Genomic DNA, 52320 nt, shown 5'->3' with positions numbered 1-52320 from the left:
GGCTCAGCAATCGTTGGTTACATCTTTGATTTCTCGCGGAGTAACTTGTGATGCTGATAATCTGTTGACTAGCAGTCTGACTCCACAAGCACCCACACGAATTGCTTGATTCAGTTGTTAAAGAGCGGTTGGTCAAGAGCTTTTCGTCTCAACCGAGGCGCGCATTCTACAGCAGCCTCATTTGCTGTCAAGCGATTATTTTCAGAAGCTTTCAAGGAATCCTTAACAACTTCAACCACTTGCGCTTTCGATCTCTCGTCAGCGGGAGGCGAATTCTACAGCGTTACTCGCTGCTGTCAACACCTCTTTTTCAACTTCCTTTCGGCTTCGATGACCTGAAGCAACCTGCTGCCGAAAACTGCGTAACTCTTTGTTTATCAATGAGTTTTCCGTTTCGACTGCGCCGGAAGTGGGGCGAATTATAGGCTTCTAAAATTCGCCGTCAACACTTAATTCCAACTTTATTCAGCCTTGAGCGTAATACGCGCAAATGCCTTCTTCCCGGCCTGGCAAACATGGGTCGCGCCCAGCGCATATATAAAGGTGCGATCGACAACCTCACCATCTATACGCACACCACCGGAACCCAGGAGATCTCGAGCCACCGCCGAATTCTTGACCAGCCCTGCTTTATTAAGGACGGCAGCGATCGGCATATCCTCGGCAGCAGTCAATTCGATTTCCGGCAGATCATCCGGCAGCTCGCCATCCTTCATTCGGTTACCGGCAGCACGATGAGCATTGGCAGCAGCCTCTTCACCATGGAAGCGCGCAACGATCTCTTCAGCCAGCTTGATCTTGATGTCGCGCGGATTGGCACCCGCCTCCACATCAGCGCGGAACGCATTGATCTCATCCATGGAGCGGAAGCTGAGCAATTCGAAGTAGCGCCACATCAGCGCATCCGGAATGGAAACCAGCTTGCTGTACATCACACCTGGCGCTTCCTGGATGCCGACGTAGTTGCCCAAGGACTTGGACATCTTCTTCACGCCATCCAGACCTTCAAGCAGCGGCATGGTCAAGATGCACTGAGCTTCCTGACCATAACCACGCTGCAGCTCACGCCCCATCAGCAGGTTAAACTTCTGATCGGTACCGCCGAGCTCGACGTCAGCGCGCAGAGCTACCGAGTCGTAACCCTGAACCAGCGGATAGAGGAACTCATGAATGGCGATTGGCTGATTGGTCGTGTAGCGCTTGTCGAAGTCATCGCGCTCGAGCATCCGAGCCACGGTGTACTGCGAAGTCAGGCGAATGAAATCGGCCGGCCCCATCTGATCCATCCAGGTGGAGTTGAAGGCCACTTCGGTTTTTGCCGGGTCCAGAATCTTGAAGACCTGAGTCTTGTAGGTCTCGGCGTTCTCAAGGACCTGCTCGCGAGTGAGCGGCGGACGCGTAGCACTCTTGCCGCTCGGATCACCGATCATCCCGGTGAAGTCACCAATCAGGAAGATCACCTGATGCCCCAGCTCCTGGAACTGGCGCAGCTTATTAATAAGCACGGTGTGGCCCAGGTGCAGGTCCGGAGCCGTTGGATCGAAGCCCGCCTTAATACGCAGCGGCTGGCCACGCTTGAGCTTTTCAATCAGCTCGGACTCGACCAACAGTTCTTCCGCACCACGTTTGATCAGCGCTAGCTGCTCTTCAACCGACTTCATAACAGACCCGCAAGGCTCAGATTCAAAGGGAACCAACCATACAAGATCGCGCGTCAAATACAAGGTTTGCCCGGCGCACGGACGCCAATCCGCAGGCAGGGCACCTGCGGACTTGCTTCAGAGATGATTTGGTTATATTTTATACAGTTATTTCATCTTCATCATGTCATTCATCTTTTCCAATTCATCTTTTTCAAAGTCAAAACCACTTATGACCACAGAATCGTCTAAAGCGCCGCCGCTTTACCCGAAGACCCACCTGCTCGCCGCAAGTGGAATCGCTGCCCTTCTCAGCTTGGCGCTCCTGGTATTCCCTTCCAGCGATGTTGAAGCCAAAAAAACGACCCTGAGCCTTGAACTGGAAAGTCCTGCTGAACAACTGACACAAGATCAAGACGCTGCCGACGTCGCTCAAGCCACAAATGAACCTGCAACATCCCCCTTCGCGCAGATCGACAACAGCGCCGAGGACACTCAGGAAGCCGCTCAAGCCGAACCGGCGCCGGTCGTTGAAGTTGAAGTTGAAGAAAAGAAGCCGGCAAGCCACAGGGAAGTGATCGTCGCCAAGGGCGATACCCTCTCCACGCTGTTCGAGAAAGTCGGGCTTCCAGCCGCTTCAGTGCATGAAATACTGGCCAGCGACAAGCAGGCCAAGCAGTTCAGCCAGCTCAAGCGTGGCCAAAAACTTGAATTCGAACTGAGCCCTGACGGCCAGTTGACCAACTTGCACAGCAAGCTCAACGACGTCGAAAGCATCAGCCTGACCAGGAACGACAAGGGCTACACGTTCAATCGCATCACTGCGAAACCGACCGTGCGCTCCGCTTATGTTCATGGCGTGATCAACAGCTCGTTGTCGCAGTCCGCGGCCCGAGCGGGCCTGTCCCACAGCCTGACCATGGACATGGCCAGTGTGTTTGGCTACGACGTGGACTTCGCCCAGGACATTCGCCAGGGCGACGAATTCGACGTGATCTACGAGCAAAAAGTGGTCAACGGCAAGGCCGTCGGTAATGGCCCGATCCTGTCGGCGCGCTTTACCAACCGCGGCAAGACTTACACCGCCGTTCGCTACACCAACAAACAAGGCAACAGCAGCTACTACACCGCTGACGGCAACAGCATGCGCAAGGCGTTCATCCGCACACCGGTGGACTTCGCCCGCATCAGCTCGAAATTTTCCATGGGCCGCAAACACCCGATCCTGAACAAGATCCGCGCCCACAAAGGCGTCGACTACGCAGCACCGCGCGGCACGCCGATCAAGGCAGCCGGTGATGGCAAGGTCTTGCTGGCCGGTCGCCGTGGTGGCTACGGCAATACCGTCGTTCTCCAACACGGCAATACCTATACCACGCTCTACGGCCACATGCAGGGCTTCGCCAAAGGCGTGAAGACTGGCGGCACAGTGAAGCAGGGCCAGGTGATTGGCTATATCGGCACCACAGGCCTCTCCACCGGCCCGCACCTGCACTACGAGTTCCAGGTCAATGGTGTGCACGTTGACCCGTTGGGCCAGAAACTGCCGATGGCCGATCCGATTGCCAAGGCCGAACGCGCACGCTTCCTCGCCCAAAGCCAGCCCCTGATGGCGCGCATGGATCAGGAAAAAGCCACGATGCTGGCTTCGAGCAAGCGTTAAGTCATGGCGCTCTATATAGGTGTGATGTCCGGGACCAGCCTTGATGGCCTGGATATCGCACTGATCGAGCAAGCCCCGGCGATCAGGCTGATCGCCTCCCACTACATCCCGATGCCCGACTCCCTGCGCGCCGAGCTGCTCGGCTTGTGCGCCAGCGGCCCGGACGAAATTGCCCGCTCCGCCATCGCCCAGCAGAACTGGGTGAAACTGGCAGCGCAAGGGATTCACACCCTTCTCGCGCAGCAGCAACTGAAACCTGACGACATTCGTGCCATTGGCAGCCATGGCCAGACCATCCGCCATGAACCGGCACGCGGCTTCACTGTGCAGATCGGCAATCCGGCCCTGCTGACGGAGCTGACAGGCATCACCGTGGTCAGCGACTTCCGCAGCCGCGATGTCGCTGCCGGAGGACAAGGTGCACCGCTGGTTCCCGCCTTTCACGAAGCCCTGTTTGAAGAACGGATCGGGAATCGTGCAGTACTGAACGTAGGCGGCTTCAGCAATCTCAGCCTTATCGGGCCCGGCAAGCCGGTCGCCGGCTTCGACTGCGGCCCGGGCAATGTGCTGCTGGACGCCTGGATTCACCAGCAACGCGGCGACCACTTTGACCGTGATGGCCAATGGGCTGCCAGCGGCAACATTCAACCGGTGCTGTTGAATGCGCTACTGAGTGACCCGTTCTTTGTGACCAAAGGCCCGAAGAGTACCGGGCGGGAAGTGTTCAACCTGCCATGGCTGACGCAGCATCTGGCGCAGCTGCCAGCCTTCTGCGCCGAAGATGTTCAGGCGACCCTGCTTGAACTGACTGCACTGACCATTATCGAATCACTGCAAAGCGCCCAGACAGACACGCAGGAACTGCTGGTCTGCGGCGGCGGCGCCCACAACACGGCCTTGATGAACCGCCTGGCCAGCCTGCTGCCAAACGCCAGTGTCAGCAGCACCGCGACTTACGGTGTAGACCCCGACTGGGTTGAAGCCATGGCCTTCGCGTGGCTGGCTCATTGTTGCCTCGAAGGCATCGCGGCCAACCGTCCGAGCGTTACCGGTGCCCGTGGATTGCGCGTACTCGGCGCCATCTACCCCGCATAAATCCTCCACACAGCAAAACGCCGCAAGACCCTGAGGCCGTGCGGCGTTCTGTGAAACAGGCGCGCTGATCAGATCGAGAACGAAGACCCGCAGCCACAGGTGGTGGTCGCATTCGGGTTCTTGATGACGAAGCGCGAACCTTCCAGACCTTCCTGGTAGTCCACCTCGGCACCGGCCAGGTACTGGAAGCTCATCGGATCGACCACCAGGCTCACGCCTTCGCGTTCGACGATGGTGTCGTCATCGGCCACTTCCTCATCGAAAGTGAAACCGTACTGAAAACCTGAACAACCGCCGCCCGTAACAAATACGCGCAGCTTCAAGCGATCATTCCCCTCTTCATCGACCAGGCTCTTCACCTTGTGCGCGGCACCGTGGGTGAATTGCAAAGCCGTGGGGGTGAAGGATTCGACGCTCATGCTGACTATCTCCCGGCGTTACGCCGTCATATTGCGTGATGACGCGCATTATCCGCTTCTCCTAGAAAAGCGGTCAACTATTGTTATGGTATATCAACCAATCCGATCGCCGGCCCGAAATGCAAAAAGGCCCGTCAGACGGGCCTTTTGCTGTACGCGATAAACCTTACGGCAGCATGCCGGCGTGGGAGAGGCCCAGGCGCTCATCCAGCCCGAACAGAATGTTCATGTTCTGCACGGCCTGACCCGACGCCCCTTTGACCAGGTTGTCGATCACCGACAGCACCACCACCAGATCACCGTCCTGAGGGCGATGCACGGCAATCCGGCAGACGTTGGCACCCCGCACGCTACGCGTCTCCGGATGGCTGCCGGCCGGCATGACATCGACGAACGGTTCGTTGGCATAACGCTTTTCAAACAACGCCTGCAGGTCCACCGAGCGATCAACAACAGTGGCGTAGAGCGTCGAGTGAATGCCGCGAATCATCGGTGTCAGGTGCGGAACGAAGGTCAGCCCGACGTCCTTGCCCGCTGCACGACGCAACCCCTGGCGGATTTCCGGCAAATGACGGTGACCTTTGACGGCATAGGCCTTCATGCTTTCCGACGTCTCGGAGTACAGCGAACCTACGGAAGCACCACGACCGGCACCGCTGACACCGGATTTGCAGTCAGCAATCAGATGCGCAGCATCGGCCAGGCCGGCTTCGAGCAATGGCAGGAAACCCAATTGCGTTGCAGTTGGGTAGCAGCCCGGCACGGCAATCAGACGCGCTTTCTTGATCTGCTCGCGATTGACTTCCGGCAAGCCGTAGACCGCTTCGTCCAACAACTCCGGTGCACCGTGCGGCTGGCCGTACCACTTGGCCCATTCATCGGCGTCTTGCAGACGGAAGTCGGCCGACAGGTCGATAACCTTGGTCCCGGCCGCCAGCAGTTCGCCCGCCAGGGCATGGGCAACACCGTGCGGCGTGGCGAAGAACACCACATCACAGGCACCCAGGGTCTTGATGTCCGGAACGCTGAACGCCAGGCCGTCGTAATGGCCTCGCAGGTTCGGGTACATGTCGGCTACGGCCAGGCCAGCCTCGGATCGGGAAGTGATGACAACCACCTCAGCTTGCGGATGTTGCGCCAACAGACGCAGCAGTTCGACACCGGTGTAACCCGTGCCGCCGACGATACCGACCTTGACCATAAACCTGCCCTCAACGAACCCACTGGAAAGCCGACGATAATAGGGGCCGCGCGCCCCTGCGACAACCGTCAAGGTGACGTGCGGACGCTCAAGCCTCTACTATTCCCATTACCGTGAATTGGGGAATAACCAAAAATGCTTTATCTGTGGCTCAAAGCGTTACATATCGTCAGCGTCGTGTGCTGGTTTGCCGGCCTGTTCTACCTGCCACGACTGTTCGTTTATCACGCACAAAGTGAAGACACGATCAGCAAGGAACGCTTCAGCGTCATGGAGCGCAAGCTGTACCGGGGCATCATGGGCCCGGCGATGATCGCCACGTTGATCTTCGGCGGCTGGCTCATCTACCTCAATCCAGGCATCTTCAGCCAGGGTGGCTGGATACACGCCAAACTGACCCTGGTCGTGTTGCTGATCGGCTATCACCACATGTGCGGCGCCCAGGTAAAACGCTTTGCCCGTGGCGAAAACACCCGCAGCCATGTCTTTTATCGCTGGTTCAATGAGGTTCCGGTTCTGATATTGCTGGCAATCGTAATTCTGGTCGTCGTTCGGCCGTTCTAAATCCAATAGACACCACTCACCGGGGTACTTCCAATGTCGCTGCCCGCTCTGCTCGAACAACGTTTGCGTCTGCCTGTGGTGGCCGCGCCGATGTTCCTGATTTCCAATCCGCAATTGGTACTCGCCTGTTGTCGCCAGGGCGTGGTCGGCAGCTTCCCGGCGCTGAACCAGCGCGAAAGCAGCGGCTTCAAGGCCTGGCTGGAAGAGATCGAAGCCGGACTGGCAACAATGGAAAACCCCGCGCCTTATGCCGTGAACCTGATCGTGCATAACAGCAATCCACGCTTACAGGCGGACCTGGAGATCTGTGTAGAGCACAAAGTGCCGATCGTGATCACCAGCCTCGGCGCCGTGAAAGAACTGGTCGATGCGGTGCACAGCTACGGCGGCCTGGTGTTCCATGATGTGACGACACGTCGTCATGCCGAGAAAGCGGCCGAAGCCGGCGTGGATGGATTGATCGCCGTGGCTGCCGGGGCCGGCGGACACGCAGGGACCTGGAGCCCGTTCTCGCTGATTGCCGAAATCCGCCAGTTCTTCGACAAGACCCTGCTGCTGGCCGGCTGCCTGAATCACGGGCATGAAATTCTTGCCGCGCAATTGCTCGGCGCGGACCTGGCCTACTTTGGCACTCGGTTTATCGGCACGACCGAAAGTCACGCACCCGAAGCCTACAAAGAAATGCTGCTGACATCCAAAGCCGCAGACATCATCCATACGCCAGCCGTGTCAGGTGTCCCCGCGAGTTTCATGCGCCAGAGCCTGGAAGCCGCCGGTTTCGACATGGCCGCGTTGCAGGGCAAGGGCGAGATCAACTTCGGTTCCAAGCTCAAACCCGTGAGCGATGAGGCCAAAGCCTGGAAAACCGTTTGGTCTGCAGGCCAGGGCGTGGGAGAAATCAAGGACTTGCCGAGTGTCGAGCAGTTGATTGCACGTCTCGACGCCGAGTACCGCCAGGCCCTGGAGCATGCCGCCCAGTTGCCTAAACGCTGGCCGCGCTGACAGTAAATCTTGGCCAGCCCCTCCCGGCTGGCCTTACACTCACCCGGGCACAACCTTCTTCTTTCAACCTCTCGCGACAAGGATGCTTCGCACATGGGCGAAAATCGTTTCAAGATCATCTTCGAAGGTGCCTTGCTGCCCGGTGTAGATATCACCACGGCAAAGCTCAATCTCGCCGATTTGTTCAAAAGCGATGTCACGGCCATCGAGCGCTTGTTTACCGGGCGCCCGGTAGCGCTCAAACGCAACCTGTCGCAGGCCGATGCCCAGACCTATCTCCAGGCGCTGAGCAAGACCGGTATCGACGCGCGCATCGAAGCCGAAACACCGATCGAGTTGAACCTCGCCGACGTGCATGACCATACCCCGGCCAGCAGCCAGGCGGCCTTGGCAGAACCGCAGTCTCCTTACGCTCCGCCTCGCGCGCCCGTCGGCCAAGCCGTGGCGGAATTCGCCACGCTCAAGCCATTCAGTTTCGATGGCCGTATCGGTCGCTTGCGTTACCTCGCCTGGTCGCTGGTGCTGACACTCGTACTCTCGGCTGTTTGCGGGGTATTTGCATTGGTCGCCCTGGCCCTCATCGGTGCGGATTCAACCGCCGGCCTGATCCTGGGCGGCTTGCTGGCCCTGATCCTGTTTGTCGGATTTGCCTTCGTCAGCATCCAGATCACCGTTCAACGATTGCACGATGTCGGCTGGTCCGGCTGGCTGTGGCTGCTGAACCTGGTGCCGTTTGTGGGTACTTTCTTTCCGTTCGTGACCATGGTTGTACCGGGCAACGAACTGGCCAACCGCTACGGTCCACCGCCTCCACCGAACAGCACCGCGGTCAAAGTATTGTCTTCGCTGTGGCTGGTCGTCATCGCTCTGATCCTGGTCGGCTCCCTGGCCGGTGGACTCTCGGCGATACAGGAAGAATACGAAAACGCCGCCCAGAGCAGCTACGACAGCAGTTCGGTCACTACCGATGAAATCGACGTCGAGGTCGAACCGGTGCCAAATTCCACCGACGATGCAGCCGAAGAGGCCCAGCCCCCTGTAGACTCTGCGAAAGAATGAACAGCGCTCCTGGCCCGTGACACCTGCGTCGCGGCGCGGAGCTGTTGCGATGGAGAACTGCATGACCCGTTACGCTCTGATCACTGGCGCCTCCAGCGGCATCGGCCTGGCAATGGCCGAAGCGCTGGCCCGGCGCGGCCGCAGCCTGATTCTGGTGGCCCGACAACGTGATCAGCTGGAAAGCATTGCGATTGAGTTGACCCAAAGGTTCGGCGTGGAAGTGCTGTTCCGTGCCTGTGACCTGAGCGAACCGTTGCGCCTGTCCGGATTCCTGCTGGAGCTGGAAGAAGGCGACCGGCAAATCGATCTGTTGGTCAACTGCGCCGGCATCGGCACATGCGGCCCGTTTCTGGCCCAGGACTGGATGACCGAGCAAGACCTGATCGAAGTGAACATCCTCGCCCTCACCCGCCTGTGCCATGCCATCGGCAACAGCATGGCCCTGCAAGGTGGCGGGCAGATTCTGAATGTGGCCTCGGTGGCAGCGTTTCAACCGGGACCGTGGATGAGCACCTATTACGCCAGCAAGGCCTATGTGCTGCACTTCTCCGAGGGATTGCGCGTCGAGCTGAAAAAGTGTGCGATCAAGGTTTCGGTGCTCTGCCCCGGGCCGACCCGCACAGCGTTCTTCCGTACCGCGCAACTCGACAGCGACAAACTGACCAACAGCAAACTGTTGATGAGCCCCGAGGAAGTGGCGCTCTACACCGTGCGCGCACTGGAAAAGAACCAAGCGATCATTATTCCGGGGCGGCGCAACCGCTGGTTCGCCTTCCTGCCAAGGCTCGGCTCACGCTGGCTGACGCGCACAATCGCCGGCATGGTCAACAAGGCTTACTGCCCGCGCTGATCCAACTCAAGGTAAAAGGCTGGGCGCTGGCATACACCATGAGTACACTCAGGCCAGCCCAAACAACGGAGAAAACAGCTGTGGATACTCTGTTCACCAAGATCATCAACCGGGAAATCCCGGCGAAGATCATTTACGAGGACGACCAGGTACTGGCCTTCCACGACATTTCCCCACAGGCACCGGTACATTTCCTGGTGATCCCGAAGAAGCCGGTTCGCACCCTGAACGATCTGACGGAAGACGACAAGGCACTGGCCGGACACATTCTGTTCACCGCCCAGCGCCTGGCCCTGGAACTGGGCTGCGAAAAAGGCTTCCGAGTCGTCATGAACTGCAATGAAGAAGGCGGGCAAACCGTCTACCACATTCATATGCACGTGCTGGGCCAGCGCCAGATGCACTGGCCGCCGGGCTGATTCGCCAAGCCCTCAAAGATCGCAGCCTTCGGCAGCTCCTACACCGATCTCTGTAGGAGCTGCCGAAGGCTGCGATCTTTTTTCGCTTTTGACCCAGCGCAAACCATCCCCGGCCGATTGGGTTAAACTGGCCACCGAAATTCCCCCCGGAGGTCAGCATGACTACCCAACGTCACTACTCGCCCATTGACCGCCTTCTGCTGCAAGCCGATGCCGCGATGCGCACCCTGCTGCCCTTCAGCGGCCAGCCGTACCGTCCATCGCCGGCCATCGTGCAGCCCGATGCAAAAATGAGCGACGAAGACACGCGCCACGTTGCCGGCCTGATGCGCATCAACCATACCGGCGAAGTCTGCGCCCAGGCGCTGTATCAGGGGCAGGCGCTGACCGCCAGACTGCCGCAGGTGCGTGCTGCCATGGAACATGCCGCCGAAGAAGAAATCGATCATCTGGTCTGGTGCGAACAACGCATTCATCAACTGGGCAGCCACACCAGCATCCTCAATCCGCTGTTTTACGGCATGTCCTTCGGAATTGGCGCCGTGGCCGGCCTGATCAGCGACAAAGTCAGCCTGGGCTTCGTGGCGGCAACGGAAGACCAGGTGTGCAAACACCTGAACGAACACCTGGAGCAATTGCCGGCCGAGGATGAGAAATCCCGGGCGATTCTTGAGCAGATGCGTATCGACGAAGAACAGCATGCCGAAAGCGCGCTGGAGGCTGGTGGGTTCCGCTTTCCGGCGCCGGTGAAATTCGGAATGAGTCTGATGGCCAAGGTGATGACCAAGAGTACTTATCGGATCTGATATCCCGGTCGCCTGTGAGGGCCTCTTCGCGGGCAAGCCCGCTCCCACAGGGGCCGCGTTTCGGCAATAAAAAAGGCGACTGCCGTGAGGTAGTCGCCTTTTTTTTGTGTTCGAGAACCTTACGCCATGTTGCGCGCGTAGAAGATTTCGAGCATTTCGTGTTTCACCCGCTCGGTCACCTGGGCACGTTGCTCAGAGGACAGGTTGCTGGTGGCATCACCGAACAGGTAGTTATCCAGTTCGAAGTTCTTCAGCAGCATTTTGGTATGGAACAGGTTTTCCTGGTACACGTTCACGTCGGTCATCTGGTACGCGTCGCGAGTGTCATCGGAGAGGTAGTTCTGGATCGAGTTGATCTCGTGGTCGATGAAGTGCTTTTTGCCTTCAACGTCACGGGTGAAGCCGCGCACACGGTAGTCCACGGTCACGATGTCCGAATCGAACTGGTGAATCAGGAAGTTGAGCGCTTTAAGCGGTGAAATGACCCCGCAAGTCGACACGTCGATGTCCACACGGAAGGTTGCAATACCGCTGACCGGATGGATTTCCGGGTAGGTGTGCACCGTGATGTGGCTCTTGTCGAGGTGGGCCAGAATGATTTCGGGCAGCGGGCCCGGAGACTCTTCGATCTGACTGTCGGTCGGGGTTACCGGCTCTTCGGAGATCAGGATCGTGACGCTGGCGCCCTGCGGCTCATAGTCCTGACTGGCAATATTCAGGATGTTGGCACCAATGATATCGACAACTTCCGTGAGGATCTGCGTCAGGCGTTTCGCGTTGTACTCTTTATTGATGTACTCGACGTAAGCCTGTTGGTCTTGCGGGGTTTCCGCGTAGCAGATGTCATAGATGTTGAAGCTCAAGGTCTTTGTCAGGTTATTGAACCCGTGGAGCTTGAGTTTGCTTTTCACCGTTAAAAACTCTCTATGTGTTTGCGGCCCGGCCGCGTGATCAAGCATGCCCGTCAGATGCGAACAACGCACCTGCGTAGGACGGTTAACACCTCTTCGCGATGGCGATTTTGGTTGTCTGTTCGGGTGCGAGGCCTGTCGGCTGACGGGCCACTACCCTGAAAAAAGTGGCGCATTATGCAGACGTCAGCTTGTGTTCGCCAGAGTCTGCACTGCTTTTATGATAGTTGAATGTCGATTCAACCGAGCTCGATGATCTCGTAGTCGTGGGTAATTGCCACGCCAGCCGCGCCGAGCATGATCGAGGCCGAGCAGTACTTCTCGGCAGACAATTCGATGGCGCGCTTGACCTGGGCTTCTTTCAGCGCGCGGCCCTTGACCACGAAGTGCATGTGGATCTTGGTGAAAACCTTTGGGTCCTCGGTCGCGCGCTCGGCTTCGAGGAAGGCTTCGCAGCTCTCGACGGCCTGGCGGGACTTCTTGAGGATGCTGACCACGTCGAAATTGCTGCAACCGCCGACACCCAGCAGCAGCATTTCCATCGGCCGGACACCCAGGTTACGTCCGCCGGCATCGGGCGGACCGTCCATGACCACGACATGACCGCTACCGGATTCGCCGAGGAACATGGCTTCGCCAGCCCATTGGATGCGTGCCTTCATCGCCAAGACTCCACTGTATAAAAAAGGGTCGCCAGCTTAGCACAGCCCTCGAGATTGACAGCGCCCGCCGTCCTAGGACATATCCCACTGCCTTGTAGGTAAATGCTCGAATATTTCAGGAGGTGTCTGGTAAGCTGACGCCAATTCAATGGCGCATGGCCAGCCTTACTCCAGCGTTCGCTATTTATAAAAACCATACCGTGCAGTCTTTTCGGGATACAACCATGGTTGCTATTGCCCCCAACCCCAAGCTCAAGAACCTCGACAAGCTGTTGATGCATTGCCAGCGCCGCCGCTATCAGGCCAAGAGCAACATCATTTGTGCCGGTGACCGCTCGGAAACGCTGTTCTTCATCATCAAAGGCTCAGTCACCATCCTGATCGAGGATGACGACGGGCGGGAAATGATCATTTCCTACCTGAACGCCGGGGACTTTTTCGGTGAGTTGGGCCTGTTTGAGCAAGCCGGCCTGGAGCAGGAGCGCAGTGCCTGGGTGCGGGCCAAGGTCGAATGCGAAGTCGCGGAAATCAGCTACGCAAAATTCCGCGAATTGTCCCAGCAGGATCCGGACATTCTTTACGTCCTCAGCGGACAAATCGCACAGCGCCTGCGCAACACCACGCGCAAGGTCGGTGACCTGGCATTTTTTGACGTAACCGGCCGCGTTGCCCGCTGCCTGCTGGAGCTGTGCAAACAGCCAGACGCCATGACCCACCCCGACGGCATGCAAATCAAGGTGACCCGTCAGGAAATCGGGCGGATTGTCGGTTGTTCCCGGGAGATGGTCGGTCGCGTGCTCAAGGATCTGGAAGAACGTAACCTGGTGGACGTCAAAGGCAAGACCATGGTGGTCTTCGGTACGCGATAAGCTCGAAAACCTAGCCGCCGAACATCTGTGCCAGCATCAATCGATAGAGTTCGTCGAGGCGCGCCAGTGCATCGGGTGCCGCGAACTTCTCATGCAATGCAATGTGGCTTTCGGCGCGTACCCGTTGTGCCAGACCACAGGCTTCGTTGAAGCGATTGACCGCGGCGACCATTGACGCCCGGTCGTTATCCATCAGCATCGCACCGTGCACCAGGCCCACCGGACGCTGACCACCCTGGCTCTGGCGCCAGCGCTGGGCGGTGCCAACCATTTTGCGCCCGTCGAGATTGACGTTGAAGCGGCCATCGCAGAACGCACCGTCGATTTCGCCAAGGGACGACGAGCCACCCAATTCATCCAGCAACTGGCAGATGGGGTCGCACAGGCGCCGGTAACCGGTTTCGATGCGGTTCAAATCACCTTCGCTGCGCGGTGGCGCGTAAACCAGGGCGATATTGATCGTAGTGGCGGATTGTGGAACCGGTTCGCCGCCGGTATCGCGCAGCAGCACCGGCCAACCGGCCGCCGCCGACACTTCACAGGCAGCCTCGAAACCCGGCAAGCGATTCAAGCGGCGCGGCATGACCAATGCCTGATCACTCGGCTGCCAGAACAACAGGCCGAACTCCGCGTCGCCAGCGCAAACCGAGGCCAACAGATCTTGTTCGGCTTGCAGGCCGGCTTCGATGGTCAGGGAGGTTGGCAGCGACATGGAAGGCTCCGACAGACCTGAGGTCTCTAGGGGATTTGCGGGCCTCTTCGCGGGCAAGCCCGCTCCCACAGTGGAAGCGGTTTGCCTGTGAAGATGTGTTTAGTCGAGTGTCGAGCCGCTGACTGGAACGCCACGCTCGGGGAAGAACAATCGCTGCAATTCGGTACCCGGGCTTTCGGCGCGCATGAACGCTTCGCCGACCAGGAACGCGTAGACGTCGCTGATTTCCATCAGTTCGACATCGGCGCGGTTGAGAATGCCGCTCTCGGTGATGACCAGTCGATCGCGCGGAATACGTGGCAACAGGTCGAGGGTGGTTTCCAGGCTGACATCGAAGGTGTGCAGGTTGCGGTTGTTCACGCCAACCAGCGGAGTATCGAGGGTTTTCAAGGCCCGTTCCAACTCATCGCCGTCGTGGACTTCCACCAGCACATCAAGGTTGACGCTTTTGGCCACGGCCGCCAGCTCGGCCATTTTCACGTCATCCAGCGCCGACACGATCAACAGCACGCAATCGGCACCCAGGGCACGGGCTTCGACGATCTGGTAGGGATCGATCATGAAGTCCTTGCGGATCACCGGCAGCTGGCACGCCGCGCGGGCCTGCTGCAGGTACGCATCGGCGCCCTGGAAGTAGTCGATGTCGGTGAGTACCGACAGGCAGGTTGCACCGCCCTTCTCGTAGCTTTTGGCGATATCGGCGGGAACGAAGTTCTCGCGGATCACGCCTTTGCTCGGCGAAGCCTTCTTGACTTCAGCAATGACTGCCGGTTGCTTCAGCTTGGCCTGAGCCAGCAAGGCCTTGGCAAAACCACGAGGTGCATCGGCCATCCTGGCCAGGTCTTCCAGCTCGGCGAGGCTGACGCGAGCGCTGCGCTCGGCCACTTCCTCAACTTTGCGCGCCAGAATCTTTTCCAGAACCGTCGGTACACTCATCCTTCATTCTCCACTTTGAATACCGCGGTAAATGCACCCAACTCCTCCAGCTTTTCTCGAGCAAGACCGGTGTGCAGCGCATCGTGCGCAAGTGCAACTCCCTCTTTCAAACTGCTGGCATGGTCGGCCGCATACAGTGCGGCACCGGCATTGAGCATGATCATCTCGGCCGCTTTCTGACCGTTCTCGGTCTTGCGCTTGCCCAGGGCATCGCGAATCAGCTCCAGGGACGCCGCCGGGCTTTCCACGGCCAGGCCGTGCAGGCTCTGGCTCTTCATGCCCAGGTCTTCCGGTTCGACCCAATACTCGGTGATCTGGCCATCCTTCAGCTCAGCGACAAAAGTCGGTGCGGCCAGGCTGAATTCGTCCAGGCCATCCTTCGAATGCACCACCAACACATGCTTGCTACCCAGACGCTGCAACACTTCCGCCAGCGGCCGGCACAAGGCCTGGGTGAAAACGCCTACCACCTGATGCTTCACACCGGCCGGATTCGTAAGCGGGCCGAGCATGTTGAACAATGTGCGCAAGCCCAGTTCACGACGCGGGCTGGCGGCGTATTTCATCGCAGAGTGATGAGTCTGGGCAAACATGAAACCAATACCAACGTTGTCAATGCAGCGCGCCACTTGCACCGGCGTCAGGTTCAGGTAGATGCCGGCCGCCTCCAGCAAATCGGCACTGCCGCTCTTGCCCGACACCGCACGGTTGCCGTGTTTGGCTACCGTACAACCGGCCGCCGCAACCACGAAAGCGGAAGCGGTCGATACGTTGAAGATATTGGCGCCGTCGCCGCCGGTGCCCACTACATCGACCACACCGTCGAGGGTCTTGAGTTCGACCTTGTCCGCCAGTTCGCGCATCACCGACACCGCGCCGACGATTTCGTCGATGCTTTCGCTCTTCATGCGCATGGCCATCATGAACGCACCGATCTGTGCGTCCGTGCATTGCCCGGTCATGATTTCGCGCATCACATCGCGCATTTCATCGGTGCTGAGGTCGAGGTGATCGACGACACGGCTCAGGGCTGTCTTGATATTCATGATGAGTCCTTAGCGTGTGCCGCCGGTTTGTTTAAGGAAGTTGGCGAACAGTTCGTGGCCCTGCTCGGTGAGGATCGATTCAGGGTGGAACTGCACGCCCTCGATGTTCAGGGTCTTGTGACGCAGGCCCATGATCTCGTCGACCGAGCCGTCTTCAAGCTGGGTCCACGCCGTCAGCTCCAGGCAATCGGGCAGGGTTTCGCGCTTGACGATCAATGAATGATAGCGGGTCACCGTCAGCGGACGATTCAGGCCTGCGAATACACCCTTGTCCTCGTGAAATACCGGGCTAGTCTTACCGTGCATCACTTGACGGGCGCGCACCACATCGCCGCCAAAGGCCTGGCCGATGGATTGGTGACCCAGGCAGACGCCAAGAATCGGCAGTTTGCCGGCGAAATGCTTGATCGCTTCAATCGAGATGCCGGCTTCGGTCGGGGTGCAAGGACCGGGGGACACAACGATGCGCTCAGGATTAAGGGCTTCGATTTCAGCGATGGTCAGTTCATCGTTACGCACGACTTTGACCTGGGAGCCGAGCTCGCCCAGGTACTGCACAACGTTGTAGGTAAAGGAGTCGTAGTTATCGATCATCAGCAACATGGCGTTAAGAACCTCTTGAATTCACTGACTTTAAAGATGGCCTTCGAATGATTGACCCGCAGAGCGCTGCGCTTTGACAGGTGCTGGAGGAGCGCCAGCAAAGCGGCATTTCAAACAGGTAAAGAAGGCGAAGCGGTACAGGTCCGGCGAAGCCGGCAAATGAATTCAGGCGCGCCAACGCCAGCGGGCGTGTGCCTTGATGACTTGATCCAGGAGTTTACTGATGATCAACACGGGGAAGGTCTCGTTCGTACGTCCCGGCACAGTATCGTAGCTGGGCAGAGCGTGCAATATCGCCGGGGGTACTGCCCGCGAAACTATCAAAGGCTTCGCGACAGATGGCAAAAGGCCGAACGTTTTTGGTACTGTCGTTTCGTTCACTACAACAATAAATAAACGGACTTGCTCATGACCAAACAGTCGTTGTTTGTACCGCTCGCAGGATGCTTGCTCGCGATGGCATGCGCCCAGGCGAACGCCGCACCCAATCCTTATACAAATTTCGTGGTCTTCGGGGACAGCCTCAACGACGCCGGGACCTTTGCCGACACCGGCGGCCCTGCCGGGGCGACGCAGCGCTTTACCAACCGGACGGGGCCGGTATATCTGGATGGCAGCGGCGAAGTCCGCTCGCTCAACTCCACGCAGATACTGGGTGGAAAACTCGGGTTCTCGGCGGACCAGACTGCGTCATCGTCTTCGGCGGTGCGTGCCAACAACGGCCAGCCCGATGGCAACAACTGGGCCGTCGGCGGCTACCGCACGGATCAGATCCTGGATTCGATCACCAGCGTTTCCGCCACCGGCGAACGCACCCGCGCCGGCTACCTGCCGTCGAACAACTTCCGTGCCGACCCGAACGCACTGTATTACCTGTCGGGTGGCGGTAACGACTTCCTGCAAGGTCGCGTCACCAGCCTGCCCCAGGCCAGCGCTGCAGCCGATCGACTGGCCGACAGCGTACAAACGCTGCAAACCGCCGGAGCCAAATACGTCATGGTCTGGTTGCTGCCCGATATCGGCTTCACCCCGGCGTTCAACGGCACCCCGCTGCAAGCGTTCACGTCCCAACTCAGCGCCCAGTTCAATAATGAACTGGTCAGCCGACTGCAGAACATCAATGCCGAAGTCATCCCGCTCAACATTCCGGTACTGCTCAAAGAGACGTTCGCCAACCCGGCGCAGTTTGGCCTGGCCACCGACCAGAACCTCATCGCCACCTGCTTCAGCGGCAACGGGTGTACCGAGAATGCCCGTTACGGCATCAACAGCGCCACGCCGGACCCGACCAAACTGATCTACAACGACTCCGTGCATCCCACAGAAGCCGGGCAGCGACTGATTGCCGACTACGCGTACTCCCTGTTGGCAGCACCGTGGGAGCTGACATTACTGCCGGAAATGGCCCAGGGCACCCTGCGCGCGCATCAGGATGAATTGCGCAACCAGTGGCTGGCCGATTGGCAAAACTGGCAGGGCGTCGGCCAATGGCGAGCCATTGTTTCTGGCGGCGGACAGCATCAGGACTTTGACAGCCAGGACAGCGCGGTCAGTGCCGACGGCAATGGAGCCAACCTGAACATCGGTGGCAGCTACCGCATCGACGATGCCTGGCGCGTCGGCCTGGCGGCGGGTTTCTATAACCAGAAACTCGAAGCCGGCAGCAACGATTCCGACTACAAGCTCAACGCTTACCTGGGCACGGCATTCGCCCAATACCAGCAAAACCGTGTCTGGGCGGACGTGGCGTTGACGGCCGGCCATCTGGATTACGACAGCCTCAAGCGCAAGTTCCAGTTGGGCGCCAACGAACGCAGTGAAAAAGGCGATACCAGCGGCTACATCGAAGCCTTCAGCGCTCGCCTGGGTTACGACATTGCACAACATGCCAGCAGCCCCTGGCACGTGTCGCCGTTTATCAGCGCTGATTTTTCCAAGGCGAAAGTCGACGGCTACTCGGAGGACGGCAACGATTCCACGGCGCTGACCTTTGCCGATCAGGAAGTGATTTCCCGGCGCCTGGGTGCTGGCCTGCAGGGTAAATACCAGATCACCCCGCAAACCCAGGTGTTCGGCGAAGCGGCAATCGAGCGTGAGTACAACGACGATACCCAGGACGTAGGCATCAACCTCAACAGCCTGCCGAACAACCAGTTCACGCTGGAAGGCTACACCCCGCAAAGCCACTTGCAGCGTGTGAACCTAGGGGTGAGCCATAACCTCACCCGCGACCTGGCATTGCGCGCCAGCTACAACATTCGCAGGGACGACGACTTCACCCAACAAGGCATCAACGTAGGTGTTGCGCTGGACTTCTGATGTAGCGGCAATAAAAAACGCGGCGCCCTTACAGGCGCCGCGTTTTTTTTATGCTGAACACTTATTGTGGTGAGCGAGCTTGCTCGCGTTCGGCTGCGAAGCAGTCGTAAACGCTGTCGCCTGAACGAATGCAGGGGGCCGCTTTGCGACCCAACGGGGGCAAGCCCCCTCGCCACAAAAGCTCCCTCGCCACAGGGCTAGCGGCGAACTCAGGTGTTCGGGGTTTGTTCGGCCAGTGCCACCGCGCGGAACATTGCGCGGCGCTTGTTCAGGGTTTCTTCCCATTCCAATGCCGGCACCGAGTCGGCGACGATGCCGCCACCGGCCTGCACGTGCAGCTCGCCGTTCTTGATCACCGCCGTGCGGATCGCAATCGCGGTGTCCATGTTGCCGTTCCAGGCGAAGTAACCGACCGCACCGCCGTAGACGCCACGCTTGACCGGCTCCAGTTCGTCGATGATTTCCATCGCGCGAATCTTCGGTGCGCCAGACAAGGTGCCCGCCGGCAGAATTGCCCGCAGCGCGTCCATTGCCGTCAGCCCGGCCTTTAGTTGCCCGGTAACGTTGGACACGATGTGCATCACGTTGGAATAACGCTCGATGACCATTTTCTCGGTGAGTTTCACCGAGCCGATTTCCGAGACGCGACCGGTGTCGTTGCGACCGAGGTCGATCAGCATCAAGTGTTCGGCGATTTCCTTGTCGTCCGACAGCAGGTCTTTTTCCAGCGCAAGATCAGCCTCTTCATTGGCCCCGCGTGGACGGGTGCCGGCGATCGGGCGCACGGTAATCAGGTTGTCTTCGACCCGCACCAGCACTTCCGGCGAACTGCCGACGACGTGGAAGTCGCCAAAGTTGAAGAAGTACATGTAAGGCGTCGGGTTGAAGCAGCGCAGCGCGCGGTACAGATCGATCGGCGCGGCCTTGAAGTCGATCGACATGCGCTGGGACGGCACGACCTGCATGCAGTCACCGGCCAGGATGTATTCCTTGATGGTATCGACCGCTTTTTCGTAATCGTCCTGGGTGAAGCTGGAGCGGAATACCGGGTCGGCCGACTGTTGCTGGCTGAAGTCCAGGCCACGGCGCGGGGTGATCGGCTGGCGCAGTTTTTCCAGCAGCTCTTCCAGGCGCGCGCGGCCTTGCTCGAAGGCATCTTCCTGCGCCGGGTCGGCCAGCACGATGGCGTGCATCTTGCCGGCGAGGTTGTCGAACACCACGACGGCGTCGGAGACCATCAGCAGAATGTCCGGTACGCCCAGCGGATCCGGGTTCGGGCACTTGCCCAGACGCTTCTCCACGTAACGCACGCAGTCATAACCGAAGTAGCCCACCAGGCCGCCGTTGAAACGCGGCAGGCCGGCGATGGTCGGCACGTTGTAGCGCGCCTTGAAGGTTTCGACGAAGGCCAGCGGGTCTTCCACGTCGTGGCTTTCGGTCTCGACGCCGTCGACGGTCACGCTGACGTGATGGTCGTGAACCCGTAGCACGGTGCGGCACGGCAGGCCGATGATCGAGTAACGGCCCCACTTCTCGCCGCCCTGTACGGACTCCAGCAAGTAGGAATTGGGCTCGTCGGCCAGTTTCAGGTAGATCGACAGCGGCGTGTCGAAGTCGGCCAGGGTTTCGCAGGCAAGCGGAATGCGGTTGTAGCCGGCAGCGGCCAAACGCAGGAATTCTTCGCGGATCATGAGGTGCCTCGTGGCTTGAGGGTCGAACGGTCAGGTATGCAAACGCGCCGGAAACCGGCCAGGATCAAGTCAGGCGCGCCAACGCCAGCGGGCCAGGGCCTTGATGACTTTCATCCAGAGTTTGCGAGTGACCACCACGATGGCGTTTCCAGAAGGGGGTTTGACAGCGTCGGCCAACGTTATCTCAGCGGCCGGATCCAGGCAACCGGGAATTAGTTTGCGCAGGTCGTCGATCACCAGCGCCGGCGATTCTTCGGCGATCGGCCGCCCGTGGTTATAGCCGTAGCTCAGAGCCACACACTTGACCCCCGCCGCTTTCGCCGCCAGCACATCGCTGCGTGAATCGCCGACGAACAACGACTGCGAAGCCGGAATGTTGGCCATTTTCATCACGAAAAACAGCGCGGCCGGATCGGGCTTTTTCTGTGGCAGGGTGTCGCCGCCGATGATCCAGCGGAAATAACGGCCGATCTTCATCTGATCCAGCAGCGGCGCGACGAAGCGCTCCGGCTTGTTGGTGATCAGCGCCATCTCGACACCCTGCTTTTGCAGCCATTTGAGGGTATCGCGCACGCCGGGGTAAACCACCGTCAGCTCATGGCTCTCGCCATAGGCTTGCATGAAATACTCCAGCGCCCGTTCGGCCTCGGCGTTATCGACCGCCGAATGATCGATGCCGCCGGCCAGCGCGCGACGCACCAGTACCGGCGCGCCATTGCCGACCCATTCGCGCACTGCTTCCAGGCCGGCGGGTTGGCGACCGAGATTGAGCAGCATCTTGTCCACAGCCACTGCCAGGTCCGGGACCGAATCGATCAACGTGCCGTCCAGATCGAACATCACCAGCCGTGGCAATTGCCCCGGGAACAGCTGCTCAAAGCCACTCATGGGCGAGCCAGCGCCAGTTCGGAGCGCATCTTGTCGATGACTTCCTGATAGTTCGGCGCATTGAAGATGGCCGAACCGGCAACGAAGGTGTCAGCGCCAGCCGCAGCGATTTCGCGAATGTTGTTGACGTTCACGCCGCCGTCGATTTCCAGGCGAATGTCACGGCCCGACGCATCGATCAAGGCCCGCGCTTCACGCAGCTTGTCGAGGGTGCCGGGGATGAACTTCTGCCCGCCGAAGCCCGGGTTGACGCTCATCAGCAGGATCATGTCGACCTTGTCCATCACGTACTTGAGGACGTCCAGCGGGGTCGCCGGGTTGAACACCAGGCCCGACTTGCAGCCGCCTTCGCGGATCAGTTGCAGGGAGCGGTCGACGTGCTGGGTGGCTTCCGGGTGGAAGGTGATGTAGGTCGCACCGGCTTCGATGAAGTCGCCGACGATGCGGTCCACCGGGCTGACCATCAGGTGCGCGTCGATCGGCGCGGTCACGCCGTACTTGCGCAGTGCCGAGCAGACCATCGGGCCGATGGTCAGGTTTGGTACGTAGTGATTATCCATGACATCGAAGTGCACGAAGTCGGCGCCGGCGGCCAGGACGTTGTCCACTTCTTCACCCAGGCGGGCGAAGTCGGCGGAGAGAATCGACGGAGCAATTACGAAGGGCTGCATGACGCACCTTTTCTGAGCAGAATCACGATGGCGCGCATTGTATACCTCATGCTTTGACGCGCGCACCGTGAGCGCGATGATTGGACCTTGCCATCATCCATCAACGGCAGAGTCTCTAGTACGCCGCGCGATAGATCTTCTCGATATCGACGGCACTCAACTTGCGCGGGTTATTGCGCATCAGACGCTCGATCCCCGCCGCTTCCACGGCCATGGACGCGATGGCGTCCTCGGGTACACCGAAACTGCGCAGGCCCTGGGGAATTTCCACGGCGGCACACAGCTCGGTCATGGCTTGCACGGCTTTGTCAGCCGCTTCGTTGACACTCAGATGAGCGGTCTTCACGCCCATGGCCTCGGCGATATCCTGCATCCGTTCGATGCAGGCCATCTTGTTCCATGTCATGACATAGGGCAGTAGCAGGGCATTACTCACGCCATGGGCAATGTTGAAACGTCCGCCCAGCGGATACGCCAGCGCATGCACCGCGCCCACCCCGGCGTTGCCGAACGCCATGCCGGCCATCAGGCTGGCGGTGGCCATTTCTTCCCGGGCTTGCAGGTTCGACGGGTTGGCGTAGGCCTTGGGCAGGGCCTTGGCGATCAACTTGATGGCGCCAATGGCCAGGGCATCGGTAATCGGCGAGGCATTGACCGACAGATAGGATTCGATGGCATGCACCAGCGCATCGACGCCGCTGGCCGCCGTGACGCTGCGCGGACAGGTCAGGGTCATTTGCGGACTGACCAGCGCCACGTCCGGCAACAGGTAGTCGCTGACGATGCCCTTTTTCAGTTGCGCGACCTTGTCGGAAAGGATGGCGACGTTGGTCACTTCCGAACCGGTGCCGGCCGTGGTCGGGATAGCGATCAACGGCGGGCCTTTGCGCGGGACCTGATCGATACCGAACAGATCCTCCAGCGCACCGTGGTATCCGGCATAGGCCGCCACGCTCTTGGCGATGTCGATGGCACTGCCGCCGCCCAGGCCGATCAGGCCGTCATGCCCACCGTCGCGGTACACCTGCATGCAATCTTCGACAATAGCGATTTCCGGGTCCGGCAGCACCCGGTCGAAAATCTCGTAGCTGCGTTCGCCCAACTGCGCCAGTGCCAGCTCTACCGTACCGGACTTGACCAGGGCGGCATCGGTGACGATCAGCGGATTATCAATGTCCAGGCGCGTCAGCTCGGCGGACAGCTGCTCGATGGCACCTGCGCCGGTGATCAGTTTGTGAGCGATCTTGAAAGAGGAAAGACTCATGTGCGCAGCCTCTTATAGGTAGGGGAGCTGGGCACAATAGTAGCTGGGGATTGGGGTTTGTCTGGCATTCAGGCCATGAATGTCCGAACAGACTCTGGAGAACCCATGCAGGAGCGAGCTTGCTCGCGATGGACTTGAAAACGCCGCTGGGTGTCAGGCTTCCAGCGTTATCGTTGACGATCATCGCGAGCAGGCTCGCTCCTACAGGTGATCGGGGCGTGGCTTCAGACCTGCGCGGTCCGCAGTTTCTCGCTACGCCCACGCAGCCATTCCAGGGTCAGCAACAGGATCACCGAGAAGGCAATCAGCAGCGTCGCGGCGGCGGCGATGGTCGGGCTGAGGTTTTCGCGGATGCCGCTGAACATCTGCCGTGGCAGGGTCGCTTGTTCAGGGCCGGCGAGGAACAGCGTCACCACCACCTCATCGAACGACGTCGCAAAGGCAAACAGCGCCCCCGAAATCACGCCCGGCGCGATCAGCGGCAAGGTCACCCGGCGGAACGTGGTCAGCGGCGAAGCGCCCAGGCTGGCCGCAGCTCGCACCAGATTGTGGTTGAACCCCTGCAAGGTCGCCGACACGGTGATGATCACAAACGGCACACCCAACACCGCATGCACCACGATCAGCGAGAAGAAACTGTTACCCAGCCCCAGCGGAGCGAAGAACAGGTAACTGGCCACACCGATGATCACCACTGGCACCACCATCGGCGAAATCACCAGCGCCATCACCAGCGCCTTGCCGGGGAAGTCGCCACGGGTCAGGCCTATGGCCGCCAGCGTACCGAAGACCATGGCCAGCACCGTGGCCGCCGGGGCGACGATGATGCTGTTCTTCAGGGCGCGCATCCACTCCGCCGAGGCGAAGAAATCGTGGTACCACTGCAGCGAGAAACCTTGCAGCGGGTACACCAGGAAACTGCCGGAGTTGAACGACAGCGGAATGATCACCAGCACCGGCAGGATCAGGAACAACAGAATCAAGCCGCAGAGAATCCGCAAGCTGTAGAACCACACCCGTTCGATGGGCGACATGTAAGGACTCAGCATTTCGTTCTCCCCTTAGCTCAGGCGCAGGCGGCTCGCGCCCACCAGCCAGCTGTAAATCAGATAAAGCACGACCGTTGCGAGCAACAGCAGCCCACCGAGTGCGGTCGCCATGCCCCAGTTGATGCTGGTGTTGGTGTAGAAGGCGACGAAGTAGCTGACCATCTGATCGTTCGGGCTACCCAGCAATGCCGGGGTGATGTAGTAGCCGATGGCGAGGATGAACACCAGCAGGCAACCGGCGCCGACACCGGCATAGGTCTGCGGGAAGTACACCCGCCAGAAGCTGGCGAACGGATGGCAGCCGAGGGAAATCGCGGCGCGCATGTAAGTCGGCGAGATGCCTTTCATCACGCTGTAGATCGGCAGGATCATGAACGGCAGCAGGATGTGCACCATGGAGATGTAGACACCGACGCGGTTGAACACCAGTTCGATCGGCTTGTCGATGATGCCCATGGCCATCAGGCCGCTGTTGATCAGGCCGCCCGACTGCAGCAACACGATCCACGCCGCGACCCGCACCAGAATCGAAGTCCAGAACGGCAACAGCACCAGAATCATCAGCAGGTTGCTCTGGCGCGACGGCAGATTGGCCAGCAGGTAAGCCAGTGGATACGCCAGCACCAGGCAGATCACGGTGATGATCAGGCCCATCCAGAAGGTGCGGGCAAAGATGTCGAGGTAGATTGCTTGGTCCGGGGTGGCCGGGGCGATTTCGCCGAGGTCGTCGATGCGATGATCGACAGCCGCCAGCAGGTAATACGGGGTGATGCTGCTGGTGTTGCGGCGCACCGCTTGCCAGTAGGCCGGGTCGCCCCAGCGCTCATCGAGACCTTCCAGCGCTTCTTTATAGGAGGCCGGCTCGGTGGCAAGCGGCAAGGCGCGGGCGGTTTTGGTCAGCAGGCTGCGGTAGCCGGCCAGCTCCATGTTCAGGCGCTTGGACAGATCGCCCAGGGTCTGGTTCTTGCGGGCTTCGGCGAGGTCTTCGGCCGCCGCTTTGTAAACCGGTTCAGCGGGCAGGCCGCGGCCGTCCCAGCTGGCGATGGCGGTCACGGTGCGCGGCATGCCGCCGACCACTTCCGGGTTGCCAACGCTTTTGTAGAGCAGCGCCACGATCGGCACCAGGAACACCAGCAACAGAAACAACACTAGCGGCGCGATCAACGCCTGGGCCTTCCAGCGGTTGACCCGCTCGGCGTGCTTGAGCCGCTGCTTCAAGGTGGGGCTGGTGCCCTCGTTCAGGGGAACGGCGATAGCCATGACGTACTCCGGGAATCTTTGATCGTACAGAGGCGGAGAACCACCTCTGTTGTGTTGAAACACCGCAACCTGTGGGAGCGAGCTTGCTCGCGATGAGGCCATCACATTCAACATCTATGTTGATTGACCCACCGCTTTCGCGAGCAAGCTCGCTCCTACAGCGTAAGTCCGCGGTGCGGTCTTACTTGGCCGCCCAGGAATTGAAGCGCTGTTCCAGTTGCTCGCCGTTGTCAGCCCAGAAGCTGACGTCGATCTGCACCTGGTTGGCGATGTTTTCCGGGGTGGTCGGCATGTCTTTCAGGACATCCTTGGCCAGCAAGGGTACGGCTTGGGTGTTGGCCGGGCCGTAGGCGATGTTTTCCGAGTAGGTCTTCTGCTGCTGTGGCATCACCGAGAAGGCGATGAACTTCTTCGCTGCTTCAGCACGCTTGGCATCCAGACCTTTTGGAATGGCCCATGCGTCGAAGTCGTAGATGCCACCGTTCCACACGACTTTCAGGTTGCTTTCTTTCTGCACGGCAGCGATCCGGCCGTTGTAGGCCGAACTCATGACCACGTCACCGGAAGCAAGGTATTGCGGCGGTTGTGCACCGGCTTCCCACCACTGGATGTTCGGCTTGAGTTCATCGAGCTTCTTGAACGCGCGGTCCTGACCGTCTTTGCCGGCCAGCACTTTGTAGACGTCTTTCGGCGCTACGCCGTCGGCCATCAGTGCGAATTCCAGGGTGTACTTGGCGCCTTTACGCAGGCCACGCTTGCCCGGGAACTGCTTGGTGTCCCAGAAATCCACCCAACTGGTCGGTGCGGTTTTCAGCTTGTCGGCGTTGTAGGCCAGCACGGTCGACCACACGAAGAAACCCACGCCGCACGGCTGGATGGCGCCCTTGACGTAGTCTTCGGTCTTGCCGAACAACTTCGGATCAAGCTGCTCGAACATGTCTTCGTCGCAACCACGGGACAGTTCCGGCGACTCAACCTCTACCAGATCCCAGGACACGCTCTTGGTGTCGACCATGGCCTTGACCTTGGCCATTTCGCCGTTGTACTCGCCGGCCACGATCTTGCCGTTGCCTGCCGCTTCCCACGGTGCGTAGAAGGCTTTGACCTGAGCCGCCTTGTTCGCCCCGCCAAAGGACACCACGGTCAGGTCAGGGCCGGCCGCCATTGCGTGTGCCGCGCCCATCATGCCCAGTGCCAAAGCGGTGAATTTCAGGGATCTCAACATTTATTGTTCTCTCCACGTGCAGGGTTGGTGTTGGTATTGCCGGGGCGATCAGTTCGCCTCTAGAAGGGGATCAAGCGCGCGCACGTGCTCGACCTGCCAGCCAAGCGGTACCACGTCGCCGACGGCGAGCGAGGGATCAAGCTCGGCAATCGGTTGTTTCACGAAGAAGTCGGTCTTGCCGCAGACTTCCATGCGCACCCGGACGTGGTCGCCCAGATAGATGAATTCCTCGACCCGCCCGGAGAAGCGGTTGACGCATTGGTCGCTGGAACCGTTGAGGCTCACTCGCTCCGGACGAATGGACAGGGTGACCGGCTCACCGGTCTGACCAACGTTGACCGCCAGGGCTTCCACCTTCTCACCGCGCCCGAGCTCCACAATGCAACGGTCGCCGGTTTGGCTGTGCAGGCGGCCATTGAGGCGGTTGTTCTCGCCGATGAAGTTGGCGACGAAGGTGTTTTTCGGCTCTTCGTAGAGGGTGCGCGGCGGCGCGATCTGCTGGATTTCGCCCTGATGGAACACCGCCACACGGTCGGACATGGTCAGGGCTTCGCCCTGATCGTGGGTCACGTAGACCACGGTGACGCCCAAGCGCTGGTGCAGGTGCTTGATTTCCATCTGCATGTGTTCACGCAGTTGTTTGTCGAGTGCGCCGAGAGGTTCGTCCATCAGCACCAGTTGCGGCTCGAACACCAGCGCCCGGGCCAAGGCCACACGCTGTTGCTGACCACCGGAGAGCTGCGCCGGGTAGCGTTGGGCGAAGCTGTCGAGCTGGACCATGCTCAGTACGCGCTTGACCCGGGCACTGACGTCGCTCTTGTTCATGCCGCGCACGGTCAGCGGGAACGCCAGGTTCTCGGCCACCGTCATGTGCGGGAACAAGGCGTAGTTCTGAAACACCATGCCGATGTCGCGCTTGTGCGGCGGCACGTTGTTGATGGCGCGCCCGGCCAACAGGATTTCGCCCGCGGTCGGCGTTTCGAAGCCGGCGAGCATCATCAGGCTGGTGGTCTTGCCGGAGCCGGACGGCCCGAGCAACGTGAGGAATTCGCCTTTGCGAATGTCCAGGTTGAGGTCTTTGACGATCAGGTTCTCGCCGTCGTAGCTCTTCTGCACTCCACGAAAGCTGACCAGAACATCATTGGCCCCTGCACTTGAATCGACCTGGCTCATACCCACACCTTTGTTATTGATGACTGCTGTGGGGTTAAGCCTAGTGGACGCTGGGGACCACGCAAATCGGGGGGCAAGAGAGATTCGCCTCAGCCGGATGGAAGGTTGGGGGTAGGGATTGCCCTACAAGGATGGCGCGTTTTGGCAAACGCAGTGACCGGCGGTCAGCTGCAGGCCGCCAGCATAGGCAAAAGCGCTGCCAAGCGTGTCGCAAATGGACATGCCACCACGACACCTGTGGGAGCGAGCCTGCTCGCGAAGGCGGTGTGTCAGTCGACATGAATATAGATTGATCAGACGCTTTCGCGAGCAGGCTCGCTCCCACAATGTAAGGCGGTAGTGTTTAGAGGAGCTTGTGCTCCATCGCGTACTTCACCAGTTCCGCCAGCGAGGTGATGTTGAGCTTCTGCATCAGCCGCGCCTTGTGGGTGCTGATGGTCTTGCTGCTCAGTGCCAGTTGCTGGGCAATGTCGTTGACGTTCGCGCCTTGAGCCAGGCGTTCGAACACGGAAAACTCGCGCTCGGAGAGCAACGAATGCAATGGCCTCGAGTCGGTAAGACCGACCTCGAAGACCATGCGGTCGGCCAGTTCCGGGTCGATATAACGCCCGCCTGACGCCACTTTGCGAATGGCCGTCAGCAACAGTGCCGGATCACTGTCCTTGGTCGCATAACCGGCGGCCCCGACCTTCAGCGCCCGGGCAGCCATTTGCGCTTCGTCGTGCATCGACAACACCAGGATCGCCGGCGGATTGTTCAGGGCACGAATCCGCGGAATGGCCTCCAGGCCATTGACGCCCGGCATGGAAATGTCCAGCAACACCACTTCGCAGGGCACATGACGCAAGGTGTCGAGCAACTGCTCGCCATTGCTCGCCTCCCCCACCACCAGCAAGTCCTTGGCCAGGCCAATCAGCTGCTTGATGCCTTCGCGGACAATGGTGTGGTCTTCGGCTACCAGTACACGGATCACGTTCTTCTCCAGATTCAAGATCATTCGCGAGCAAGCCCGCTCCCACAAGGGATTTTGTGACCACCCTAGACCCACTGTGGGAGCGGGCTTGCCCGCGAAGGCGTCAGTACAGACAACACAACTTATTCAGGCAACATCCAATGGCACTTTCACACTCAGGGTCGTGCCTTCACCCGGCTCACTCTCAAGGGATAACTCACCCCCCATGATCAACACCCGCTCACGCATTCCGACGATCCCGAAGGACGTTGGCCTGCCAGGCGCAGCAACAAATCCTACGCCATCATCGGCGACCGTCAGACACAACTCGTCGCCTTCCAGCGCCAGTGTCAGTTCAACAGTATGCGCCTGGGCATGGCGCATGACATTGGTCAGTGCCTCCTGAAGGATCCGGAACAGGCCGATGGCCTTGGCATCGCTGAGCACCGGCAGATTGTCCGGCACCTGCACCAGACACGGAATCTGCGTACGCGCCTCGAATCGCCGGGCCTGCCATTCGATGGCCGAGGCAATGCCGGCATCGAGAATCGGCGGGCGCAAGGCAGTCGCCACGTCGCGAACCAATTGGAAGAGCTGGGCGATCAGGCGCTTCATGCTGCCCAGGCGCTCGTTAAGGCCCGGATCAAGTTGCGCGTAAGCCAGTTCGCACATGGAGGTTTCCAGCTTGAGCACGGTCAGCATCTGCCCCAGTTCATCGTGAACTTCCCGGGCGATGCGCGCTTTTTCTTCTTCGCGCACGCTCTCCAGGTGCGCGGACAACTCACGCAGTTGTTCCCGGGAGCTGGCCAGTTCAAGCTCGATGCGCTTGCTCTCGCTGATGTCCCAGACGATGCCGTCCCAGACATAGGCGCCGTCCTCCAGCCGGCGGGTGATGGCCTTGATTTCCGCCCAGCGCTGCTCGCCCTGACGCGTGAGGATTCGCCCTTGCCACGACCAGTCGCTGTCGGTGTCCAACGCATGGTCCTGGGTCTGGTGATAACTCGCCTTGTCATCCGGATGCACCAGGCTGCGCAGGCCTTTGTCGCGATGCGCCAGTGTGGCCGGTGAATAACCCACCAGGCTTTCGCTGCCCTCACTGATGTAGGCAAAGTCGATCTGGCCGGTCACCGGTGCCCGCTCCAGGCGGAAAACCAGCCCCGGAACGTTGGCGGCGATGCCTTGCAGCCGCGCCTCGCTTTCCTGCAAGGCCGCCAGGGCGCGGCGCCGCTCGGTGACGTCGTTGAGGTAAACCACCAGGTATTCGCCATCGCGAAAACGCAGAAAACTCAACGAAACATCAGCCGGCAGTATGCTGCCGTCGGCGCGCACGCAGTTGGTTTCGAAGCTTTGCGGGCCCTCTTCACTGGCCCGGGCGCGTTTCCACAGATTGAGCCAACGATCCATGTGCAGGCCGGGTTCGAAATCGATCAAGGGCCGATCGATGATCGCGCCAGCTGGATAGCCGAGCATGCTTTCCGCCGCACGATTGGCGTAGCGCACGTGGCTGTCCCAGTTGACCCAGAGGATGCCGACGGTGCTTTGATCGATGGAAAACTGGGTCAGCCGCAGGGCCTCTTCGCTGGCGGCACGCAAGGCAATGTCTTCCTGCGCGGCCATCAGGCGTTGTTCCAGGCTGTGCTGCTGGCGACGCTGCCAGAACACGATGGCCATGCAACTCAACGCCAGCACGGCCAGCAACAGGCAGAGGTTTTGCCAGAACCCCCGCGACTCGGTGAGACGTGGATACTTGGGCTGCAGCCATTGATTGTGCAGTTGCTCCAGATCCTTGGCCGGAATCGCCCGCAATGCGCTTTCGACAATACCCGCCAGTTCCGGCTTGTCGCGACGCGTGGCTACCCGCAACAGCTGCGGCAGGCCGACATCCCCGACTACCACCAACCCGGCAAACTCCGGCTCGACGGAGAGACGCCCCAATTGTGCTTCATCGACCACCGCATAAGCCGCCTGCTGGCCCGTCACTAACTGCAATGCCTGGCGCTCCATCGGCACGCCCTGCAGATTCAGGTGCGGATAGTTGCTGTGCAGGTAATCGGCGATGGCGCTGGGCATGCGCACGGCGACGCGGGTCTGGCTGTCGAGCTTTTCCAGTTCGATTGCCCCGGCGCTTTTCTGGTCGCTGACCACCAGTTGCGGCACCCGCATATAGGGGTCGGAGAATTGCCAGAGGCGCAGCCCGCCAGGTGTCTGGGTCAGTCCCGGGGCGATGTCGATTTCGCCTTCGCGTGCGGCAGCTTCCAGTTGTTCAAGGTCGGAAAAGTTGCGCCAGCTCAGCTCGACGTCGAGGGTCTTTGCCAGCCGCTTCATCAAGTCGACATTCACCCCGGACAGGCGCTGCAAGCGGCGATCGTATTGCGCATAGGGTGCCTGCAACACCAGTCCGACCCGTAACTCGCCCTGCTGCGTCAGCCAATGCTGTTGTTTCGGGGTCAGTTGGGCAACGTGCGTCGGGGGCACGACTGCCGCCCAACCCATCAAGGGAAACCACAAACAGCCGATAACCCACAGGCAGCGAAAACGCATCATTGAACTCTCACACACTGACAAATACTGACCAACCCATTAGGCTGCCGGAACCACTTCTGGCCTGGAATATCCGATGCCCCCTGTCTACCGCCTGGCACTGCCAGCATTGTGCCTGTCGCTGATCCTGCCTTGCGTTTTTTCCGTCGAGGCGGCCGAACCGGCGCCTGTCGCAGCAGAAAAGGCCGCCGAAGAAAAACCACTCGAACGTCAGCCGCTGCCTGAGCGTAGTCAGGAAGAAGCGACTGCACTCGAGCGAAAAATCCCGGCTCAGGAACAGCAACAACTGCAAGCGGGCACCGAGACTTTTCTGGCATTGTGGAAACCGGCCAATACCGCCGAACCCAAAGGCGCGGTGATTATCATCCCGGGCGCCGGCGAAACCGTTGACTGGCCGCAAGCGGTCGGTCCGTTGCGGCGCAAATTGCCGGACGCCGAGTGGAGCAGCCTGAGTATCACCTTGCCGGACCTGCAAAGCGATGCCATTGCGCCACGAATCGTGGAGGTAACGTCGGCGCCCAAGGCCCCCGAAGCCGGCAGCAAGGACTCGACCACCGCAGCCCCGATCGAACAGGTGGCCGGTGGCGAGGCCGATGTGGCCGACAAGGCCATCGCCGAAACCACCGAAGAACAATCCAAAGCAGATGCCGAGCGCATCTTCGGCCGGATCGACGCCGCGATTGCGTTTGCCGAACAACAAAGCGCCCGCAGCATCGTGGTGCTGGGGCATGGCACTGGCGCCTATTGGGCAGCGCGCTACCTGAGCGAGAAGCAGCCATCGCAAGTCGAGAAACTGGTCATGGTCGCCACTCGCACACCGGTGGCAGCGAAGCCCGAGCTGGCGGAACTGGCCCCGACCCTGAAACTGCCGACCGCCGATATTTACTACAAAGACAAAGCGCTGGACCGCAACGCCGCACTGGAACGCCTGCAGGCCAGCAAACGCTTGAAGTCCTCCACGTTCAGTCAGGTCGCGCTCAAGGCCTTGCCCGATAGCAAGGCCGAACAGGAGCAATTGTTCCGGCGGGTGCGGGGTTGGTTGAATCCGCAGAACCCGGCGGACTGACAGACCGAGGCGCTTCATTCGCGAGCAAGCCCGCTCCCACAGGTTTTATGCCGATCACGAAATGGCGGACGACATCAAACCTGTGGGAGCGGGCTTGCTCGCGAAGGGGCCATTACAGGCAACACAAAGCGGTTCGCCTAGCGAAAATCCCGCCGCTCCCGAATCAGCGTATAGGCACTATGCAGTTCACGCGTTCGCTCAGTGGCCTCACGCACCTGCATCGCCGTCGCGCCACTGCCGGCAATCTTGTCCGGATGATGGCGACTGAGCAGGCGCCGATAAGCACGCTTGATCTGCGCAGGCTCGGTGGTGGCCGACACCCCCAACAGCTTCAAGGCGTCCTGATAGCTTGGCACGCTGTTGCCCAATGGCCGCTTCTGCGGCTCATAATCGTGGGCCAACGCCTGCACCTGGTGCGGCGTCCAGCCCAGCCACTGGCCCCACTGGCGGATCAATTCACGTTCACTGCTGCCGGCACGACCATCGGCCCACACCATTCGCCAGCAGGCGCGTAACACGCCCTCCGCCGCATGGGGCTGGGCACTCAGGCGACGCAGATACCCACGCAGCCGATCGCGACCCGACTTGCCACGGTTGAACGCGGCAATTGCACGGCGCTGAGCCGCCCCGGACATGTCCAGCGAGCGCATTTCCGCCCGGGCCTGTTCGATGTGCCCGGCCATCACCTGACCGTCGCACTTGGCCAGGCGTCCCAGCAGGACAAACAGCAATTCGTCGTTGCGCAGCACCGGGCGGCCGCCCAGTTTCTCCCGCAAATGCCCCCAACTCTGCAGCTGCAAGCGCCGATCCAGCGCCTGCCCCAACAATGCGCCGAGCATGGCCCCTGGAATGCTGGCTATGGCAAAGCCCGCTCCGGCTCCGATCAGAGTCCCTGGCCACAGCATGTCAGCGGCTCGCTTCTATTAATGTTTCAACTTCGGCCAGACGCTCGTGAGTGCCGACATCGACCCAGTGCCCCCGCAACTGCTCGCCGGTCACCTGCCCGTCAGCCATGGCTTTGCGCAACAGTGGCGCGAGCTTGAAGGCCCCGGCGGTGCAACCGTCGAACAACTGCGGGTGCAACACGGCGATGCCGCTGTAGGTCAGGGTGGGAGCCTGCGGTTGACCGTCGTGCACCTGATTCCCGACCAGGCTGAAGTCCCCGGTCGGATGATGCGGCGGGTTGCTGGCCAGCACCAAGTGCGCCAGGCCATTGATGGGTTGGTGCAGCACACTGAAGTCGTAATCGGTCCAGATGTCGCCGTTGACCACCACAAAGGCTTCATCTCCCAACAACGGCAAGGCGCGGAAAATCCCGCCGCCGGTTTCCAGGGGTTCACCTTCCGCCGAGTACTGGATGCTCACACCATAGCGCGAACCATCGCCCAGATAGTCTTCGATCTGCTGACCGAGCCAGGCGTGATTGATCACGATGTCGGTGAACCCGGCGGCAGCCAGCGCCCGCAGGTGATACTCGATCAGCGGTACACCGCCGGCACGCACCAGCGGTTTTGGCGTGGTCAGGGTCAGCGGGCGCATGCGCTCGCCTTTGCCCGCGGCCAGAATCATTGCCTTCATGCTTTCACTCCGGCACGCAGACTGGCCAACAGCACATCCAGCTCGGCCAGTTCGGGGCGGCGAGCGATCACGGCATCTATATAGGCAAAGAAACGCGGAACATCGCCCAGATAACGCGGTTTGCCGTCGCGATGGCAGATACGCGCGAAAATACCGATGACTTTCAGGTGACGTTGCACGCCCATCAAGTCGCTGGCACGCAGAAAGTCCTCGAACTCGGGCTGAACCGGAATACCCAGGGCGCCCGCCTGTTGCCAGTAGCTTTCGAGCCAGCCGTGTACACGCTCCTCGGGCCAACTGAGGAAGGCGTCCTTGAACAGGCAGGTCACGTCGTAGGTCACCGGGCCATATACCGCATCCTGGAAATCCAGCACGCCGGGGTTGGGCTCGCTGAGCATCAGGTTGCGCGGCATGAAGTCGCGATGCACCAGGACTTTTGGCTGTGCCAGGGCGCTGTCGATCAACAGATCGCTGACCTGCTGCCAGAGCACTTGCTGCGCCGCGTCGAATTCGATGCCCAATTCGCGCTTCACGTACCACTCGGGGAACAGTTCCAGTTCGCGACGCAGTAATGCCACGTCATAGCTCGGCAGCGGCGCAACCATCGGCAACTGCTGGAAAGCCAGCAACGCCTGCAGGGCATCCTTGAACAAATCGTCGGCGTTTTCGCTGCCGATGACGTCCAGATAGGTCTTATTGCCCAGGTCATTGAGCAAAAGAAACCCGCGCTCCAGGTCTTCGGCATAAATTTTCGGCACATTTATTCCGGATTTCGCCAGCAAAAAGGCGATATCCACGAAGGGTTTGCAGTTCTCCTGGGGCGGTGGCGCGTCCATCACGATGAAACTTCTGCCATCGCCTTCCCAGCGGAAATACCGCCGGAAACTCGCATCGCTGCTGGCCGCGGTCAACGTGGCCGGGGGTACGACGCCCCAACCCTGTTCGGCAAAAAGGATTGCCAATTGTTCATCGAGCCAAACTTTCAGGTGTTGCAAGCGTACATCTTGATCAGGCATTGCAAGGGTCTCCGACGGCGCTAGCCGTCAAGCGGGTCATGCTTTATTATCCAGCATCTTTTTCAGACCATCGAGAGGCGTGCGGCCCACACCGCGGGCAGATGGCACGCAGGAAGCCCGGACTAATAAGATGGCATTGAAATCCCCCGCGTTTCGTAAAAAATTTCCGTTGTTGGTTACCGGCAGTTTGCTGGCGCTGCAACCCCTTGCCACTTCCTACGTGGTCGCCGCGGAACAGTTTGACTGCTCAGTCTCTGCTTCGGGGTCCTGGGACTGCGCACCAAAGACGCCGGCGGCTGCATTGCCACCGCGTCCCGTCCATGACGGCAGCGCAGTTTCCGCCACTGGTGAAGCCCCGGCCGAAAACGGTTCCAGTGAAGACACTGGCGCCAAGCCGGTGCTGGTCACCGAATCCAAAGGCCGTGGCCTGAAGTCGCGTAGCGAAGACTACAGTCACCTCGACTGGGTTCCCCGCGAGCAGCTCACCGCCGCACAATTGGCTGAAACCGGTCCTTATTGCTCTGGTTCCTATATCGAACCGATTCGTCCTGGCATGAATGACAAGACGGATAAAAGTGACGCGCCTACCTTTATCGGCGCAAAAGCCTCCCGCTATAAGCAGGATGAGCAGGTCGCGACCCTGGCCGGCGACGTCGTCATGCGCCAGGGCAGCATGCAGGTCGAAGCCGACGAAGCCAACCTGTACCAGGCCGAGAGCCGTGGCGACCTGAATGGCAACGTGCGCATTCGCGACAACGGCGCCCTGATCGTCGGCGACCACGCCGACGTGCAGCTCGACACCGGTGAAGCCAAGGTCGACAACGCCGAATACGTGATGCACAAATCTCGCATCCGCGGTAATGCGCTGTACGCCAAGCGCGCCGAGAACGCGATCATCCGCCTCAAGGATGGTACGTACACCACGTGCGAACCGAACAGCAACGCCTGGCAGCTCAAGGGCAACAACATCACCCTGAACCCGGCCACCGGTTTCGGTACGGCGACCAACGTGACGCTGCGTGTCAAGGACATTCCGGTCCTGTACACGCCGTACATCTATTTCCCGATCGACGACCGTCGCCAGTCCGGCTTCCTGCCGCCGACCATCGGCACCGGCAGCGATACCGGCTTCATGCTGGTCACCCCGTACTACTTCAACCTGGCGCCGAACTACGATGCCACGTTGTACCCGCGCTACATGGAAAAGCACGGCTTGTTGATGGAAGGCGAGTTCCGCTACCTGACCAAGTCCAGCGAAGGCCAGTTCGGTGCGGCGTACCTCAACGACGAAAGCAACGAGCGCGACAAACAGTCCGACGCCGAAAAAAACCGCTACATGTACAACTGGCAGCACAAGGGTGGCCTCGACTCACGAGTACTCACGCAAGTCGACTACACCAAGATCAGCGATCCGTATTACTTCCAGGATCTGCAGACCGACCAGATTGGCATAAAAAGCAACGACTTCGTGAACCAGCAGGGTTCCGTGACCTATCGCGGCGAGGGCTATACCGCTCGCGCGAACGCCCAGGCATACGAACTGGCGAGCGTAGCGAACATTACGCCGTACGACCGCCTGCCGCAGCTTACCCTCGACGGTATGCTGCCTTACCATCCGGAAGGCCTGGATTTCACGTACAACACCGAGCTCGTGCGGTTTGACCGGGATCTGCAGAGCGGGACCTACTTTGACGAAGATGGCGTCGGGTCTCCCCGTATTGATAACAACATTCAAGGTCTGGCTCGCGCCAATGGCGACCGCCTGAATCTCGCGCCCGCCATGAGCCTGCCGATGAACACGACGTACGGCTTCCTGACACCGAAGCTCAAGTACCAGTACACCCAGTACCAACTGGATCTGGACGGTACCGGCAAAAGTCAGATCGCGCAGCAAAATCAGGCCGCAGCTGCCGCCGGGACTAAAAATTTCAACGGCAATTTCGACAGCAACCAGAACCGCGGCGTACCGATCGCCAGCATCGACAGCGGCCTGTACTTCGATCGCAATACCCAGTATTTCGGCAAGAACTACCGCCAGACCCTGGAGCCGCGCCTGTTCTACCTGTACGTGCCTGAGGTCGACCAGGAAGACATCCCGGTATTCGACACCAGCGAATACACCTTCAACTTTGCGTCGCTGTTCCGTGACAACCGTTTCTCCGGCTCCGACCGTGTCGGCGACGAGAACAAACTGTCCCTGGGCCTGACCAGCCGCTGGATCGAAGACAACGGCTTCGAGCGTCAACGCATCAGTGTCGGCCAGGCCTTGTACTTCAAGGACCGCGAAGTTCAGTTGCCAGGGATCAACCCAAAAACCCGCGCCGATGCACATTCGAATGTTTCGCCTTATGCGCTGGAATACGAATATCGCTGGAACCGCGACTGGCGCACCACGGCCGATTACAACTGGGACCCGGACAGCCGCAGCCCTCGCTCGGGCAGCGCGATGTTCCACTACCAGCCTGAAGACAACCCGAACAAGATCGTCAACCTTGGCTATCGCTATCGTAACGACCAGGTGATCTACAACCAGAACACCGGCCAATGGCAGTTCGGCGGTGACTACGGCACCCCTGGCCAGCCTGGCTACGTGAAGGATTACTACAAGATCGAACAGCACGACTTCTCGGTGATCTGGCCGATCGTGCCGCAATGGAGCGCTATCAGCCGCTGGCAGTATGACTACAACCGCAACCGTACCCTGGAAGCCTTCGGTGGTTTCGAGTACGACAGCTGCTGCTGGAAACTGCGCCTGATCAACCGTTACTTCGTTGATTACGACGAGTTCAGCCAGCAGGCACCGGAAAACGAAAAAGGCGACCATGGCGTCTTCCTCCAAATTGTTCTGAAGGGACTCGGCGGCCTCACCGGCGCCAAGGCAGAGAGCTTCCTCGACAAAGGCATTCAAGGTTATCGTGAACGTGAAGACCAAGCTTTCTGATTGTCTGCGCCCGCTGATGCTGGGCGCGCTGTTCCTGAGTACGGCGGCCAGTGCCGCCGTGCAGTCCATCGATAAAGTGGTGGCCATCGTCGACAACGACGTGGTCATGCAGAGCCAACTGGACCGACGCGTCCATGAAGTTCAGCAAACCATTGCCAAGCGTGGTTCTGCCGTGCCGCCGGCCAGCGTGCTGGAGCAGCAGGTACTTGAGCGCCTGATCGTCGAAAACCTGCAATTGCAGATCGGCGAGCGCTCCGGCATCCGCATTACCGATGAAGAGTTGAACCAGGCGGTCGGCACCATTGCCCAGCGCAACAACATGTCGATCGAGCAGTTCCGCGCCGCCCTGACTCGCGACGGTCTGTCCTACGACGACGCACGTGAGCAGATCCGTCGCGAAATGGTCATCAGCCGCGTGCGCCAGCGTCGGGTCGCCGAACGCATTCAGGTCTCCGAGCAGGAAGTGAAGAACTTCCTGGCGTCTGACCTGGGCAAAATGCAGCTGTCCGAAGAGTTCCACCTGGCCAACATCCTGATTCCTACGCCGGAAAGCGCCAACTCCGAAGCGATTCAGAGTGCCGCCAAACAGGCCGATGCGATTTACCAGCAGCTCAAGCAAGGCGCTGACTTCAGTCAGTTGGCAATCGCCAAATCCGCCAGCGAAACCGCTCTGGAAGGTGGTGACATGGGCTGGCGTAAAGCCGCTCAATTGCCTCCGCCGTTCGATCGTCTGCTGAGCACCATGCCGGTGGGTGATGTCACCCAGCCAATGCGCACGCCGGGCGGCTTCATCATCCTGAAGATCCTCGACAAGCGTGGCGGCGAGACCCAGATGCGCGATGAAGTGCATGTGCGTCACATCCTGGTCAAGCCGAGCCCGATCCGCGACGCAGCGAAAACCAAGGCCCTGGCCGAATCCCTCTACAGCCGTATCGAGGCTGGCGAAGACTTCGGCGAGCTGGCGAAAAACTACTCGGAAGACCCGGGTTCCGCCCTCAACGGCGGCGACCTGAACTGGATCGACCCGAACGCGCTGGTGCCCGAGTTCCGCGAAGTGATGGCCAAGACCCCGCAAGGTCAGCTGTCCAAGCCGTTCCAGACTCAATACGGCTGGCATGTGCTGGAAGTCCTGGGCCGTCGTGCCACCGACAGCACCAGCCAGGCTCGCGAGCAGCAAGCCATGACCGTTTTGCGTAACCGCAAATACGACGAAGAGCTGCAAACCTGGCTGCGTCAGATCCGTGACGAAGCGTACGTGGAAATCAAACTCCCTGGCGCCGACCAGGCAGCGCAGTGAAACCCCAACGTTTCGCGCTGACACCCGGTGAACCAGCCGGCATTGGTCCCGACCTGTGCCTGCTGCTCGCCTCGCAAGCCCAGCCCCATCCCCTGATTGCCATTACCAGCCGCGACCTGCTCATTGAGCGGGCCGCGCAACTGGGCGTGGCGGTCGACTTGCTGCCGGTCACCCCGGACAACTGGCCGGATGCACCCGCGCCAGCCAACAGCCTGTATGTCTGGGACACACCGCTCAACGCCAAGGTCATCGCCGGACAACTGGACAAGGCCAACGCTGCGTTCGTCCTGGAAACCCTGACCCGGGCCGGCCAAGGCTGCCTCAGCGGGGATTTTGCCGGGATGATTACCGCGCCGGTGCACAAAGGCGTCATCAACGAATCCGGCATCGCCTTTTCCGGGCACACGGAATTCCTTGCCGACCTGACCCACACCGCGCAAGTGGTGATGATGCTGGCCACTCGTGGCTTGCGCGTGGCCCTGGTGACCACTCACCTGCCCCTTCGCGAGATTGCCGATGCCATCACGCCGGAGCGCCTGGAACGCGTCACGCGAATCCTGCACGCCGACCTGCAAAACAAGTTCGGCATCGCCCGGCCACGCATCCTGGTCTGCGGGCTCAACCCGCATGCCGGTGAAGGCGGACACCTGGGCCATGAAGAAATCGATATCATCGAACCCACATTAGAGCGCCTGCGCGACGAGGGCATGGACCTTCGCGGTCCCCTGCCCGCCGACACTCTGTTTACCCCCAAATATCTGGAGCACTGCGATGCGGTGCTGGCGATGTACCACGACCAGGGCCTGCCGGTGCTGAAGTACAAAGGCTTCGGCGCGGCAGTCAACGTGACCCTCGGCTTGCCGATCATCCGCACCTCGGTCGACCATGGCACCGCCCTGGATCTGGCCGGCAGCGGCAAGATCGACACCGGCAGCCTGCAAGTCGCCCTGGAAACCGCCTACCAGATGGCCGAGACCCGTTTATGACCGAGCACTACCAACACAAGGCGCGCAAACGCTTTGGCCAGAACTTCCTGCACGATGCCGGCGTTATCGACCGCATCCTGCGCTCCATTCATGCCAAGGCAGAAGACCGCCTGCTGGAAATCGGCCCGGGCCAGGGCGCACTGACTCAAGGCCTGCTCAGCAGCGGCGCGCAACTCGACGTGGTGGAACTGGACAAGGACCTGATCCCGATCCTCAACCAGCAGTTTGCCGGCAAGAGCAACTTCAACCTGCATCAGGGCGATGCGCTGAAGTTCGACTTCAACAGCCTGAATGCCGCGCCAGGCAGCCTGCGAGTGGTCGGCAACCTGCCGTACAACATCTCCACGCCGCTGATTTTTCACCTGCTGCACAACTCGCACCTGATCCGCGACATGCACTTCATGCTGCAAAAGGAAGTGGTCGAGCGCCTGGCTGCGGGCCCGGGTGGTGGTGACTGGGGCCGTCTGTCGATCATGGTTCAGTACCATTGCCGGGTCGAGCACCTGTTCAACGTTGGCCCGGGCGCGTTCAACCCGCCACCGAAAGTCGATTCGGCCATCGTGCGCCTGGTGCCCCACGCGGTATTGCCGCACCCGGCCAAGGATCACCGCCTGCTGGAGCGCGTCGTGCGCGAAGCGTTCAACCAGCGCCGCAAGACCCTGCGCAACACCCTCAAGCTGCTGCTGAGCAATGCCGAAATCGAAGCCGCCGGCGTCGATGGCAGCCTGCGTCCCGAGCAGCTCGACCTGGCCGCCTTCGTGCGCCTGGCTGACACGCTCAGCGAGCAAGCGCCACAAAAGCCTGCCACTGACTGACAGGCGATGAGCGCTATCGGGTAGGACGCCACTCTGGTCTACTACCCGATACTTGGCCTAGACTGAACTCCATCAGCTACGCCCCGCGTCCCGCTTCGTTTTTAAGGCCCCTTGCATGTCCGATCCTCGTTATCAGGTCGACGTCAGCGTCGTCACCCGCTATCTGGCAGAACAATCGCAACCCGAGCACGACCGCTTTGCCTTCGCCTACACCATTACCGTGCAAAACAATGGCGAAATGCCTGCCAAACTGCTTTCACGGCACTGGGTCATCACCGATGGTGACGGGCATGTCGAAGAAGTCCGCGGCGCAGGCGTGGTGGGCCAGCAGCCGCTGATCGACCCGGGCAAGAGCCACACCTACAGCAGCGGCACGGTCATGACCACCAAGGTCGGCACCATGCAAGGCACCTATCAGATGCTTTCCGACGACGGCAAACATTTCGATGCCATCATCGCGCCCTTCCGCCTGGCGGTGCCCGGAGCCCTGCACTGATGGCAACCTACGCTGTCGGCGACCTGCAAGGCTGCCTTCAGGCCCTGCAGTGCCTGCTCAAACAAGTGGCGTTCGACCCTCAACGCGATCGCCTGTGGCTGGTGGGCGACCTGGTCAACCGCGGTCCGCAATCGCTGGAAACCCTGCGCTTCCTCTATAGCATCCGCGAATCGCTGGTGTGCGTGCTCGGCAACCATGACCTGCACCTTCTGGCAGCCGGACGCAACATCGAACGCCTGAAGAAGGCCGATACCCTGCACGAGATCATTGAAGCGTCGGATAGCGCCGAACTGCTCGAATGGCTGCGCCAGCAAAAGCTCATGCACTACGACGAACAGCGCAACGTGGCACTGGTCCATGCCGGCATTCCACCCCAATGGTCGCTACGCAAAGCCTTGAAGTGTGCTGCCGAAGTCGAGACTGCCTTGCGTGACGACAACCTGCTGCCGCCCTACCTCGATGGCATGTACGGCAACGATCCGGCGAAATGGGACAATGACCTCAAAGGCGTGACGCGCCTGCGGGTGATCACCAACTATTTCACCCGCATGCGTTTTTGCACCGCCGAAGGCAAACTCGACCTCAAGAGCAAGGAAGGCCTCGATACCGCCCCCCCCGGCTACAAACCCTGGTTCCAGCACAAGGAACGCAAGACCAAGGGCCTGAAGATCATCTTCGGCCACTGGGCAGCACTGGAAGGCAATATCAATGAGCCTGGCATCTCGGCCCTCGACACTGGCTGCGTCTGGGGCGGTGCCCTGACCTTGATGAACGTCGACAGTTTTGAGCGCCTGTCCTGCAAATGCGACGAACACGGCAATGCCCTGCCGCCAGTCGCCTCATCCATTCCCCAAACATCGCCAGCCAGCGCACCGCGCTAGACTGCCCATTCAGCCGAGCCACAGGAGCCCGCCATGAGCGAATTCAAACGCATCCCCCCGGAACAGGCCCAGGCCCTGCGCGAACAAGGCGCAGTGGTGGTCGACGTCCGCGACCCGGCCACTTTTGCCGCCCTGCATATCGCAGGCTCGAAGCATCTGGACAATCATTCCCTGCACGCTTTCATCCAGGGTGCCGACCTCGATGCGCCGACCGTCGTGGTCTGCTATCACGGCAATTCCAGCCAGGGTGCGGCCGCCTACCTGATCAGCCAGGGCTTCTCCGACGTCTACAGCATGGATGGCGGATTCGAGTTGTGGCGTACGACCTATCCTGCAGAAACGGCGCAAGGCACTGCCGAATAATTTTTTTGTAACGTTGCAGGCCCCGGCTCCCGCGGGCTAGCGCGGTGGCAGACGAACGGTCTGCCACAACTAATTACGTATCTCGCCTTTACCTCTCGAATTCCCAACTATCCTTAAGCCCAGGCCATCCAAAACAGGGGAGAGCCGGTACACCGGCGCACGGGTCATCGGGAGTAGCTTTCGGAGTCGTCAGCTCCGGGAGAGTTCTGGGGGGTAAACAGCAATCGCCTGTTCGGTTGCTGCCAGCATCGACTGAGTGATCCGGCGTCGGCTCCACGTATCGAGCGAGGTGACGTCATGAGTATCTTTAGCCACTTCCAACAACGCTTCGAGTCCACACGCCAGGAAGAACTCTCACTGCAAGAGTATCTTGAGCTGTGCAAAAAAGACCGCAGCGCCTACGTTTCCGCCGCCGAGCGTCTACTGCTGGCCATCGGCGAACCGGAACTGCTCGACACCTCGACCAACTCGAGGCTTTCGCGCATCTTCTCCAACAAGGTCATCCGCCGCTATCCGGCCTTTGAAGACTTCCACGGGATGGAAGAATGCATCGACCAGATCGTGTCGTATTTCCGCCACGCCGCTCAAGGCCTGGAAGAGAAGAAACAGATCCTGTACCTGCTCGGCCCTGTCGGTGGCGGTAAATCGTCCCTGGCCGAGAAGCTCAAGCAACTGATGGAAAAAGTGCCCTTCTACGCGATCAAGGGCTCGCCGGTATTCGAGTCGCCCCTGGGTCTGTTCAACTCCACTGAAGATGGAGCGATCCTCGAGGAAGACTTTGGCATTCCACGGCGCTACCTCAACACCATCATGTCGCCATGGGCGACCAAGCGCCTGGCCGAGTTCGGTGGCGACATCAGCCAGTTCCGCGTGGTGAAACTCTACCCGTCGATCCTCAACCAGATCGCCGTGGCCAAGACCGAGCCTGGTGACGAAAACAACCAGGACATTTCGGCGCTGGTGGGCAAGGTCGATATCCGCAAACTGGAGGAGTTCCCGCAGAACGACGCCGACGCCTACAGCTACTCGGGCGCCCTCTGCCGGGCCAACCAGGGCCTGATGGAATTCGTCGAAATGTTCAAGGCACCGATCAAGGTGCTGCACCCATTGCTGACCGCGACGCAGGAAGGCAACTACAACAGTACCGAAGGCCTTGGTGCGATTCCGTTCACCGGGATCCTGCTGGCGCACTCCAACGAATCGGAGTGGCACACCTTCCGCAACAACAAGAACAACGAAGCCTTCATCGACCGGATCTACATCGTCAAAGTGCCGTACTGCCTGCGGGTCAGTGACGAAGTGAAGATCTACGACAAGCTGCTGTTCAACAGTTCGCTGGCCAAGGCGCATTGCGCGCCGGACACCCTGAAGATGCTGGCCCAGTTCACCGTGCTCTCGCGTCTTAAAGAGCCGGAAAACTCCAACATCTATTCGAAGATGCGCGTGTACGACGGCGAGAACCTCAAGGACACCGATCCGAAAGCCAAGTCGATCCAGGAATACCGCGACAACGCCGGTGTCGACGAAGGCATGAACGGTCTGTCGACCCGCTTCGCGTTCAAGATCCTGTCGAAGGTGTTCAACTTCGATCCGCACGAAATTGCCGCCAACCCGGTACATCTGCTCTATGTGCTGGAACAACAGATCGAACAGGAACAGTTCCAGGCCGAGACCCGCGAACGCTATCTGCGCTTCCTCAAGGAGTACCTGGCACCGCGCTACATCGAATTCATCGGCAAGGAGATCCAGACTGCCTACCTCGAGTCCTACAGCGAGTACGGCCAGAACATCTTCGATCGCTACGTGCTGTACGCCGACTTCTGGATCCAGGACCAGGAATACCGCGACCCGGAAACCGGCGAAATCCTCAACCGCGTAGCCCTGAACGAAGAACTGGAGAAAATCGAAAAACCGGCCGGCATCAGCAATCCGAAGGATTTCCGCAACGAAATCGTCAACTTCGTCCTGCGTGCCCGGGCCAACAACAACGGCAAGAACCCGACCTGGCTCAGCTACGAAAAACTGCGGGTGGTCATCGAGAAGAAAATGTTCTCCAACACCGAGGACCTGCTTCCGGTCATCAGCTTCAACGCCAAGGCCAGCAAGGAGGATCAGCAAAAACACAACGACTTCGTCACACGGATGGTCGAGCGGGGCTACACCGACAAACAGGTACGACTGCTGTCCGAGTGGTACCTGCGGGTCAGAAAATCACAATAACCCGCTGCCGGTCAGACCGGTTGTCGTCAGCCAGAGACCTGTGTGCGCTTTTTCTGTTACACAGGCCTCTGGAAGGTGTTCGAAAGTCGGTAGCGAGTTCAGGCAGCATCCAAGGCGCTTGGGGGGAGCGTTCAATATCCCTCGGCTCTCGGTTCGATGCTGTATCACCGCTCGCCCCTTTCAGGACAGCTTCTAAGGAGCAGTCATGAGCTATGTGATCGACCGACGTCTCAATGGCAAGAACAAGAGCACGGTGAACCGCCAGCGGTTTCTGCGGCGCTACCGTGATCACATTAAAAAGGCTGTCGAAGAGGCGGTCAGCCGGCGCTCCATTACCGATATGGAACACGGCGAACAAATCAGCATTCCCGGCCGCGACATCGATGAGCCGGTGCTTCACCACGGTCGCGGTGGCAAGCAGACGGTCGTGCACCCGGGCAACAAGGAGTTCACCAGTGGCGAACATATCGCCCGCCCACCGGGAGGCGGTGGTGGCCGAGGCCCCGGCAAGGCTGGCAATTCCGGCGAAGGGATGGACGAATTCGTCTTCCAGATCACCCAGGAAGAGTTCCTCGAATTCATGTTCGAGGATCTGGAACTGCCCAACCTGGTCAAACGCAACCTTACCGGCACCGACACCTTCAAGACCGTACGGGCAGGGATCAGCAACGAGGGCAACCCGTCGCGGATCAACATCATCCGCACCCTGCGCTCAGCCCACGCCCGGCGGATCGCCCTGTCCGGCAGCAGCCGCGCAAAACTGCGCGAAGCCAAGGAAGAACTTCTGCGACTCAAGCAGGAAGAACCAGACAACTTCGGCGATATTCAGGAAATCGAAGCTGAAATCGAAAGACTCAGCGCGCGCATTCACCGCGTACCGTTTCTCGACACGTTCGACCTCAAGTACAACCTGCTCATCAAGCAACCCAACCCCAGCTCCAAGGCCGTGATGTTCTGCCTGATGGACGTGTCCGGCTCGATGACCCAGGCGACCAAGGACATCGCCAAGCGCTTCTTTATCCTGCTGTACCTGTTTCTCAAGCGTAACTACGACAAGATCGACGTCGTGTTCATCCGCCATCACACCAGTGCCCGCGAAGTGGATGAAGAAGAGTTTTTCTACTCCCGGGAAACCGGCGGCACCATTGTTTCCAGCGCCCTGAAACTGATGCAGGAGATCATGGCCGAACGCTACCCGAGTAACGAGTGGAACATCTACGCCGCCCAGGCCTCCGATGGCGACAACTGGAACGACGATTCTCCGATATGCCGCGACATCCTGATCAACCAGATCATGCCATTCGTGCAGTACTACACTTACGTTGAGATCACCCCACGCGAACACCAGGCCCTTTGGTTCGAATACGAGCGCATCGCCGAAGCCTTTTCCGATACGTTTGCCCAGCAACAACTGGTCTCGGCCGGGGATATCTATCCGGTCTTCCGTGAACTCTTCCAGCGCAGGTTAGTGACATGACCGCCAAAGAGCAGAAGCGCCAACCCATTTCCACCGGCTCCGAATGGACGTTCGAGCTGATCCAGGCGTACGACCGCGAAATCAGTCGCATTGCGGCGGGTTACGCCCTCGATACGTACCCTAACCAGATCGAAGTGATCACCGCTGAACAGATGATGGATGCCTACGCCTCCGTCGGTATGCCTCTGGGTTATCACCACTGGTCCTACGGCAAGCATTTCCTCAGTACTGAAAAATCCTATACCCGCGGTCAGATGGGTCTGGCGTACGAGATCGTGATCAACTCCGACCCGTGCATCGCCTACCTGATGGAAGAAAACACCATCTGCATGCAGGCGCTGGTGGTGGCCCATGCCTGCTACGGGCACAACAGCTTTTTCAAAGGCAATTACCTGTTCCGCACCTGGACCGACGCCAGCTCGATCATCGATTACCTGGTGTTTGCCAAGCAGTACATCATGCAATGCGAGGAACGCCACGGCATCGACGCGGTCGAGGACCTGCTCGACTCCTGCCATGCGCTGATGAACTATGGCGTCGACCGCTACAAGCGCCCCTATCCGATTTCCGCGGAAGAAGAGCGCCGCCGGCAAAAGGACCGGGAGGAACATTTGCAGAAACAGATCAACGATCTGTGGCGAACCATTCCCAAGGGCGCGGACAAGTACAGCGACAAGGACAACGCGCGCTTCCCCGCCGAACCTCAGGAAAACATCCTGTATTTCATCGAAAAACATGCGCCGTTGCTGGAGCCATGGCAGCGGGAAATCGTGCGCATCGTGCGCAAGATCGCCCAGTATTTTTATCCACAGCGCCAGACTCAGGTGATGAACGAAGGTTGGGCCACGTTCTGGCACTACACCTTGATGAACGATCTGTACGACGAGGGCCTGGTCACCGACGGCTTCATGATGGAATTCCTGACGTCCCACACCAGTGTGGTGTTCCAGCCAGGCTTTGACAGCCCTTACTACAGCGGTATCAACCCCTACGCCCTGGGGTTTGCCATGTACCGCGACATCCGTCGCATGTGCGAAGAGCCCACGGAAGAAGATCGCCGTTGGTTCCCGGACATCGCCGGTACCGACTGGTTGGCAGCCATCAAGTTCGCCATGAGCAGCTTCAAGGATGAGAGTTTCATCCTGCAGTACCTGTCGCCCAAGGTGATCCGTGATCTGAAACTGTTCAGCATTCTCGATGACGACCAGAAGGACGACCTGTTGGTGCCCGCCATTCACGACGAAGGTGGCTACCGCATCATCCGTGAAACCCTCGCGGCACAGTACAACCTGGGCAATCGCGAGCCTAACGTGCAGATCTACAGCATCGACCGTCGTGGCGACCGCTCCCTGACCCTGCGTCACCAGCAACACGATCGCAAACCGCTGGGCGACTCGACCGAAGAAGTGCTCAAACACCTGCACCGCCTTTGGGGCTTCGACATTCACCTGGAAACCCTGCAAGGGGACACCGTGATGAAAACCCACCATGTGCCGCCCCGAAACGAGCACAGTGAAGGTGATTACGGTCGACTGGACCTGGCTGTCATCCATCTTTGATCCGCTTTGCGCCTCCGAAAGCTCGATGCAAGGGTTATCCTGTCGAGCTAACGGAGGTTTTTTATGCGTATTTATAAAGTCGGCGGTGCGGTACGTGATCGCCTGCTGGGTATACCGGTCACCGATATCGACTGGGTCGTGGTCGGCGCCACCACCGAAGAAATGCTCGCCAAGGGCTTTCGCCCGGTGGGCGCGGATTTCCCGGTGTTCCTTCATCCCAAAAGCGGCGAGGAATACGCCCTCGCCCGCACCGAGCGCAAAAGCGGGCGCGGTTACGGCGGGTTCACGTTTCACGCCAGCCCTGAAGTCACCCTTGAAGAAGACCTGATCCGTCGCGACCTGACCATCAACGCCATGGCCGAAGACGATCAGCAGAACCTGACCGACCCCTACCACGGCCAGCGCGATCTCGAAGCGCGCCTGCTGCGCCATGTTTCCCCGGCGTTTGCCGAGGACCCACTCAGGGTCCTGCGCGTTGCCCGCTTTGCCGCGCGATATGCCGCACTGGGCTTTACCGTCGCCCCGCAAACCCTGGAACTGATGCGCCAACTCAGCGAGTCAGGTGAGCTTGAAGCGCTGACGCCCGAGCGCAGCTGGAAGGAAATCTCCCGTGCCTTGATGGAAGATCAGCCACAGGTGTTTATCGAGGTGTTGCGCGCATGTGGCGCACTCAAGGTGCTGATGCCGGAGGTCGACGCACTGTTCGGCGTCCCGCAGCCCCCGGCCCATCACCCGGAAATCGATACTGGCGCACATACCCTGAGCGTGTTGCAGCAAGCAGCACTGCACAAACAGCCACTGACCGTGCGCTGGGCCTGCCTGCTGCACGACCTGGGCAAGGGCCTGACGCCAGAAGAGGAATGGCCGCGGCACATTGCCCACGAGTTCAAGGGCCTGAAGCTAATCAAAGCGGTCAACGAACGCTTCAAGACGCCGAGAGACTGCCAGGAACTGGCAATGCTGGTGGGCGAGTACCACACCCACGGGCATCGCGCCCTGGAGCTGAAGCCATCGACATTGCTGGAATTATTGCAAAGCTTCGACGTTTACCGCCGGCCACAGCGGTTCGAGGAGTTCATTGCGGCGTGCGAGATGGATGCGCGCGGACGCGAGGGGCTGGAGCAGAGAAGTTATCCACAGGCGGACTATTTGCGCGGGGCGGCAACTGCGGCACGCAGTATTGCGGTGCAGCCGCTGCTGGAGAAGGGTTTCAAAGGACCAGAGTTGGGCGAGGCGATCAAGCGTGAGCGGCTCAAGGCGTTGAAGGCTTACAAAGAACAAGTCTAGGCAAGATCAAAAGATCGCAGCCTTCGACAACTCCTACACAGGAATATGCGTTTCCCTGTAGGAGCTGCCGAAGGCTGCGATCTTTTGCTTTAAAGGAAACTGGACGCGGTCAGTTGCTCACCACGCCACTCAAACGCCACTGGCGCCAGTACCTGATCAATCTTCGATTCCGCCCACAACCTGGCAAAGCTTTTACCGACACCGGGGTGCACGCGATCCGGCGCGATCAACGACAAGGGCCACAGAACAAAAGCATTTTTCAGGATTTCTGCCCGCGGCAAGATCAGGCCATCGAAGTTGCCCACCAGGTCGCCGAACAACAACACGTCGATATCCAGCGGCAAACCTCGGCGATCCGGTGCGTAACGACCGTTATCCGCCTCGATGAACTTCAGGCGACGATCAAGCTCAATCAGCGGCAGATCGGTATACGCCGACACCACGAAATTGAAGAAAGGCCCGCTCTTGATGCCCACCGGCTGGCTTTCGAACACTGCCGAACAGCGGATATCGACAAGGAATGTCGCCAATGCATCGAGCCCCGCCCGCAAATGGGTTTCACGCTCGATATTGCTACCGAGCCCGAGGTACACCTGAGTCAGCGACATCCGCGCTCGATCTCCACGCCCACACCACCGATGGCAGCCGGGACCGCGCCGGGCTTGGTCAGCTTCAGGCGCATCCAGGTGATCTTGAATTCGCTCATCAGCACTTCAACCAGACGCTCGGCAAAGGTCTCGACCAGCTGGTATTGCGCCTGCTCGGCAAACGCCTGGATGCGCGAGGAAACACTGGCGTAGTCGAGCGCCAGGGTCAGGTCATCACCGGCTGCAGCCGGGCGATTGTCCCAGGCGAAGCTCAGGTCAAGACGCAAGCACTGTCGGATGCCTCGCTCCCAGTCGTAGGCACCAATCACCGTGTCGACTTCCAGGCCCTCGATAAACACTCTGTCCAAGCACTTCTCTCCGCTACACGACAAGGGCGCAATGCGCCGTTAGAATCAGGGCTTCCTCGCCCGGAATAGTTAGCATGTTTTGGTTATTGGCGATCCTCGCCTACCTGCTCGGCTCTCTGTCCTTTGCCATTTTGCTCAGCCGCCTGACCGGTAACCCCGATCCGCGAATGAGTGGCTCGGGCAATGCCGGCGCCACCAACATGCTGCGCCTGGCCGGCAAGAAACTCGCCATCCTGACCCTGCTCGGCGACCTTTGCAAAGGCCTGCTGCCGGTACTGATAGCGCGTCTTGCGGACCTTTCGCAGCAGGAACAAGCCTGGATCGGCGTCTATGCCGTCATCGGCCACCTGTTTCCGCTGTACTTCCGCTTTCGCGGCGGCAAGGGTGTCGCCACCGCTGCCGGCATGTTGCTGGGGCTGTACCCGCCCGCCGCCCTCCTGGCGGTCTGCGCCTGGCTCTTGACGTTCTACCTGACCCGCACCAGCTCCCTGGCCGCCCTGATCGCCACGCCGCTGACCCTGCCTTTGCTGGCCTGGCAAGAACCGGCGGCCCTGCTGCCCATGAGCACGCTCACCGGGCTGATCGTCTGGCGCCATCGCGGCAATCTACGCGACCTGTTTGCCGGGCGCGAACGGCATTTCTAGCGGCCGGACATGAGCGCCGCTCATCACAACGCAGACAACTGCTCCATCGGCCAGCGTGCCTGCACGCTGATCGCCAGGCTTTCCTGCTGACCGGCCTGCAAGCGCTGACAGCCGGCAAAGGCAATCATCGCGCCGTTATCGGTACAGAACTGCGGACGGGCATAAAACACATCGCCCTTCATATCGCCGAGCATTTTCTCCAGAGAAACGCGCAACGCCTTGTTGGCACTGACGCCCCCGGCGATCACCAGGCGCTTCATGCCGGCGGCCTTAAGGGCACGCTTGCACTTGATGGTCAAAGTCTCCACCACGGCCTGCTGGAACGCCAGTGCGATGTCGCATTGGGCTTGCTCGCCGTCGTCCCCGGCACTGACGCATTGTTGCCAGGTATTCAACGCAAAGGTTTTCAGGCCACTGAAGCTGAAATCCAGGCCCGGGCGGTCGCACATCGGACGCGGGAAGACGAAACGCCCTGCGACACCCTGCTCTGCAAGGCGAGCGATCTCAGGTCCCCCCGGATAATTGAGCCCCATCATCTTGGCCGTCTTGTCGAAAGCTTCGCCAGCCGCATCATCCAGGGTCTCGCCCAAGAGCGTGTACTGCCCAATTCCGTCGACCTGAACCAGCTGCGTATGACCACCGGAGACCAACAAAGCGACGAACGGGAATTCCGGCGGTTGCGACTCCAGCATCGGTGCCAGCAAGTGGCCTTCCATGTGGTGTACGCCGAGGGCCGGAATGCCCCAGGCAAAGGCCAGCGCCTGGGCGCAGGAAGCCCCCACCAACAAGGCACCGACCAGGCCGGGACCCGCGGTATAGGCGATGGCATCGATCTCGGTCGGCACGCAGTCGGCCTCGGCCAACACCTGACGAATCAAGGGCAGCATGCGTTTGACGTGATCGCGCGAGGCCAGCTCCGGCACCACGCCACCATAGGCGCGGTGCAGGTCGATCTGACTGAAAAGCGCATCGGCCAACAGCCCGCGTTCACTGTCATATAATGCGACGCCGGTTTCGTCGCAGGAGGTTTCTAATCCCAGTACTAGCATGGGTTTGCGCCTTGTTTAGGCTGAATTCGAAGGCGCGCATAATAGTCGTCGCGGGATGCCCCGACCAGCGGTTTTCGATCAGAGGCTTTGCATTCCGAGCGATGAGGGGTTAACATCCGCAACCCTTAAAAACCGACGTCTTCAAGTGCTCTTTTGCCGCGAGGATGTTGACCCCGGTAATGAATGAAGGTAGCTCTGGA

At 59.9% G+C, this 52320-nt stretch carries 49 protein-coding genes (1 of these 49 cut by a window edge); 24 read left to right on the top strand and 25 right to left on the bottom strand.

Annotated elements, in window-relative coordinates:
* Nucleotides 1–461: 461 nt before the first annotated feature.
* Nucleotides 462–1661 (bottom strand): tyrosine--tRNA ligase, encoded by a 1200-nt coding sequence (gene tyrS / locus KW841_RS03385; protein ID WP_102700209.1) that lies wholly within the window; start codon nucleotides 1659–1661, stop codon nucleotides 462–464.
* Nucleotides 1662–1872: 211 nt separating this feature from the next.
* Between tyrS and KW841_RS03380 the strand changes: the two genes are divergently transcribed.
* Together KW841_RS03380 and KW841_RS03375 are read left to right on the top strand one after the other, a co-directional pair.
* Nucleotides 1873–3303 carry a peptidoglycan DD-metalloendopeptidase family protein gene (locus tag KW841_RS03380; RefSeq protein WP_218473493.1) on the top strand — a complete coding sequence of 477 codons (1431 nt, stop codon included), beginning with the start codon at nucleotides 1873–1875 and terminating at the stop codon, nucleotides 3301–3303.
* 3 nt (nucleotides 3304–3306) lie between these two features.
* Nucleotides 3307–4398 (top strand): anhydro-N-acetylmuramic acid kinase, encoded by a 1092-nt coding sequence (locus KW841_RS03375; protein WP_218473491.1) that lies wholly within the window; start codon nucleotides 3307–3309, stop codon nucleotides 4396–4398.
* Nucleotides 4399–4466: 68 nt separating this feature from the next.
* Here the strand turns inward: KW841_RS03375 and erpA are convergent, their stop codons facing one another.
* Together erpA and argC are read right to left on the bottom strand one after the other, a co-directional pair.
* Nucleotides 4467–4817 carry an iron-sulfur cluster insertion protein ErpA gene (gene erpA / locus KW841_RS03370; RefSeq protein ID WP_007906865.1) on the bottom strand — a complete coding sequence of 117 codons (351 nt, stop codon included), beginning with the start codon at nucleotides 4815–4817 and terminating at the stop codon, nucleotides 4467–4469.
* Between the two features lie 166 nt (nucleotides 4818–4983).
* On the bottom strand, nucleotides 4984–6018 hold the full coding sequence (gene argC / locus KW841_RS03365; protein ID WP_007980174.1) for an N-acetyl-gamma-glutamyl-phosphate reductase: 1035 nt from the start codon (nucleotides 6016–6018) through the stop codon (nucleotides 4984–4986).
* A 135-nt stretch (nucleotides 6019–6153) separates the two neighbouring features.
* On the opposite strand from argC, the gene hemJ reads away from it, so the two are divergent.
* From hemJ to coq7, 6 genes are all read left to right on the top strand, one after another.
* Nucleotides 6154–6582 carry a protoporphyrinogen oxidase HemJ gene (hemJ, locus tag KW841_RS03360; protein WP_007980176.1) on the top strand — a complete coding sequence of 143 codons (429 nt, stop codon included), beginning with the start codon at nucleotides 6154–6156 and terminating at the stop codon, nucleotides 6580–6582.
* Between the two features lie 33 nt (nucleotides 6583–6615).
* Nucleotides 6616–7584 (top strand): nitronate monooxygenase family protein, encoded by a 969-nt coding sequence (locus KW841_RS03355; protein ID WP_218473489.1) that lies wholly within the window; start codon nucleotides 6616–6618, stop codon nucleotides 7582–7584.
* 93 nt (nucleotides 7585–7677) lie between these two features.
* The gene (locus KW841_RS03350) at nucleotides 7678–8643 is read left to right on the top strand and encodes a DUF805 domain-containing protein (protein ID WP_218473487.1); all 966 of its coding nucleotides are present in this window, start codon (nucleotides 7678–7680) and stop codon (nucleotides 8641–8643) included.
* A gap of 61 nt (nucleotides 8644–8704) precedes the next feature.
* On the top strand, nucleotides 8705–9493 hold the full coding sequence (locus KW841_RS03345; RefSeq protein WP_218473484.1) for an SDR family oxidoreductase: 789 nt from the start codon (nucleotides 8705–8707) through the stop codon (nucleotides 9491–9493).
* A gap of 80 nt (nucleotides 9494–9573) precedes the next feature.
* Complete coding sequence (locus KW841_RS03340) at nucleotides 9574–9912, top strand: histidine triad nucleotide-binding protein (protein WP_007980184.1); 339 nt, start codon at nucleotides 9574–9576, stop codon at nucleotides 9910–9912.
* Nucleotides 9913–10070: 158 nt separating this feature from the next.
* Nucleotides 10071–10718 carry a 2-polyprenyl-3-methyl-6-methoxy-1,4-benzoquinone monooxygenase gene (coq7, locus tag KW841_RS03335; protein ID WP_007980187.1) on the top strand — a complete coding sequence of 216 codons (648 nt, stop codon included), beginning with the start codon at nucleotides 10071–10073 and terminating at the stop codon, nucleotides 10716–10718.
* A 119-nt stretch (nucleotides 10719–10837) separates the two neighbouring features.
* Here the strand turns inward: coq7 and speD are convergent, their stop codons facing one another.
* Both speD and KW841_RS03325 read right to left on the bottom strand, forming a co-directional pair.
* A complete protein-coding gene (gene speD, locus KW841_RS03330; RefSeq protein WP_007980189.1) occupies nucleotides 10838–11629 on the bottom strand; it encodes an adenosylmethionine decarboxylase in 792 nt (263 codons plus the stop codon).
* A gap of 239 nt (nucleotides 11630–11868) precedes the next feature.
* Nucleotides 11869–12291 (bottom strand): OsmC family protein, encoded by a 423-nt coding sequence (locus KW841_RS03325; RefSeq protein ID WP_017138086.1) that lies wholly within the window; start codon nucleotides 12289–12291, stop codon nucleotides 11869–11871.
* 224 nt (nucleotides 12292–12515) lie between these two features.
* Here KW841_RS03325 and crp point away from each other — a divergent pair, with 224 nt between their 5' ends.
* Nucleotides 12516–13160: a cAMP-activated global transcriptional regulator CRP gene (crp, locus tag KW841_RS03320; RefSeq protein WP_104449986.1), complete on the top strand. Its 645-nt coding sequence runs from the start codon at nucleotides 12516–12518 to the stop codon at nucleotides 13158–13160.
* A 10-nt stretch (nucleotides 13161–13170) separates the two neighbouring features.
* Here crp and KW841_RS03315 read toward each other — a convergent pair whose 3' ends face one another.
* From KW841_RS03315 to KW841_RS03300, 4 genes are all read right to left on the bottom strand, one after another.
* Complete coding sequence (locus KW841_RS03315; RefSeq protein ID WP_218473482.1) at nucleotides 13171–13872, bottom strand: lipoate--protein ligase family protein; 702 nt, start codon at nucleotides 13870–13872, stop codon at nucleotides 13171–13173.
* Between the two features lie 99 nt (nucleotides 13873–13971).
* Nucleotides 13972–14808, bottom strand: coding sequence for an indole-3-glycerol phosphate synthase TrpC (gene trpC, locus KW841_RS03310; RefSeq protein WP_218473480.1), 837 nt, complete (start codon nucleotides 14806–14808; stop codon nucleotides 13972–13974).
* Complete coding sequence (gene trpD, locus KW841_RS03305) at nucleotides 14805–15854, bottom strand: anthranilate phosphoribosyltransferase (RefSeq protein ID WP_104449989.1); 1050 nt, start codon at nucleotides 15852–15854, stop codon at nucleotides 14805–14807. Before trpD ends, trpC begins: the two co-directional genes overlap by 4 nt.
* A gap of 9 nt (nucleotides 15855–15863) precedes the next feature.
* Complete coding sequence (locus tag KW841_RS03300) at nucleotides 15864–16457, bottom strand: aminodeoxychorismate/anthranilate synthase component II (RefSeq protein WP_007980194.1); 594 nt, start codon at nucleotides 16455–16457, stop codon at nucleotides 15864–15866.
* A 408-nt stretch (nucleotides 16458–16865) separates the two neighbouring features.
* Between KW841_RS03300 and estP the strand changes: the two genes are divergently transcribed.
* A complete protein-coding gene (gene estP / locus KW841_RS03295) occupies nucleotides 16866–18776 on the top strand; it encodes an esterase EstP (protein WP_218473478.1) in 1911 nt (636 codons plus the stop codon).
* Between the two features lie 209 nt (nucleotides 18777–18985).
* Here estP and trpE read toward each other — a convergent pair whose 3' ends face one another.
* From trpE to KW841_RS03245, 10 genes are all read right to left on the bottom strand, one after another.
* Nucleotides 18986–20467, bottom strand: a complete 1482-nt coding sequence (trpE, locus tag KW841_RS03290; RefSeq protein ID WP_095964072.1) for an anthranilate synthase component I — start codon at nucleotides 20465–20467, stop codon at nucleotides 18986–18988.
* A 69-nt stretch (nucleotides 20468–20536) separates the two neighbouring features.
* Nucleotides 20537–21355 (bottom strand): phosphoglycolate phosphatase, encoded by an 819-nt coding sequence (locus KW841_RS03285; RefSeq protein WP_015097053.1) that lies wholly within the window; start codon nucleotides 21353–21355, stop codon nucleotides 20537–20539.
* Nucleotides 21352–22026, bottom strand: coding sequence for a ribulose-phosphate 3-epimerase (gene rpe / locus KW841_RS03280; protein WP_007980198.1), 675 nt, complete (start codon nucleotides 22024–22026; stop codon nucleotides 21352–21354). Before rpe ends, KW841_RS03285 begins: the two co-directional genes overlap by 4 nt.
* 115 nt (nucleotides 22027–22141) lie before the next feature.
* Nucleotides 22142–23290 (bottom strand): iron-containing alcohol dehydrogenase, encoded by a 1149-nt coding sequence (locus KW841_RS03275; RefSeq protein WP_218473476.1) that lies wholly within the window; start codon nucleotides 23288–23290, stop codon nucleotides 22142–22144.
* 224 nt (nucleotides 23291–23514) lie between these two features.
* Complete coding sequence (locus KW841_RS03270) at nucleotides 23515–24339, bottom strand: ABC transporter permease (RefSeq protein ID WP_007980200.1); 825 nt, start codon at nucleotides 24337–24339, stop codon at nucleotides 23515–23517.
* Between the two features lie 12 nt (nucleotides 24340–24351).
* Nucleotides 24352–25599: an ABC transporter permease gene (locus KW841_RS03265; protein ID WP_007980201.1), complete on the bottom strand. Its 1248-nt coding sequence runs from the start codon at nucleotides 25597–25599 to the stop codon at nucleotides 24352–24354.
* Between the two features lie 181 nt (nucleotides 25600–25780).
* Nucleotides 25781–26824: an ABC transporter substrate-binding protein gene (locus KW841_RS03260; protein ID WP_102700192.1), complete on the bottom strand. Its 1044-nt coding sequence runs from the start codon at nucleotides 26822–26824 to the stop codon at nucleotides 25781–25783.
* 48 nt (nucleotides 26825–26872) lie between these two features.
* On the bottom strand, nucleotides 26873–27997 hold the full coding sequence (locus tag KW841_RS03255) for an ABC transporter ATP-binding protein (RefSeq protein WP_095964077.1): 1125 nt from the start codon (nucleotides 27995–27997) through the stop codon (nucleotides 26873–26875).
* 343 nt (nucleotides 27998–28340) lie between these two features.
* Nucleotides 28341–28994 carry a response regulator transcription factor gene (locus KW841_RS03250; RefSeq protein WP_007993216.1) on the bottom strand — a complete coding sequence of 218 codons (654 nt, stop codon included), beginning with the start codon at nucleotides 28992–28994 and terminating at the stop codon, nucleotides 28341–28343.
* Nucleotides 28995–29096: 102 nt separating this feature from the next.
* Nucleotides 29097–31493: a PAS domain S-box protein gene (locus KW841_RS03245; protein ID WP_218473474.1), complete on the bottom strand. Its 2397-nt coding sequence runs from the start codon at nucleotides 31491–31493 to the stop codon at nucleotides 29097–29099.
* Between the two features lie 73 nt (nucleotides 31494–31566).
* Between KW841_RS03245 and KW841_RS03240 the strand changes: the two genes are divergently transcribed.
* On the top strand, nucleotides 31567–32556 hold the full coding sequence (locus KW841_RS03240) for an alpha/beta hydrolase family protein (protein WP_218473472.1): 990 nt from the start codon (nucleotides 31567–31569) through the stop codon (nucleotides 32554–32556).
* A gap of 137 nt (nucleotides 32557–32693) precedes the next feature.
* Here the strand turns inward: KW841_RS03240 and KW841_RS03235 are convergent, their stop codons facing one another.
* From KW841_RS03235 to KW841_RS03225, 3 genes are read right to left on the bottom strand one after another with little or no spacing between them, the layout of a single operon-like run.
* Nucleotides 32694–33461, bottom strand: coding sequence for a TerB family tellurite resistance protein (locus tag KW841_RS03235; protein ID WP_218473470.1), 768 nt, complete (start codon nucleotides 33459–33461; stop codon nucleotides 32694–32696).
* A gap of 1 nt (nucleotide 33462) precedes the next feature.
* Nucleotides 33463–34134 (bottom strand): N-acetylmuramate alpha-1-phosphate uridylyltransferase MurU, encoded by a 672-nt coding sequence (gene murU, locus KW841_RS03230; protein WP_218473468.1) that lies wholly within the window; start codon nucleotides 34132–34134, stop codon nucleotides 33463–33465.
* Nucleotides 34131–35150, bottom strand: coding sequence for an aminoglycoside phosphotransferase family protein (locus KW841_RS03225; RefSeq protein ID WP_218473466.1), 1020 nt, complete (start codon nucleotides 35148–35150; stop codon nucleotides 34131–34133). Before KW841_RS03225 ends, murU begins: the two co-directional genes overlap by 4 nt.
* 130 nt (nucleotides 35151–35280) lie before the next feature.
* Between KW841_RS03225 and KW841_RS03220 the strand changes: the two genes are divergently transcribed.
* The 11 genes from KW841_RS03220 to KW841_RS03170 all read left to right on the top strand — a co-directional run bounded on the left by KW841_RS03220 (nucleotide 35281) and on the right by KW841_RS03170 (nucleotide 49472).
* Nucleotides 35281–38091 carry an LPS-assembly protein LptD gene (locus KW841_RS03220; protein WP_218473464.1) on the top strand — a complete coding sequence of 937 codons (2811 nt, stop codon included), beginning with the start codon at nucleotides 35281–35283 and terminating at the stop codon, nucleotides 38089–38091.
* The gene (gene surA / locus KW841_RS03215) at nucleotides 38066–39388 is read left to right on the top strand and encodes a peptidylprolyl isomerase SurA (protein ID WP_007980211.1); all 1323 of its coding nucleotides are present in this window, start codon (nucleotides 38066–38068) and stop codon (nucleotides 39386–39388) included. Before KW841_RS03220 ends, surA begins: the two co-directional genes overlap by 26 nt.
* Entirely contained in the window at nucleotides 39385–40374 is a 990-nt protein-coding gene (gene pdxA, locus KW841_RS03210) for a 4-hydroxythreonine-4-phosphate dehydrogenase PdxA (RefSeq protein WP_218473462.1), read from the top strand. The genes surA and pdxA overlap by 4 nt, the downstream gene beginning before the upstream one ends.
* The gene (gene rsmA / locus KW841_RS03205) at nucleotides 40371–41189 is read left to right on the top strand and encodes a 16S rRNA (adenine(1518)-N(6)/adenine(1519)-N(6))-dimethyltransferase RsmA (RefSeq protein WP_218473459.1); all 819 of its coding nucleotides are present in this window, start codon (nucleotides 40371–40373) and stop codon (nucleotides 41187–41189) included. The genes pdxA and rsmA overlap by 4 nt, the downstream gene beginning before the upstream one ends.
* A 115-nt stretch (nucleotides 41190–41304) precedes the next feature.
* Nucleotides 41305–41685 (top strand): Co2+/Mg2+ efflux protein ApaG, encoded by a 381-nt coding sequence (gene apaG / locus KW841_RS03200; RefSeq protein WP_007980214.1) that lies wholly within the window; start codon nucleotides 41305–41307, stop codon nucleotides 41683–41685.
* Nucleotides 41685–42566 (top strand): symmetrical bis(5'-nucleosyl)-tetraphosphatase, encoded by an 882-nt coding sequence (locus tag KW841_RS03195; RefSeq protein WP_218473457.1) that lies wholly within the window; start codon nucleotides 41685–41687, stop codon nucleotides 42564–42566. The genes apaG and KW841_RS03195 overlap by 1 nt, the downstream gene beginning before the upstream one ends.
* A 33-nt stretch (nucleotides 42567–42599) precedes the next feature.
* Nucleotides 42600–42929: a thiosulfate sulfurtransferase GlpE gene (gene glpE, locus KW841_RS03190; RefSeq protein ID WP_104450002.1), complete on the top strand. Its 330-nt coding sequence runs from the start codon at nucleotides 42600–42602 to the stop codon at nucleotides 42927–42929.
* A gap of 297 nt (nucleotides 42930–43226) precedes the next feature.
* Nucleotides 43227–45149: a PrkA family serine protein kinase gene (locus KW841_RS03185; protein WP_007980217.1), complete on the top strand. Its 1923-nt coding sequence runs from the start codon at nucleotides 43227–43229 to the stop codon at nucleotides 45147–45149.
* A 205-nt stretch (nucleotides 45150–45354) separates the two neighbouring features.
* Nucleotides 45355–46626: a YeaH/YhbH family protein gene (locus tag KW841_RS03180; RefSeq protein ID WP_218473455.1), complete on the top strand. Its 1272-nt coding sequence runs from the start codon at nucleotides 45355–45357 to the stop codon at nucleotides 46624–46626.
* On the top strand, nucleotides 46623–48185 hold the full coding sequence (locus KW841_RS03175) for a SpoVR family protein (RefSeq protein ID WP_007980219.1): 1563 nt from the start codon (nucleotides 46623–46625) through the stop codon (nucleotides 48183–48185). The genes KW841_RS03180 and KW841_RS03175 overlap by 4 nt, the downstream gene beginning before the upstream one ends.
* Before the next feature lie 63 nt (nucleotides 48186–48248).
* A complete protein-coding gene (locus KW841_RS03170; protein WP_218473452.1) occupies nucleotides 48249–49472 on the top strand; it encodes a multifunctional CCA addition/repair protein in 1224 nt (407 codons plus the stop codon).
* Nucleotides 49473–49561: 89 nt separating this feature from the next.
* Here the strand turns inward: KW841_RS03170 and folK are convergent, their stop codons facing one another.
* Complete coding sequence (gene folK, locus KW841_RS03165; protein WP_218473450.1) at nucleotides 49562–50080, bottom strand: 2-amino-4-hydroxy-6-hydroxymethyldihydropteridine diphosphokinase; 519 nt, start codon at nucleotides 50078–50080, stop codon at nucleotides 49562–49564.
* A complete protein-coding gene (folB, locus tag KW841_RS03160; RefSeq protein WP_218473448.1) occupies nucleotides 50071–50427 on the bottom strand; it encodes a dihydroneopterin aldolase in 357 nt (118 codons plus the stop codon). Before folB ends, folK begins: the two co-directional genes overlap by 10 nt.
* Nucleotides 50428–50501: 74 nt before the next feature.
* On the opposite strand from folB, the gene plsY reads away from it, so the two are divergent.
* On the top strand, nucleotides 50502–51071 hold the full coding sequence (gene plsY / locus KW841_RS03155; RefSeq protein WP_007980227.1) for a glycerol-3-phosphate 1-O-acyltransferase PlsY: 570 nt from the start codon (nucleotides 50502–50504) through the stop codon (nucleotides 51069–51071).
* Nucleotides 51072–51094: 23 nt separating this feature from the next.
* Here plsY and tsaD read toward each other — a convergent pair whose 3' ends face one another.
* Nucleotides 51095–52120 (bottom strand): tRNA (adenosine(37)-N6)-threonylcarbamoyltransferase complex transferase subunit TsaD, encoded by a 1026-nt coding sequence (gene tsaD, locus KW841_RS03150; protein ID WP_116582253.1) that lies wholly within the window; start codon nucleotides 52118–52120, stop codon nucleotides 51095–51097.
* A 199-nt stretch (nucleotides 52121–52319) separates the two neighbouring features.
* Here tsaD and rpsU point away from each other — a divergent pair, with 199 nt between their 5' ends.
* On the top strand, nucleotide 52320 holds a 1-nt sliver of the coding sequence (rpsU, locus tag KW841_RS03145; RefSeq protein WP_002551877.1) for a 30S ribosomal protein S21. The gene runs 215 nt beyond the window's last position; only 1 of the gene's 216 nt is visible here; only part of the start codon is in view: it crosses the right edge, with 1 base visible at nucleotide 52320; the stop codon falls past the right edge of the window.

The organism is Pseudomonas sp. PDM28 (assembly GCF_019219115.1).
Taxonomy (GTDB): Bacteria; Pseudomonadota; Gammaproteobacteria; order Pseudomonadales; family Pseudomonadaceae; genus Aquipseudomonas; species Aquipseudomonas laurylsulfatiphila.
The sequence above is the reverse complement of the archived record's forward strand: the minus strand, read 5'-3'. Positions and strand labels throughout refer to the sequence as shown.

Bases quoted from the DNA above. Each gene is read 5' to 3' on its own strand.
- KW841_RS03260 (WP_102700192.1), bottom strand. From the start codon at position 26,824: ATGTTGAGATCCCTGAAATTCACCGCTTTGGCACTGGGCATGATGGGC.
- coq7 (WP_007980187.1), top strand. From the start codon at position 10,071: ATGACTACCCAACGTCACTACTCGCCCATTGACCGCCTTCTGCTGCAA.
- crp (WP_104449986.1), top strand. From the start codon at position 12,516: ATGGTTGCTATTGCCCCCAACCCCAAGCTCAAGAACCTCGACAAGCTG.
- KW841_RS03250 (WP_007993216.1), bottom strand. From the start codon at position 28,994: ATGATCTTGAATCTGGAGAAGAACGTGATCCGTGTACTGGTAGCCGAA.
- rsmA (WP_218473459.1), top strand. From the start codon at position 40,371: ATGACCGAGCACTACCAACACAAGGCGCGCAAACGCTTTGGCCAGAAC.
- KW841_RS03270 (WP_007980200.1), bottom strand. From the start codon at position 24,339: ATGCTGAGTCCTTACATGTCGCCCATCGAACGGGTGTGGTTCTACAGC.
- KW841_RS03195 (WP_218473457.1), top strand. From the start codon at position 41,685: ATGGCAACCTACGCTGTCGGCGACCTGCAAGGCTGCCTTCAGGCCCTG.
- trpD (WP_104449989.1), bottom strand. From the start codon at position 15,854: ATGAATATCAAGACAGCCCTGAGCCGTGTCGTCGATCACCTCGACCTC.
- glpE (WP_104450002.1), top strand. From the start codon at position 42,600: ATGAGCGAATTCAAACGCATCCCCCCGGAACAGGCCCAGGCCCTGCGC.
- KW841_RS03380 (WP_218473493.1), top strand. From the start codon at position 1,873: ATGACCACAGAATCGTCTAAAGCGCCGCCGCTTTACCCGAAGACCCAC.
- plsY (WP_007980227.1), top strand. From the start codon at position 50,502: ATGTTTTGGTTATTGGCGATCCTCGCCTACCTGCTCGGCTCTCTGTCC.
- KW841_RS03285 (WP_015097053.1), bottom strand. From the start codon at position 21,355: ATGAGTGGCTTTGAGCAGCTGTTCCCGGGGCAATTGCCACGGCTGGTG.
- KW841_RS03245 (WP_218473474.1), bottom strand. From the start codon at position 31,493: ATGATGCGTTTTCGCTGCCTGTGGGTTATCGGCTGTTTGTGGTTTCCC.
- KW841_RS03170 (WP_218473452.1), top strand. From the start codon at position 48,249: ATGCGTATTTATAAAGTCGGCGGTGCGGTACGTGATCGCCTGCTGGGT.
- KW841_RS03255 (WP_095964077.1), bottom strand. From the start codon at position 27,997: ATGAGCCAGGTCGATTCAAGTGCAGGGGCCAATGATGTTCTGGTCAGC.
- tsaD (WP_116582253.1), bottom strand. From the start codon at position 52,120: ATGCTAGTACTGGGATTAGAAACCTCCTGCGACGAAACCGGCGTCGCA.
- tyrS (WP_102700209.1), bottom strand. From the start codon at position 1,661: ATGAAGTCGGTTGAAGAGCAGCTAGCGCTGATCAAACGTGGTGCGGAA.
- KW841_RS03175 (WP_007980219.1), top strand. From the start codon at position 46,623: ATGACCGCCAAAGAGCAGAAGCGCCAACCCATTTCCACCGGCTCCGAA.
- KW841_RS03325 (WP_017138086.1), bottom strand. From the start codon at position 12,291: ATGAAGGCACGCATCCAATGGGCTGGCGAAGCCATGTTCCTCGGCGAA.
- KW841_RS03355 (WP_218473489.1), top strand. From the start codon at position 6,616: ATGTCGCTGCCCGCTCTGCTCGAACAACGTTTGCGTCTGCCTGTGGTG.
- KW841_RS03235 (WP_218473470.1), bottom strand. From the start codon at position 33,461: ATGCTGTGGCCAGGGACTCTGATCGGAGCCGGAGCGGGCTTTGCCATA.
- KW841_RS03185 (WP_007980217.1), top strand. From the start codon at position 43,227: ATGAGTATCTTTAGCCACTTCCAACAACGCTTCGAGTCCACACGCCAG.
- hemJ (WP_007980176.1), top strand. From the start codon at position 6,154: ATGCTTTATCTGTGGCTCAAAGCGTTACATATCGTCAGCGTCGTGTGC.
- KW841_RS03240 (WP_218473472.1), top strand. From the start codon at position 31,567: ATGCCCCCTGTCTACCGCCTGGCACTGCCAGCATTGTGCCTGTCGCTG.
- trpE (WP_095964072.1), bottom strand. From the start codon at position 20,467: ATGATCCGCGAAGAATTCCTGCGTTTGGCCGCTGCCGGCTACAACCGC.
- trpC (WP_218473480.1), bottom strand. From the start codon at position 14,808: ATGAGTGTACCGACGGTTCTGGAAAAGATTCTGGCGCGCAAAGTTGAG.
- KW841_RS03225 (WP_218473466.1), bottom strand. From the start codon at position 35,150: ATGCCTGATCAAGATGTACGCTTGCAACACCTGAAAGTTTGGCTCGAT.
- KW841_RS03375 (WP_218473491.1), top strand. From the start codon at position 3,307: ATGGCGCTCTATATAGGTGTGATGTCCGGGACCAGCCTTGATGGCCTG.
- erpA (WP_007906865.1), bottom strand. From the start codon at position 4,817: ATGAGCGTCGAATCCTTCACCCCCACGGCTTTGCAATTCACCCACGGT.
- KW841_RS03300 (WP_007980194.1), bottom strand. From the start codon at position 16,457: ATGTTGCTGATGATCGATAACTACGACTCCTTTACCTACAACGTTGTG.
- murU (WP_218473468.1), bottom strand. From the start codon at position 34,134: ATGAAGGCAATGATTCTGGCCGCGGGCAAAGGCGAGCGCATGCGCCCG.
- KW841_RS03265 (WP_007980201.1), bottom strand. From the start codon at position 25,599: ATGGCTATCGCCGTTCCCCTGAACGAGGGCACCAGCCCCACCTTGAAG.
- folK (WP_218473450.1), bottom strand. From the start codon at position 50,080: ATGTCGCTGACTCAGGTGTACCTCGGGCTCGGTAGCAATATCGAGCGT.
- argC (WP_007980174.1), bottom strand. From the start codon at position 6,018: ATGGTCAAGGTCGGTATCGTCGGCGGCACGGGTTACACCGGTGTCGAA.
- KW841_RS03220 (WP_218473464.1), top strand. From the start codon at position 35,281: ATGGCATTGAAATCCCCCGCGTTTCGTAAAAAATTTCCGTTGTTGGTT.
- apaG (WP_007980214.1), top strand. From the start codon at position 41,305: ATGTCCGATCCTCGTTATCAGGTCGACGTCAGCGTCGTCACCCGCTAT.
- KW841_RS03275 (WP_218473476.1), bottom strand. From the start codon at position 23,290: ATGAGTCTTTCCTCTTTCAAGATCGCTCACAAACTGATCACCGGCGCA.
- KW841_RS03350 (WP_218473487.1), top strand. From the start codon at position 7,678: ATGGGCGAAAATCGTTTCAAGATCATCTTCGAAGGTGCCTTGCTGCCC.
- KW841_RS03345 (WP_218473484.1), top strand. From the start codon at position 8,705: ATGACCCGTTACGCTCTGATCACTGGCGCCTCCAGCGGCATCGGCCTG.
- KW841_RS03315 (WP_218473482.1), bottom strand. From the start codon at position 13,872: ATGTCGCTGCCAACCTCCCTGACCATCGAAGCCGGCCTGCAAGCCGAA.
- rpe (WP_007980198.1), bottom strand. From the start codon at position 22,026: ATGCAGCCCTTCGTAATTGCTCCGTCGATTCTCTCCGCCGACTTCGCC.
- estP (WP_218473478.1), top strand. From the start codon at position 16,866: ATGACCAAACAGTCGTTGTTTGTACCGCTCGCAGGATGCTTGCTCGCG.
- KW841_RS03180 (WP_218473455.1), top strand. From the start codon at position 45,355: ATGAGCTATGTGATCGACCGACGTCTCAATGGCAAGAACAAGAGCACG.